Here is a 56,761-nt window from a genome sequence, read left to right as displayed (position 1 = left end):
TGCAACCGCGCTCTTCACCATCCTCACCGCGCGGGGGCATGCCGCGACAGGCGACAAGGCCCGTACGTCAGCGGCGATACGAGCAGCCGAAACGCACCTCGCGAAGGCGCTGCCCGACGACGAGCCAGCCTGGATCCGGACCAGCGGATTCACCGAAACATCCCTGGCGAGTCAAGCTGGCCAGGCCCTCCGCGACCTGGGTGACCTCCCGGCAGCCGAAACCCAACTCCGCCGGTCCATCGCCACCCGCAACCCGGAGGCGTACCGACGCATCCATACCCTGACGCTGGCCAACCTCGCCGACGTCCAATGCGGCCAGGGGCGACTTCGCGAGGCAACCGAGCACTGGAACCACGCCATGGACACCATGTCAGGCGTCACGTCCGGCCGAGCATCCTCGGCCGTGAAGAACATCAGAACCCGCCTCAGCAGCTTCGGCCCCCGCCTTCCGTCCTTCGCCAAGCAGCTCGACCAACGGGCGACGGCATTCCTACGCCACGATCATCCGCCCACCTACACGTGACCCTCCGCCGGGAGCCCGCTGTCCAGACCCTCACCGGGCAAGTCACCTCCGCCAGGTGCGTCGGCCATCCGGGCGGAACATCGGCGATCGGCCGGCGGCCCGTCCAGCGCGGACGCTGTTCCCAACGGATGAAATGCGGCTACGGGACTTGGACAGTTCCCGTTCCGAGGGCAAGGTCCCGTCGGATCACGCTCCCAAGATCCGCACAGTTTCAGGGATGTTGCTGCCTCAACTCCGACCGAGGCAGCAGTATCAGGGAAGTTGTGCGGATCATGAACATGGGCCGAGGTCTGGATCGGGTGTCGCCGCTGGACCCGGAGCACGGTCGCATGACGTGGCACTGGCTAGGGTGCTCCCATGCGACTGGGGGTCCTCGACGTCGGTTCCAACACGGTGCATCTGCTGGTGGTCGACGCTCACCGGGGGGCGCATCCGTGGCCGGCCCACTCGGAGAAGAGCGTGCTGCGGCTGGCCGAGCAGATCGGGCCGGACGGCGCGCTCCGCGAGGTCGGCGCGGACGCCCTGGTCACGGCGGTCGGCGCGGCCCGCACCTCGGCCACCGGCTTGGCGGTCGACGAGCTGATCGCCTTCGCCACCTCCGCGGTACGCGACGCCGCCAACGCCCCCGAGGTGCTGGCCCGGGTGCGGGACTCCACCGGCGTACGCCTGGAGGTGCTCTCCGGCGCCGACGAGGCGCGGATGACCTTCCTCGCGGTCCGGCGGTGGTTCGGTTGGTCCGCGGGGCGGCTGCTGGTGCTGGACATCGGTGGCGGCTCGCTGGAGATCGCGGCCGGCATCGACGAGGATCCGGACGCTGCGGTGTCGCTGCCCCTGGGTGCCGGTCGGCTGACCCGCGACCGGCTCGGCGTCGATCCGGAGAGTACGCTACCGCCCGCGCCGGAGACGGTGGAGGAGCTGCGGCAGTACGTCGAGTCCGTGCTCGACCCGGTGGTGGAGCTGATGACCGAGGTCGGCTGGGAGCGCCCGGTGGCCACCTCCAAGACGTTCCGTACGCTGGCCCGCCTCGCCGGTGCGGCGCCCAGCGGCGCCGGACTCTGGACGCGGCGCCGGCTCACCCGGTCCGGGCTGCGACAGGTGCTCGGTTTCATCCGGCACATCCCCCCGGCGCAGCTGGTCGAGCTGGAGGGGGTGAGCGCCGGCCGCGCCCACCAACTGCTGGCCGGTGCGGTGGTCGCCGAGGCGGTCATGCGCCGGCTCGGGGTGGACTCCCTGGACGTCTGCCCGTGGGCACTGCGGGAGGGCGTGATCCTCAACCGGATGGACCGACTGGCGCCGGTGTGATCCCGATCGTCCTCGTCGCCCGGTTTGCGGCTTCTCGTCGTGATGGCTCGATCGATGCCGGCTACCCTCGGTGGTGTGACTTCCCGCGTCCCGGTGCTCCTGTCCAGTTCCTCGGTCTTTCCTGAACGGACCGCGGCGGCGTTTCAGCTGGCCGCGGCGCACGGCTACGACGGGCTCGAGGTGATGGTGTGGACCGATGCCGTCAGCCAGGACGCCGGCGCGCTGCGCGGGCTGTCCGATCACTACGGCGTGCCGGTGCTCTCCGTGCACGCACCCTGCCTGCTCGTGACGCAGCGGGTGTGGAGCCCCGACCCGTGGGAGCGGCTGCGCCGGGCGGCGGCGCTGGCCGAGACGCTGGAGGCGCCGACCGTGGTGGTGCATCCGCCGTTCACCTGGCAGCGGGATTACGCCCGCAACTTCGCCGAAGGGCTCGACCGGGTGGCCGGTGAGTTCGGCGGGCTGCGGTTCGCGGTGGAGAACATGTACCCGGTGCGGATGGCCGGTCGCCAGTTCGTCCCGTATGTGCCCGGTTGGGATCCGACCGAGGCCGGCTACTCCTCCTACACGCTCGATCTGTCGCACTGCGCCGCGTCGCACACCGACGCCCTGGAGATGGCCGACCGGATGGGCGGCGGCCTGGCGCACGTGCACCTCGGCGACGGCACCGGGGAGGGGCGCGACGAGCATCTGGTGCCGGGGCGCGGCACCCAGCCCTGCGCCGAGCTGCTGCGCTCGCTGGCCGGCCGGGGGTTCACCGGTTCGGTGGCGGTGGAGGTGACCACCCGGGGCGCGAAGAGCCGGCAGGTCCGCGAGGCCGACCTGCGCGAGGCGTTGGCCTTCGCCCGCCAGCACCTCAACACCCCGTCCCCGGTCGACGCCTGACAGCACCCCCGGGCCGGTGGCGGCGGTCAGGAAACCGGCGTCAGCGGGTCGGTCTGCGCCGGCACGGCGGCCCGCTTGCGGGCCCGGTGGGCGGCCACATGTGAGCGGGTGGCGCAGCGCTCCGAGCAGAACCGCCGGCAGCAGTTGGACGAGGTGTCCAGGTAGACGTTGCCGCAGCGGTTGTCGGCACAGACACCGAACCGGGCGCTGCCGTACTCGCAGAGCCAGACCGACAGGCCCCAGACCGCACCGGCGAGGTACTCCGAGCTGACCGAGGCGCCTCGACTGGTGACGTGCATGTGCCAGTCACTGGAGTCGTGCCCCGAGATGCGTGGCTGCACCGGGAACGCCTCCAGCAGCGAGTTCAGCTCCGCCACCGCCTGGGCGTCCCGCCCGGAGGTGCCGTACTCGAAGACGTCACGCAGCCGCTTCTGTGCGCGCCGGAAGGTCGCCAGGTCCCGTTCCGCGACCTCGTCGCGCATCCACTCGTGGTCCTCGGAGAAGATGGCACGCAGGTCGTCGAGGTCGTCCAGGCGGGCGTTGACGAGGTCAACTCCGGTCCGGGCGTACGCGTCGAAGTTCACGCCTCCAAAGGTAGACGACTTATCCTGGACGCGGCGCGTCGATGTAGTGCGGGAGGAACCGCGCGTAGCCGTCGGTGATCAGCCCGGCGCTCTCCCGGAGCCCGGCGCCCGCCGACTCGCCGTCGACGATCCAGCTGCCCAGCACCATCCGGCTCCCGGCGAACTCGGGCAGCGCCCGGAACTCCTGGTAGCAGAAGCCCTCGTCGCCGTAGTCGCCCGGACTGGTGATCTCCTCACCGGCGGTGACGATCCGCACCGCGGCCCCCTCGCGGCCGAGCAGCGGCTTGGCGACGTACTCCGGCATGCCGCGAGGTGCGTCCAGGTATGCGGGCAGCAGCAGCTCATGCCCCGGATACAGTTCCCAGAGCACGGCCAGCAGCGCCTTGTTGGACAGCAGCAGCTTCCAGGCGGGCTCGATCCAGGTGGTCGGCGTGCCCGGCTCCAGCGCCAGCGGCCCGTACGGCTCGGTGAGCATCCACTCCCACGGGTAGAGCTTGAAGCAGGTGGTGACCGGCCGATCGGCGGTGTCGACGAAGCGCCGGCCGTCCCAGCCCAGCTCCTGGATCGGCAGCAGCTCGACGTCCAGCCCGGCCTGGCGGGCGGTCTCGGCCAGGTAGCCGGCGGTCATGTGGTCCTCGCCGGTCTCCTCCTCGCGGGACCAGACCACGTGCACCCGCCGGTCGTGCAGGCCGGCACCGATCTTCGCCCAGGTGGCGACCAGCCGCTCGTGCAGGCTGTTCCACTGGTCGAGTTCCCGTCGGGTGTGCTCCAGCCAGTACCACTGGATGACGCTCGCCTCGACCAACGCGGTCGGGGTGTCCGCGTTGTATTCCAGCAGCTTCGGCGGCCAGCTGCCGTCGTACCAGAGATCGAAGCGGCCGTAGAGGGTGGGCGGCGTCTCCCGCAGCGACCGGGCGACGGCCTCGGCGGCGAAGGCGGGGATGCCGAACTCGGCGTACCGGTTGCGCGCCACCACGTGCTCGGCGGCGGCCAGCGACATCCGGTGCAGCTCCTCGGTGGCCTCCTCCAGCCGCAGCACCTCGTCCAGCTCGAAGGCGTACGCCGCGGTCTCGTCCCAGTACGACATCACCCCGCCGTCGGGCAGCTCGGTGTCGACGTAGACCAGGCCCTGCTCGCGGACGGTGGCGTCCCAGTCGGGGCGCGGGTCGACCCGTTCGCGGCGCATGGTCAGCCGCCGCAGGCGGCGAGGTGGGTGCCGAAGCCGCCGCGCTCGGGCACGGCCGCGCCGACCGGCTGCGGGGCGCCCCGGCCGGCCGGTTCGGCGACCGACGCCGGGATCCGCATGGCCAGGGCCACCGTGTCGCCGCCGCCCGTCGGACCGAGGGCGCAGTCGTCATCGTCGTCGTCGGAGGTCATGTTGCAGCCGGAGAGGGCGAGTGCCAGCGCGGTGAGCGCGCCGAGCTGCACGGAGGCCGACCGCAGCCGGCGGCGGGGGCGATGGTTCACGCCCCCGTTGTAGTCGATCGTCGCCATCCGCGCCGCCCCGGGCTGGGCAGCACGTGGGGTCCGGACGGGCGTTACGCTCGGCTCATGCTCCGTACGGTCATTCTCGCCGCCTCCCGGTCATCCCGGGTCGAGCGGCTCGTCGCGACGGCCCCGTTCTCCCGGGACGTCGTGCGCCGGTTCGTCGCCGGCGCCAGGACCGCCGACGCGTTGCGCGCGACCCGCGAACTCGTCGACGACGGTCTCGCGGTCACCCTCGACAACCTCGGTGAGGACACCGTCACCGACGAGCAGGCCAGCGCCACCCGGGACGAGTATCTCGCGCTGCTGCGGATGCTCGCCGAGGCGGGGCTGACGCCCGCCGCCGAGGTGAGCGTGAAGCTCTCCGCGCTCGGCCAGGCATTCGACGAGCAGCTCGCGTACGACAACGCGCGGGCGATCTGTGCCGCCGCCGAGTCGGCCGGGACCACGGTCACGCTGGACATGGAGGACCACACCACCACCGACTCGACCCTGGACATCCTCGCCAAGCTCCGCAAGGATTTTCCGTCCACCGGCGCGGTGCTGCAGGCGTATCTGCGGCGTACCGAGTCGGACTGCCGCGAGCTGGCCCCGGCCGGGTCGCGGGTGCGGCTGTGTAAGGGTGCGTACCGGGAGCCGGAGTCGGTGGCCTACCAGTCGGCCCGCGAGGTGGACAAGGCCTACGTCCGCTGCCTCAATATCCTGATGTCCGGCGACGGCTATCCGATGCTGGCCACCCATGACCCGCGCCTGATCGCCATCGGCGAGGACCGGGCCCGCTGGTTCGACCGGAGCCCCGACGGCTTCGAGTTCCAGATGCTCTACGGCATCCGGCCGGAGGAGCAGGCCCGTCTGGTCGGGGAGGGCTACCGGGTGCGCACCTACGTCCCCTACGGCGACGACTGGTACGGCTATCTGATGCGCCGCCTCGCCGAGCGCCCCGCCAACCTGGCCTTCTTCGCCCGGGCGCTCACCTCCCGGAAGTAGCTTCCCCCGCGCGTATCCGGGCCGTCGACCTCTCGCGTCGACGGCCCGCGGCGTTCCCTTGACGAATCTGGCTAAGAGTATTAGCTTTATGGCTATGATGCTTAGCTTTGTGGAACGGGACGGCGGCCGGATCGCGTACGAGGTGCACGGGCGGGGGCCGCTGATCGTCCTCTCGCACGGCATGGGGGAGAACCGGCACTCCTACCGGCATCTGATTCCGCTACTGGTCGGGGCGGGCTACCGGGTGGCCTCGGTCGACGTGCGCGGGCACGGCGACTCCAGCGCCGGCTGGCCGTCGTACGCACCGGCGGAGGTGGGTGGCGACCTGCTCGCGGTGGTCCGCCACCTCGACGGCGGCCCGGCCGTCCTGGTCGGCAACTCCTCCAGTGGCGCGGCCGTGGTCTTCGCCGCCGCCGAGGCACCGGAACTGGTCGCCGGCATCGTGCTGGTCGGCGCGTTCGTCGGGCAGCCGAGGCTCAGCCTCTTCCTGCGCCTGGCCCAGCACGTGGTGCTGCGCAGCCCACGGCTGTTCGGGATGTTCCACCGCACGCTCTTCCCCGTGCACCGGCCGAGCGACGACGCGGCGTACCGCAAGGAGATGGTGGCCGCGCTGCGCCGCCCCGGCCGGATGGCGCCGGTGCGCGGCGTGATCCACCCGGTCGAGCCGCACTGGACCGCCCGCGCCCCGCAGGTGCGGCAACCGGTGCTGGTGCTGATGGGCACGAAGGATCCCGACTTCCCCGACCCGGGCGCTGAAGCCCGGGCCGCCCGGCGGCTCTTCGAGGTCGCCGAGGCGCGGATGATCACCGACGCCGGCCACTATCCGCACGCCGACCGCCCGGCGGCGATGTCGGCCGAACTGGTCGACTTCATGGCGGTGACCGGGCGTGCCTAGGGCCGGGCTCAACCCGGACGTCGTCGTGCGCGAGGCGGCCCGGCTCGCCGACGAGGTCGGGTACCACCGGCTCACCCTCGCCGCGCTGGCCAACCGGCTCGGCGTCGCGCTGCCCAGCCTCTACAAGCACGTCAAGGGCGCCGACGCGCTCGGGCAGAAGCTCGCCGCGCTGGCCACCGCCGAGATCGCCAACGAGATGACCACGGCCGCCGCCGGCCGGAGCGGCGACGAGGCACTGCGGGCCGTCGCCGCCGCCTACCGCGCGTACGCCCGGCGGCATCCCGGCCGCTATCCGGCCACCCAGCGGGTGCCGGACCCGGCCGACCCGGCGCACCTGGCCGCCGGGGAGCGTGCGGTCGGCGTCGTCTACGCCATCCTGCGGGGGTACGGCATCGGCGGCGACGCCGCGGTGGACGCGGTCCGGATGTTCCGCGCCGCCGTGCACGGGTTTGTCTCGCTGGAGGCGGCCGGTGACTTCGGCCTGCCCCGCGAGGTCGACCGCTCCTTCGACCGGATGATCTCCGCCCTGAGCGTCGCGTTCCGCTCGTGGCCCACGCCGGAGGAGGAGATCGGCCCGGACTGACTCCCGGACCGGGGCGTGCTCCGATGTGGACTTTCGCTGATGCCGGTACGGGCCGTACCCTTCGCCGGTGACCAACGGGGGCCCCGCAGCCGACGACCAGCCAGCACCGACCGAACCCGTAGCCGACGACCATCCGGCAGCGACCGAGCCCCTAGCCGACGACCAGCCGGCACCGATCGAGCCGGCACCGATCTGGCCCGCACTGGCCGGGGAAGCCGGGACGGCCGGGGAAGCCGGGACGGCCGGGGAAGCCGGGACGGCCGGGGAAGCCGGGACGGCCGGGGAAGCCGGGACGGCGGCGGTGACCACCGATCCGGTACCCGCCCGGCGCCGGCGCTGGCCGCTCTGGGCCGCGCTGGTCGCGGTCGTGCTGGTGCTGACCGCGGGCGTCCCCGCGGTGCTGCTGACCGGGGCGCTGCGGAACGCGGACGGGGGCAAGCCCGCCACGGCCGCCTCGCCGACGGAGAACCCGACCACCCTCGCCGCTCGGCAGGTGGCCGAACGGATCACCGCGCAGCTCGACAAACAGGCCACCGCGCTGCTCGACGGGGACCGGTCCGGATTCGTCGCGGTCGCGGCACCGGCCGTGCGCACCGAGCTGCGCCGCCGGTTCGACGCGCTCAGGGCGCTACGCGTGACCCACTGGCAGGGACGCCCGAGCGGCCTGCCCACCTCGGCCGGTCGGGCGGGGGAGTGGCGGTTGCCGGTCGAGTTCCAGTTCTGCTTCGTCGTACCGGACTGTCAACCCAGCCCGATGATCGTCGAGACCCGGTGGCGGGACGGTGCGGAGCCCCGGCTGCTCGCGTTGGCGAAGTCGAAGTCCTCGCCGTATGTGAACGGCCGCTTCAACGGGCAGCCCGGCGTCCTGCCCTGGGAGGTCAGCGACCTGGCCGTCAAGGTGGGCAAGCGCGTCGTCGTGGCCAGCACCCCGGCGCACCGCGACCGGCTGCCGGCCCTGTTGAAGCGGGCCGAGGCGGCGGCGAAGGTGGCCGATGCGTACGTCGTGGCCGGTGCGCCACCCGACCGGTACCGCATCTTCTACGCCGGGCCGAAGGAGTGGGCGCGCTGGTACGGCGGCGACCAACCGGAGTGGGGCGCCGGGTACGCGGTCAACGTCGGCGGCGGTCATCACGAGGTCGTGCTGGCGCCCGAGACGCTCGGCTACGGTCCCGCGCTGGACGAGTTGCTCCGGCACGAGCTGGCCCACGCCGCCTCGCTGCCCGACAACAGCTACTGGGACGACTCGGCCTGGTGGCTGATCGAGGGCTTGGCCGAGCACGCGGGCGCCGACGGCCAGTCGGTCACCCGGTACGAGGGGCTGGTGCCCACCCGTCGGCTGGTGAAGGGCGACTGGAACGGCAAGCTGGACAATCTCATGCCCGCCGATGACGCGTCGGACGACCAGGTGACGGCCAGATACGGGATCGCCTACCTCGCCTTCCGGCACCTGGTCGACCGCTTCGGCGAGGAACGGGCGTACGCCTTCTTCAAGGCGGTGGTGCACGACCTGCGGTTGCCGGCACAGACCTCCGAGGAGATCTTCGGCGAGAGCTGGGCCAAGCTGCGGAAGGAGTGCGTCGCGTCCATCCGCGCGGCAGTGCGCTGACCGGGCGGCGCGTCGCCGCCGGTCGACGCGGGCTCGTAGCATGTGTCGCGTGCGCCGCACCCACTCGCCGCGGCTGCCCGCAGTCACGCGGCCCCGCCTGCTCACCGCCCTGCTCGCCGTCGCCGTCCTGATCCTCACCAGTGCCGCCTCCTGTGGCGGCGACGAGCCGTCGATCGCACTCGCCTCGGCGGCGCGGGCACCGGTGGCCGAGGAGATCGATGCCCCGGCCACGGTGACCGCCCGAGCCGCGGCCACCCTCACCGCTCCCGCCGACGGCACGCTGGGTCGTCTCCGCGTCGAGCCGGGCCAGCGGGTCACGCGCGGCCAGGTGCTCGCCGTGATCAACTCGCCGTCGGCGCGGGAGCGGCTCCGCCAGGCGCGCGCCGCCCTGGCCGCCGCCAAGCGGGCCGGTGGCGGCGGGGGCGGCAATCTCGCCGGTTCCCTGCGGGGCACCGACCGGGCGGCCGGCGAGGCGCACGCCGCCGCCCGCGCCGCGGCGGCGAAGATCAGCGATCCGGAGCTGCGAAAGGCGCTGCTCACCCAGGTCGAGGCCGCGCAGCGGCAGTACGATGCCGCCGCGCGCACCGCCGACCGGGCGGTACGCGAGGTGCAGCGCGGCGTACGCAACCTGAACTCCGCCGTCGACGCGCTCGCCACCGCGCAACGGCTCCAGGCGCAGCAGGCGTACGACCTGGCCAAGGCGACGGTGGACGCGCTGACCCTGCGCGCCCCGATCGCCGGGGTCGTGCAGCCGGGCGGGGTCAGCGCCGGCGGCTCGACCGGCGCGCTCGGCGGGCTGCTGGAGTCGGGTGGACTGCCGGCCGGGATCGGCCCGGAGGCGCTCGGCGCGCCGGCGGGACCGCCGCCGGGCGTGGACACCGCCGTCCCGGTGGGCGGCCGGGTCACCGCCGGCACTCCCGTGCTGACCGTGGTGGACACCCGCGAGTTGGGCCTGCTGGCCGAGGTCGACGAGACCGACGTACTGCTCGTCCGGGCCGGGCTCACCGGCACGGTCGAGTTGGACGCGGTCACCGGCGCCACGTACGAGGCCACCGTCCGCTCGATCGACGTGCTGCCCAGCACCTCGGCCCGGGGCGGGGTGAGCTACCGGGTCCGGCTCACCCTCGGTGCCGGTCGGTTCGGCGAGGCCGAGCCCGCGCCGACGCCGCGCCCGGGGATGAACGCGGTGCTGCGGCTGCGGGTCCGGGAGGAGGCGGACGCGGTGACCGTGCCCGCGTCGGCGGTCTTCTCCGTAGACGGGCGGGACACGGTCTGGCTGGTCCGGGACGGCCGGGCCGACCGGGCGGCGGTCACCGTCGGCGTGCAGGGTCAGGATCTGGTGCAGATCGTCGACGGGGTGCAGGCCGGCGACCGGATCGTGGTGCGCGGCACCGATCAGGTCCGCGAGGGCCAGGAGGTCGGGTGAGCCGCGAGCCGGCCATCGAGGCGGTCGACGTGTCCCGGACGTACCAGCTCGACGGGGTGTCCGTGCCCGCCCTGCGGGGCGTGTCGCTGACCGTCGAGGCCGGCGATCACGTGGCGCTGATCGGTCCATCCGGCTCGGGCAAGTCCACGCTCATGCACCTGCTCGGCGGCCTGGACCGGCCGACCGGTGGCCGGCTGGTGATCGGCGGCCGGGACGTGGGCACGCTCTCCGCACCCGAGTTGGCCCGGCTGCGCAACGAGACCATCGGCTTCGTCTTCCAGGCGTTCCACCTGCTGGCGCGCACCACGGCCGTGGACAACGTGGCGTTGCCGCTGGTCTACCGGGGAGTGGGCGCCCGCCAGCGGCGCGAGCGCGCCGCCGCGATGCTCGGGCGGGTCGGTCTGGGGCACCGGCTGCACCACCGGCCCAACCAGCTCTCCGGTGGCGAGCAGCAGCGGGTGGCGATCGCCCGTGCCCTGGTCACCGACCCGACCGTGCTGCTGGCCGACGAGCCGACCGGCAACCTGGACAGCACCACCGGCGCGGCCGTGCTGGAACTGCTGGAACGGCTCAACGCCGAGTCCGGGGTGGCGCTGGTGATGGTCACCCACGACGCGGAGGTGGCGGCCCGGGCGCGGCGACGAATCGCGATGCGCGATGGCGTGGTCGTCGCCGACAGCGCGGTCACCCCGGCCGGCGGCTCGGCGGATCGGGCCGGCAACGGGGCGGACCTGGCCGCTGGCGGGGGCGGCTCGTGAGGTTGGCCGAGGCGTGGCGGGTGGCGTGGGACGCGCTGCGGGCCAACCGGTTGCGCAGCGCGCTGACCATGCTCGGGGTGGTCATCGGGGTGGCCTCCGTGGTGCTGCTGGTGGCCATCGGCACCGGCACCAAGCAGAAGGTCGAGCAGCAGGTGGAGGGCCTGGGCTCGAACCTGCTGCTGGTGGTGCCGGGGCGACTCGACGTGGGCTCCGCGCCGGCGGTCTCCCCGCTGACCCTGCAGGACGTCGACGCCGTCGGCCGGGTGGTCGGCGACCCGAACCGGGTGGCGGTGACGGTCGCCTCCGGCGCGACCGTACGGGCCGGCACCCGGGAGGACTTCACCACCGTCCAGGGGGTGCTGGAGAGCACCCCCACCGTCTTCGCCCGGGAACTGGCCCGGGGCCGGTACCTGACCCGCTCCGACGTGGACACCGGCCGCCGGGTCGCGGTGCTCGGCGACGCGGTCGCCCGCTCCCTCTTCCCCGACCGCGAGGCGGTCGGCCAGCAGATCAACGTGGCCGGGGTCCGCTTCCGGGTGATCGGCGTCTTCGTGCCGCTGGGGCAGAGCCTCGGCGTCGACCGGGACGACGAGGTGCACATCCCGGTGACGGCGGCCCAGCGGCTCTACGGCACCCAGCGGGTCGACGCGATCGCGGTGAAGGCGCCGGACCGGGAGCGGATCGACGAGCTGGGCGAGCGGATCGTGGCGGAGCTGAACGGCCGTCACCCGGGTACCGAGTTCAGTGCCGTCACCCAGGAACAGATCCTCGGCGTGCTGGGCGACATCCTCGGCATCCTGACCGGCGTACTGGCCGCGATCGCGGGCATCTCGCTGCTCGTCGGCGGCGTCGGCGTCTCCAACATCATGCTCGTCTCGGTACGCGAGCGGACCCGGGAGATCGGGCTGCGCAAGGCGGTCGGTGCCCGCCCCCGCGACATCGGGGTGCAGTTCCTGCTGGAGGCGGTGCTGCTGACCTCGGTCGGCGGGCTGACCGGGATGGCCCTCGGCGTGGGCGGCGCGCTGCTGGTGGCCGCCCTCTCGCCCATCCCGGCGGCGGTGACCTGGTGGTCGCTGGCACTGGCGTTCGGCGTGTCCGCGGCGGTCGGGATCGTCTTCGGGGTGGTGCCCGCCCAGCGGGCCGGCCGGCTCGACCCGGTGGTCGCCCTGCGCGCCGAGTGAACCCCGCGATACCGGCGGCCGAGGTTGATCGTCGCCAAAATTCCGCGTACGGCACCCGACCAGGGGTTTTTCCCCATCGGGCCCGAGTCGAACCATGATCAGTTGCAGGAAGGGATCGCGCCGGTCACAGCCGTCCCGCTACCGTACTGGTAACACGCGCGTCGCCGGCCGCGCGGGAGGACCCGTGTGGCGGCACGCGCCGGGCATGGGATGGGTCGGGTGAGCCATGGCCGGGTCGCAGTCCGACGGTCGGCTGTCGGAGGTCAAGTTCCTGACCGTCGCCGAGGTGGCGACGGTCATGCGGGTGTCGAAGATGACCGTCTACCGCCTGGTGCACAGCGGTGAGCTGACCGCCGTGCGGGTGGGCAGGTCGTTCCGGGTGCCCGAACACGCGGTGCACGAGTATCTCCGCGGCGCCTTCCAGGAGACCGCCTGACCCGCGTGCGGTCCGGGTCGCCACAGACCCGGTGAACGGGCATCGACCGGGGGCCCGTTGGTCCTGCTGACGCATCCCCGCTACGCTGGACTCCGATCGTGACCGCTGGTGCGCTCTGCCGCCCATCCCGCCGGTCCGGTCCCTGTCCGTAAGCGGTCGCCGACGCCACGGGTTCGTGGTGTCCTCCCGGTCGCGCCGCACGTTGCATCGAAAGGCTTTCGTATGGGCTCGGTGGTCAAGAAGCGCCGCAAGCGCATGGCTAAGAAGAAGCACCGCAAGCTGCTGCGCAAGACCCGCGTCCAGCGTCGCCGTCTCGGCAAGTGACGGATGCCGGGCCTCGGGTCCGGCGTCCGTCACTCGCCAACTGTCGACCCTCGGAGGCTCAGGTGATCAGGCCGTGGCTACCCGGGCTCGGTCCCACCTGCCGGGGCAGGTGCCAGACATGACCCCCGGTGGCTCGCCGAGCCCTCCGGGGGTCGTCGTCGTGACCGGGGTCAGTCGCTACCTCGGTGCGCATGTCGCCGCACGGCTCGCCGCCGACCCGCGGATCGACCGGGTCATCGGCATTGACCTGCCGGAGCCGGGAGCGGAGATCGGCGGCCTGCTCGACCAGGTCGAACGGATCCACGTCGATGCCGGGTCGGTCGGTGGTCTGCTCGCCGATCTCGACGTGGACACGGTGGTGCACCTGGCTCTCGTCAGCGCCCCCGATCCGCAGCACGGCGGTCGGGCGGCGATGAAGGAGCAGAACGTCATCGGCACCATGCAACTGCTCGCCGCCTGCCAGCGGGCGCCACGGCTCCGCAAGATCGTGGTCCGCTCCTCCACCGCGGCGTACGGTGCCTCGTTCCGCGATCCGGCGGTCTTCACCGAGGAGACCGAGCCGCGCGAGGTGCCGCGCGGCGGTTTCGGCCGCGACATCCTCGACATCGAGGGGTACGTCCGGGGCTTCCGTCGCCGGCGCAGCGACGTCACCGCCACCGTGCTGCGATTCGCGCCGTTCATCGGTTCGACGGCGGACACCACGCTGACCCGGTACTTCTCCCAGCCGGTGGTGCCCACCATCTTCGGCCGGGACGCCCGGTTGCAGTTCCTGCACTTCGACGACGCGTTGGAGGTGCTGCACCGGTCGGTCGTCGAGGATCATCCGGGCACCTTCAACGTCGCCGGGCCCGGGGTGCTCGCGCTGTCCCAGGCGATCCGCCGGGCGGGCCGGGTCGCCGTGCCCGTGCTGGAACCGGGCCTCTCCGGCGCCGTCGCGCTCGCCCGGACCATGGGCTTCGGCCGCTACGGCCTGGACCAGGTCGATCTCTTCGTGCACGGCCGGGTGGTGGACATCTCCCGGCTGGAGCGGGAGTACGCCTTCACCCCCCGGTCCACCGCGGCCGCCTTCGACGACTTCATCCGCGCCCACCAGGGTCGTGCCGTGGTCACCCGGGAACAGTTGGCCGCCGCCGAGCGGTTGGTGCTCGACCACATCCGGCAGGTCCGCACCGCCGTGCGGGAGCGGTCGTGACCGGGCCGGAGGAGCGGCATGACGAGGCCCGCCTCGACGACCGGTACGCCGTACCCCCGGCCGTCGCGCACGACGCGGACCCGGCGCGGCGCAACGGGCACCACCCGACCGGGCCGTCCGCGCCCGCCGTGGCGGAGCAGCCGGGCGACGTCTGGGACCGTCGGGTCGCCGGCGGCCTCGCCTTCCTGCGCCGGCGACTGGCCGGCGACTACGAGGTGGACGAGTTCGGCTTCGACCCGGAGCTGACCGAGGGGGTCTTCCACCCGCTGCTACGCCGGCTCTACCGGGACTGGTTCCGTACGGAGGTCACCGGCCTGGAGAACGTGTCGGCCGACGGGGCGGGGCTGATCGTCGGCAACCACTCGGGCACCGTGGCGCTGGACGCGCTGATCCTCTCCACCGCGCTGCATCACGAGCACCCGGCCCACCGCTACCTGCGGCTGCTCGGCGCCGACCTGGTCTTCCGGATGCCGGTGGTCTCCGAGATCGCCCGCAAGACCGGTGGCACGGTGGCCTGCAACCCGGACGCCGAGCGGCTGTTGCGCGGCGGCGAGCTGGTGGGCGTCTTCCCGGAGGGCTTCAAGGGCATCGGCAAGCTGTACGCCGACCGTTACAAGCTGCAACGCTTCGGCCGGGGCGGCTTCGTCTCGGCGGCCCTGCGCACGGGCACGCCGATCATTCCGGTCGCCATCGTCGGCGGCGAGGAGACCTACCCGATGCTCGCCGACATCAAGCCGCTGGCCCGGCTGCTCAAGCTTCCGTACTTCCCCGTGACGCCGACCTTTCCCTGGCTCGGGCCGCTGGGCATGGTGCCGCTGCCGAGCAAGTGGCTGATCGAGTTCTGCCCGCCGATCCCGACCGCGCACCTGACCGACTCCGCGGACGATCCACTGGTCGTATTCAACCTCGCGGACCAGGTCAGGGAGACCATCCAGCAGACCCTGCACCAGTTGCTGGAACGGCGCCCGGACCCGTTCGGCCCGTAGGCCGCGCGCGGGGCGCTGCCGCCTGGCCCGTTGGCGGGCCTCAGCCGCTGAGGCGGCGCCGCTGCAACGCCACGCCGGCGGTGACCGCGCCGGCCACCAGCCCGGCGGCGGCGGCCGACGGGACCGCGATCTTGACGGCCCGGCGGCCGGTACGGAAGTCGCGCACCTCCCAACCGTGCTGGCGGGCCTGGCGTAGCAGCGTGGTGTCCGGGTTGACCGCCACCGCGCGACCGACTATGGACAGCATTGGCAGGTCGTTGGCGGAGTCGCTGTAGGCGGTGCAGCGGTGCAGGTCCAGGCCCTCGACGGCGGCGAGTTGCGTGACCGCCTCGGCCTTGGCCGGCCCGTGCATCAGGTCGCCGACCAGCCGGCCCGTGTAGGCGCCGTCGACCACCTCGGCGACCGTGCCGATCGCGCCCGTCAAGCCGAGCCGGGCGGCGATCACCCGACCGATCTCCACCGGGGCCGCGCTCACCAGCCAGACCCGCTCGCCGTCGTCGAGGTGACCCTGCGCCAGCCGGCGGCTGCCGGCCCAGATCCGGGGCGCCATGAGCTCGTCGAAGATCTCCTCGGTGAGCCGTTCCACGTCCGCCACGCGCCAGCCCTCGACGAAGGCGAGGGCAGCCTCCTTGGCGTGCGACAAGTCTGCGGCGTGTTCCCGGGCGAGCAGCCGGAAACGCAGCTGCCGCCAGGCGAACCGGGCCAGGTCGGCGGTGGTGAAGTATCTTCGCGCGGCGAGTCCACGGGCGAACCAGTAGATCGAGGCGCCCTGCATCATCGTGTTGTCCACGTCGAAGAAGGCCGCTGCACGCGGATCCGGTGCGGCCGGGGGAGCCGGCTCGGCCTGCGCCCAACCGGCGGTGTGCCCGTGCACGTCGGTGCTGACGGTCACCTTGTGACTACGCGTCATCCGCCCCCCTCATGTCACCGACCACGGTAACCGGCCGCCGGATCACCACCGGTGGACCGTCAGGAACAGGCGGCGGGGATCGGGCCAAGCGCGTCGCTGGTGACGGTGAGGTGTTGGCCGCAGGCGATGGCGGCGCGCATCGCGTCGGCGCGCTTGGCGACGGACTCCAGCAGGGTCAGCGACTCGGTGGTGCGGACCCGATCGGTCCGGGAGCCGCTGTCCAGCAGCGCGTTCAGGGAACGTCGCTGTTCGGTGAGGAAGGCATCGACCGCGACCAGCGCCGCGGCATCCGAGCGCTGCGCGGCCGCACCGGTGAGCAGGCGTACGCCCTGCCGGGTGTCCGCGTCCATGTCGTCCAGCACGCCGCTGTATCCCGTCCGGCCGCCCCGCAACGAGGACGCCTCGGCCAGCCGGGTGCGGGCGAAGTCGAGGAAGAGCTGGCCCCGGCTGATGTCGGAGCCGGTGAGCGCGAGTTGGGCCCGTTCGGTGCCGCGCTTCATCCCGTACAGCGCGTCACCGGGTACCGCATTCTCGCTGGCCGCCGAGATGCCGGAGACGGCCACGGCGCCGGCCGCGATGCCGACCAGGATCGCGCCGCGGGCGCGGGCCCGGCGGGCAGTGACCGCGGGCAGCAGCGACCCGCGACCGGAACCCGCCTTCTCCGCCGGCCGACCGGCGGTGGCCGCGCCGACGCCCTCGCGAGCGGCGGTGGCGAGCAACATCGCCCGCAGACCCGTACGGAACTCCGGGTTCACCTCGGCGATGGGCGGGTTGGTGCCGAGGCGCCGGCCGAGCGTGACGAGCGGCGCGAGCTGGTCGTCGTCGCGGGATCGCACGTGATGACGTCGGCCGCCGTTGGCTTCGTCGAGAAGCTGCGCGAAGCGCTCGGCGCGCCGACGGGAGAAGAGGGCGTTGTCCACCGTGGCACCTCCTCTCGCTGGTCACGGCCGGTCGGCCGCGTTCACCACCAGCGACCGATGACCTCCTGACACCACGGCGGGTAACCGTCGTCGGCACCGTCGCAGGTCATCCGGAGGACCCCGGGGGTTTCCGGCCTGTCACCGGTCGCACCCGGAGAAACGCGCCGTGCCGGGGGCGGGTTACGGCCCGGCGGATGCCGAAATTACGCAAAGTGATCGCTTCCGGATCGAAGGGGCCCACGCGGTGGCCGTTGGGGCGGCCACCCGTGCCGGTGCCGGAGGACTACGGCTGGAAGCCGTCCGGGAGCAGCCGTGCCAGGGCCCGGACCGCCCGGTACTGCAGTGCCTTGATCGCACCCTCGTTCTTGCCCATCGCCCGGGCGGTCTCCGCCACCGAGAAGCCCTGGAGGAAGCGGAGCACGATGCACTCCTGCTGTTCGGGATTGAGGCGCTTCACGGCCGTCAACAGGGCGACGTTGGTGATGTGTTCCACCACGGCGGCCTCCGGGCTGCCCTCCGGGCCCCGGTCCTCGCGGTCGGCGTCGAGCACGTCGCCGGTGGTCACCTCCAGCCGGTACCGGCCGGACTTGAAGTGGTCGGCGACCAGGTTGCGCGCGATGGTCACCAGCCAGGCGCCGAGGTCGCGGCCCTGCCAGGTGAAGCTGCCGATCCGCTTGAGGGCGCGCAGGAAGGTGTCGGAGGTGAGGTCCTCGGCGAGTTGCCGGTTGCCGACCCGAAAGTAGACGAAGCGGAAAACGGTGTCGACGTAGCGGTCGTAGATCAGCCCGAATGCCTCGGCCTCACCGGCCTGGGCGCGTTCGACCAGCGCCCAGACCTCGGTCGCCGGATCGGACGGATCGGGGCGGCTCGGGAACCCGGTCGAGGTGTTGGCGGGGGTGGTCACCGCCGGAAGCACCGCGGTCTCCGTCGTCGACGCCTCGGCGATCGGTGCGTCCCCGCTGCGGCGGGCCTGGGCGGGCATCGTCGGCCGGCTCGGGGAGGCGACCCGACCGCCCGCGGGTTTCGCGTTGCCGCCCGGTACGGATGGTCGATGTGGTGGCTCGTTCTGGTGGGGCCGGCTGCCCACCCTCCGCGCGGCGCTCTCGCCCCGGACGGTGAGGTTGCCCGTCGCGTCCTGCGCGCCGTGGGCGCCGCCGCGTTCGTTGACCGGCGTGCGGGCGGCGGGACCGGTCATGCCGATCGGGCGTTCCACGAAACCGAAGGCGGTCATCGCGCCGCCCCCGTTCCGTTGGTCGCCGCCGGGCGGGCGGCAACCGGCTGACCGGTCGGGTCGCCGCCGGGCAGGGCGGATCCGGGGTGTGCCGGCGGGCGGCAGATCCCCTTGAGGTGCTGGTCCAATGCGCTCAACGGCACGGGGGCCTCCTCGGGCTGAGGGGTGTCGACTCACGGCAAATGGGGTGAGCCGACCCGAGTGATGATAGGGCCAACGTCACCCGCGCGTGGCAAGTCCGTTACACAGGGCCGAAGTATTTCCCGACGTGTCGCACACCTGCCGGACCGGTTGTCCGTCGGGCATGGTTGACAAGCGGCCGCCTGGTTGTTCCGCAGTGGAGCAGCTGTTCGGCCTGGTAGGAGGCCCGATGGGCGGGGTGCGGGCCGGGCCGGGGGCGGCTGGCGCGGCGGTCGGCTCCGACATCCGTGGTGACGTCTCGTCGCGTCCATTCGGTACCGTCGGTGACGCCGCCTGAGTGCCGTGCACGGGACTTGCGGATGCCCGACCGATGTGCGCCTGACCGACCAGCCGGCACCGGCCGGCACGACGGAGGAGACCGATGCGTGAGCCCCGCCTGACCCTGATCACCCGACCCGGTTGCCATCTGTGTGAGGACGCCAAGGCGGCGCTCGACCGGGTGGTCGCGGTCACCGGCGACCGGTGGACCGAGCGGGACGTCAGCGGCGACCTGGAACTGGAACGCGAGTACGGCGACCGGCTGCCGGTGGTGCTGCTGGACGGTAGGGAGCACGGCTACTGGCGGGTCGAGGAGGAGCGGCTGCTACGGGATCTGACCACCCCGCAGCTCTAGGCCGCCTAGCTCGCCAGCTCTGGGGTGCCACGCTCGCCGTGGTGCTGGATAGGGTGCGGTGATGACTCCTGCGCGCCCCCATCTGGTGTGGGACTGGAACGGCACCCTGCTCAATGACCTCCACCTCGTGGTGGCCTGCACCAATGCCGTGTTCGCCAGCGAGGGCGGCCCGACGGTGACCGCGGACGAGCACCGGGTCCGGTTCCGCCGGCCGATCGCCGACTACTACGCGGACGTCCTCGGCCGGGCGGTGGACGACGAGGCGTTCGGCCGGCTGGACAAGATCTTCCATGACGCGTACCGCGTGGGTCTGACCACCTGTGAGCTGGCGCACGACGCCGTCGAGGCGATGGCGGCCTGGACGGGCAGCCAGTCCCTGCTGTCGATGTGGTTCCACGACGAGCTGGTGCCGGCCGTCGGGACGTACGGCCTGGCCGGGCGGTTCGCCCGGGTGGACGGGCTGCGGGCGCAGGTCGGCGGCGACCGCAAGGCGGAATCGCTGGCCCGGCACATCGGCGAGTTGGGTGTCGACGGGCGCGACGTGGTGCTGATCGGCGACTCGCTCGACGACGCCGAGGCCGCGCTCTCGGTCGGCGGTCGCGCCGTCCTCTACTCCGGCGGCTTCACCGACCGGGCCCGCCTCGATGCCTCCGGCCACCCCGTCGCCGACACCCTCACCCACGCCATCCACCTGGCCCAAACCCCACCCCCACTTTCCGCTGATCATGAAGTTGTTGCGCTCCGGGTCGGCGTGTCGGGTCAATAACTTCATGATCAACCCTGCTGATCGGGCGCGTGTGATTGGTCGGAGAAGTCGGGGTTGGGGAATGATTGGGCGGGGGTGGCTGGGCGAGCCGGTCGATCTTGCGGGACGGAGGGGCTGGTGGGGGCGCGGGGGGTGTCGACAAGATCGCGATTTGTGCACGTCTTCACAAGCGCCTACTCTGTAATTCCGACGCGCCCCGCTAGCACAGCCAGCAATCTCGGTTGCCAGCGGGAGTCCCGAAACGGCCGACCGGTGGAGTCGGTCGAGGATCGCACTGCACGGAGTCTCATGAGTCAGCACCGTCACCCTGGCGCGCCCGGTCGCGCCGGTGCCGTACCGGCGCTCCCGGATCTGCCCGAGGCGACGGTGGCACGGCTCCCCGAGTACCTCCGTGCCCTGCACAATCTCGCCGAAACCGGTCACGAGACGGTTTCCAGTGAAGGGTTGGCCAACGCCGCCGGGGTGAACTCCGCCAAGCTCCGCAAGGATCTGTCCCACCTCGGTTCGTACGGCACTCGTGGCGTCGGCTACGACGTGGCGCTGTTGATCGACCAGATCGAGTACGTCCTCGGCCTCACCCACCGTCGGGCTGTCGCGCTGGTCGGCGTCGGTAATCTCGGTCACGCCCTGGCCGGCTACGACGGCTTCGCCACCCGCGGCTTCCGGATCGCCGCCCTGTTCGACGCCGACCAGGCCCGGGTCGGCGAGGAGATCAACGGCCTGGTCGTACGACACATCGACGAGTTGCCCCGGGTGGCGGCCGAGGAGTCCATCGCCATCGGCGTCATCGCCACCCCGGCAGCGGCCGCCCAGCGGGTGGCGGACCAACTGGTCGACGTTGGTGTGACGAGCATCCTGAACTTCGCGCCGTGCGTACTCTCGGTTCCCGAAGGGGTCGACGTACGCAAGGTCGATCTCGCCATCGAGCTGCAGATCCTGTCGTTCCACGAGCACCGCAAGGCATCCCTCACCGCGCTGCCCAGCGCCGGCGGATCCGCCCTCACCGCGTTGCCCGGCGGTCTCGCGGTCACCGAGAGTCAGGAGGCGATCGGCACGTGAAGCTCCTCGTCGTGGGCGCGTCCTACCGCACCGCACCGGTCGCCACCCTCGAACGCCTCGCGGTGTCGCCCAGCGGCCTCGACCGCACCCTGGACCGCCTGCTCGCACAGCCGTACGTGAGCGAGGCCGTGCTGGTCTCCACCTGCAACCGGGTGGAGGTCTACGCCGCGGTGTCCGGCTTCCACGGCGGACTCGGCGACATCTGCGCCGTCCTCGCCGAGCAGGCGGGCAGCCAGCCGGCCGCGTTGGCCAACCACCTCTACGTGCACTTCGACTCCGCGGCGGTGGATCACGTCTTCCGGGTGGCCGCCGGTCTGGACTCGATGGTGATCGGCGAGGCGCAGATCCTCGGTCAGCTCCGGGACGCCTATCACTGGGCCAGCGGAGCGGAGACCGCGGGGCGGCTGCTGCACGAGCTGATGCAGCAGGCACTGCGGGTGGGCAAGCGGGCCCATTCCGAGACCGGCATCGACCGGGCCGGCCAGAGTGTGGTCAGCGCCGCGCTGGGGCTGGCCGCCAACCACTTCGGGGAGGACCTCACGGGCCGTCCCGCACTGGTCGTCGGCGCCGGAGCGATGGGTTCGCTGGGGGTGGCGACGCTGTCCCGGCTCGGCGCCGGGCCGCTGTCGGTCACCAACCGGAGCACCGACCGGGCCGTGCGGTTGGCCGAGTCGTACGGCGCCGCTGCGCGACCGATGGCCGAGCTGACCGATGCGCTCTCCACGGTGGACATCGTAGTGGCCGCCACCGCGTCCACCGAGCCGGTCCTCACCCGTGACGTGGTCGCCGCCGCGGTGGCCGATCGCGGCGCCGAGCGTGGTCCCCTGGTCCTGCTCGACCTGGCCGTACCGCGCGATGTCGGCCCCGGCGTCGCCGGACTGCCCGGCGTCGAGGTGATCGACATCGACCGGATGGCGGCGCTGCTCGCCGACGGCCCGGTCGCCGCGGATGCGGCCGCCGTCGAGCGGATCGTGGCCGGCGAGGTCGAGTCCTTCCTCACCTGGCTGCGCGGCGCCGACGTGGCCCCGACCGTCGCCGCGCTGCGCGGCCGGGCCGACGACGTGGTCACCACCGAGCTGCGCCGGCTCGCCCAGCGCCGCCCGGACCTCACCGACGACCAGCGCGCCGAGGTGGCCCGCACCGTGCACCGGGTGGTCCAACGGCTGCTGCACCAGCCGACCGTCCGGGTCCGCCAGCTGGCCGCGGAACCCGGTGGCGACCAGTACGCTGCCCTGCTGCGCGAGCTGTTCGACCTCCAGGTCCCGCAGACCTCGCCGGTGGACACCGTGCCCGACATCACCCCACCCGCCGGAGGTGAGCGATGAGCAGTGCGCCGTTGCGCCTTGGTACCCGTGGCAGCACGCTGGCGATGGCCCAGTCCGGGCAGGTCGCCGAGGCCCTGACCGCGCGTACCGGCCGTCCGGTGGAGTTGGTCGAGGTGGTCACCGCCGGCGACCGGTCCAGCGCGCCGGTGCACCGGCTCGGTGTCGGCGTGTTCGTCTCCGCCCTGCGCGACGCGCTGGTCGCCGGGACGATCGACGTCGCGGTCCACTCGTACAAGGACCTGCCGACCGCCACCGCGGCGGGGCTGCACATCGCCGCGGTGCCGCCGCGGCAGGATCCGCGCGACGCGCTCGTCGCCCGGGACGGCAGGACGTTGGCCGAGCTCGCGCCCGGCGCGAAGATCGGCACCGGCGCGCTGCGCCGGATCGCCCAGCTGCACGCGCTGGGCCTGCAACTGTCGGTCACCCCGATCCGGGGCAACATCGACACCCGGCTGGGCCGGGTGCTCGGCCCGGAGGCCGACCTGGACGCCGTCGTCCTGGCCCGGGCGGGCCTGGCCCGCATCGGCCGGACCGACGCGATCACCGAGACGCTCGACCCGATGCTGATGCTGCCCGCTCCCGCCCAGGGCGCGCTGGCGGTGGAGTGCCGGATCGACGACCCGGATCTGATCGAACTGCTCACCACGCTCGACCACGCACCGTCGCGCGCCGCGGTCACCGCGGAGCGGGCGATGCTGGCCACCCTGGAGGCCGGATGCTCCGCACCGGTCGCCGCCTACGCCGTCGTCGCCGAAGGCGAGCCCACCGGCTCAGGCGCCGAGGGCGATGTTGTCCAGGAGATCTACCTGCGCGGGGCGGTGATCAGCCCGGACGGCACCCGCGATATCCGGCTGTCCCGCACCGGAACGCCCGCCGACGCGGCGGAGATCGGCAAGGCACTCGCCGCCGAGCTCCTCGAACTCGGCGCCGACTCGATCCTCGGCCCGCAAGGTCACGACGGCCCGGGGACCCAGCAATTTGGGAGCACAGAATGACCCGCACCCGTAAGCCCGTAGGCCGTATCGCGTTCGTCGGGGCTGGACCCGGCGACCCGGGCCTGCTGACCCGCCGGGCGCACGACGCTCTGGTCGACGCCGACCAGGTGGTGTACGACCGGGGGGTCCCGGAGTCGCTGCTCGACGTCGTGCGGGCCCAGTCCAGGTCCGACGCCCAGTTCACCCCGGCGGAGGGTGCGCCGGGCGACGTGGCGAAGGTGCTGATCTCGGCGGCCCGCTCCGGGCAGAACGCGGTGCACCTGGTGGCCGGCGATCCGTTCGGCCACGACTCGGTGGTCAAGGAGGTGCAGGCGGTCGCGCGTACCGCCGCGCACTTCGAGGTGGTGCCCGGCGTGGGGCAGGCGGAGGGGGTGGCCGCCTACGCGGGCGTGCCGCTGCCGGGTGTCCGGACCGCTGCCGACGTCGAGGATGTCAGCACCCTGGACTTCGACGCGCTGGCCGCGGCCGTGCAGCGCGGCTCGCTGGCGCTGGCGGTCGACGCCGGTGACCTCGCCGCGATCCGCGACGGGCTGCTCTCCGCCGGGGTGGACGGCACCACCGACGTCGGGGTGACCGGGGACGGCACCGGGGAGACGCAGTACACGACCACGTCGACCGTGGACTCCTTCGTCGCGGCGGCACTCGGCTTCACCGGCCGGGTCGTGCTGACCGTCGGCGACGGCGTGGGTCAGCGGGACAAGCTCAGCTGGTGGGAGAACCGCCCGCTGTACGGCTGGAAGGTGCTCGTGCCCCGCACCAAGGAGCAGGCCGGCGCGATGAGCGCCCGGCTGCGCGCGTACGGCGCGATCCCGTGCGAGGTGCCGACCATCGCGGTGGAGCCGCCGCGCACCCCGGCCCAGATGGAGCGGGCGGTCAAGGGTCTGGTCGACGGCCGGTACGCCTGGGTGATCTTCACCTCGGTCAACGCGGTGCGGGCGGTCTGGGAGAAGTTCGCCGAGCACGGGCTGGACGCCCGGCACTTCGGCGGCGTGAAGATCGCCTGTATCGGCGACGCCACCGCCGACGCGGTCCGCGCCTTCGGCATCCAGCCGGAACTGATCCCCACCGGGGAGCAGACCTCCGAGGGCCTGCTGGCCGAGTTCTCGCCGCACGACGAGGTGCTCGACCCGGTCGGCCGGGTGCTGCTGCCGCGCGCCGACATCGCCACCGAGACGCTCGCCGCCGGCCTCACCGAGCGCGGCTGGGAGGTCGACGACGTGACCGCGTACCGGACGGTCCGGGCCGCCCCGCCGCCCGCCGAGATCCGGGACGCGATCAAGTCGGGCGGGTTCGACGCGGTGCTCTTCACGTCCAGCTCGACGGTGCGCAATCTCGTCGGTATCGCGGGCAAGCCGCACCCGCGTACCGTTGTCGCTGTCATCGGGCCCAAGACGGCGGAGACCGCGACGGAGTTCGGCCTGCGGGTCGACGTGCAGCCGCCGCACGCCTCGGTGCCCGATCTGGTGGAGGCGCTCGCCGGCTACGCCGTCGAGCTGCGGGAGAAGCTCGCCGCGATGCCGGCGAAGCAGCGCCGCGGTTCGAAGGTGCAGGGGCCGACCGCGCTGAGGTTCCGGTAGTCGCTGAGATCGTTCCGGTAGTCGTCCAGGGAGGGCCCGATGCCGTACCCCGAGATCCGGCCCCGCCGGCTGCGCCGCACCGCGGCACTGCGGCGGCTGGTATCCGAGACCCGCGTCGACCCGGCCGAGCTGGTCGTGCCGATGTTCGTCAAGGAGGGGCTGACCGAGCCGCGAGCGATCGCCTCGATGCCCGGCGTACTGCAGCACTCGCGCGACTCGCTGCGCAAGGCGGCGGTGGAGGCGGTGCAGGCCGGCGTGGGCGGGATCATGCTGTTCGGGGTGCCGGCGGCGCGCGACGAGCGCGGCTCCGGCGGGATCGACCCGAACGGCATCCTCAACGTCGCGATCCGCGACGTGGTCTCCGAGGTGGGCGACGCCACCGTCGTGATGAGCGACCTCTGCCTGGACGAGTTCACCTCGCACGGGCACTGCGGGCTGCTCACCGCGGCCGGTGAGGTCGACAACGACGCCACCCTCGCCGCGTACGCCGAGATGGCGGTCGCCCAGGCCGCCGCCGGGGTCGCGGTGGTCGGTCCGTCCGGGATGATGGACGGCCAGGTGGGGGTGGTACGCCGGGCGCTCGACGCGGCCGGTCACACCGACGTGGCCGTGCTGGCGTACGCCGTCAAGTACGCTTCGGCGTTCTTCGGCCCCTTCCGCGACGCGGTGGAGTCGGCGCTGGAGGGGGACCGGCGCACCTACCAGCAGGACCCGGCGAACCTGCGCGAGTCGCTGCGCGAGGTCGAGTTGGACGTCGCCGAGGGCGCCGACATGGTGATGGTCAAGCCCGGCCTGCCGTACCTCGACGTGGTCGCGGCGGTCCGCGCCGCGGTGGACGTCCCGGTCGCCGCCTACCAGGTCTCCGGCGAGTACGCGATGGTCGAGGCGGCCGCCGCGAACGGCTGGATCGACCGGGAGCGGGTGATCCTGGAGACGCTCACCGCGATCCGCCGCGCCGGCGCGCAGATCATCCTCACCTACTGGGCCGTCGAGGCGGCCCAGCTGCTCCGCCAGCGCTACTGACGCTGCTCGGCGCTCGGCGCTCGGCGCTCGGCGCTGGCGCTGGGCGCGCCGCCGTGCTGGCGCTGCTGGCGCGAGGTGGTGTCCCCGGCGGACACCCCGCCGATGATGGCCCGGCAACAACCTGACCACGGCTGTCACCCTAAGTACTTACCGGCCCCACCCACCCACGTCCCCCGCGCATCCTTTGCTCTGCTTCAACCCACGCACAGGTGACCGATAGTGTTCGCGCCGCTGGGATGCGCCGAAACGTCGCCGTTGCTCCGTCGCTGGTCATGGCCGGTTGCGTGGATTGAAGCAGAGCAAAGGGCGTGCGAGGTGTTGGCGGGGGCGGGGGCGGAAGTGCGGCTGGCGTCACGCAGGGTGATCGTCGCTCGCTGTGGCGGGCGAGTCGGGTGAGTTGGCCGGCGGGCGGGATATCCACAGGGTTGTCCACAGGGGTTGCCGTGCGGGTTCTGCCAGCGGCAAGGTCGGTGCATGTATCCCGTCTTCGAGCCGCCCGGCTTCGGCCCCACGGTCGGTCCCTTTCCCATCGCCGGTCTGGTGCGGCGTGCCCGGCGGATCATCGGGCTCAGCCAGAAGCGGATGGCCCGGTTCGCGAGAGTGGCCCCGTCGACGGTCGCGCGGGTCGAGGCGGGCAGCCTGACGCCGAGCCTTGCGGTGCTGGAGCGCCTGCTCGGCGCCGCCGGGCTCTACCTCGTGGTCGTCGACCAGGACGGGCGTGTCGTCCTGCCGATGGAGGTCTGGGACGACACCCGGGATGGCGCGAACCGTCGCTACCCGGCACACCTGAACACCATCCTCGACCCGGAGCCGGGCGAGTGGTGGGCGGACATCTACGGTCTGGCCCGGCCGCCGGAGACGTACCATCGCTGCCGCGTCGACCGGGAGGCGCGGCGGCGTCGTAGCCAGTGGGAGGTGCGGGTCGCCAAGTACCGCAACGTCCCGCCACCTCCGGATCCCCGGGCCTGGGAGCCGTATTGACGCTCGCGCACCAGCGGAACAGCGCGGCGGGTCAGCGCGGCGCGTCGAGGCGGTGAACCAGGTCGGCGACGTCGACGCTGTATTCGCACCAGTCCCGGTCGGTGCGGTAGCCCAGCTCGGCGTTGACCTTGAGCATGGCCTCGTTGGCCTGGGCGTTCCAGGTCTGCACCTCGGTCAGCTGCGGCTCGGCCGAGCGCAGCTCCAGCAGCATCCGGGCCTTGATCGCCCGGTCGATCCCGTAGCCGCGGTGGTCCTGGACGACGATGGTGTCGTACTGGTCGGCCCGGGTCGGGTGCTGGGCCGGCACGACCACCTCGGTGAGGCCGGCCACCTCGCCGGTCTGCTCGTGCAGGGCGAGCACGATGTACGGCTTCATGCCCCGCCGGTGCAGGCAGTCGAGGCTGTCGCGCAGGCGCTGCGGATCGTAGGAGCTGGGCCGTAGCTCGCCGTCCTCGACGTCCCGGATCTCGGCCTTGGCCCGCGCGTACGCCTCGATCAAGTCGTCCGGGGGACCGCCCGGGTGGAACTGGACGCCGTAGCCCGCGCCCACCCCGGTGGACATCTGCGCCAACTCGGCCCAGTCGACGCCGGAGAGGTCGAGCACGCTACGGGTCTCGACGTACTCGCGGCTGAAGCCGAGCGACTCGTAGAAGGCGACGGCGGGCGTGTCGCCCACCACCTCGACCCCGATCGACTCGAAGCCCTCCTGGTAGACGCGGCGGGCGGCGCGCAGGACGAGATCGCGGCCGAGCCCGCTGCGCCGGACGGCCGGGTGGACCAGCACCTCCAGCACCCCGATGTTGCCCAGCAGCAGCACGTGCACCTGGCCGAGGATCGCACCGGGAGTGCCGTCGGCGGCCGGCTCCTCCTGGGCGATCCAGGAGATCCGTCGTTCGCCCGGCATCACCTCGGCGAGGTATTCCCGCAGGGAACTCTCCCGCCATGGCGGATCCTGCGGAAGATCGGCCGCCAGGACCGCGTTCAGCGTGTCCAGCATCGACGCGATCTCGGCGGACGACGCGGTCCTGGGGTCCCACTCGCGCACCATCACCCGTCTAGCTTGCCGTCAACCGCAGCCGGGGGGAAGTGTCCAGTTCTCCAATGTATGCGGGCGATCACATCACGTACGACTGGCCTGTCCGTACCGGTTGGCGGCGTCGAAGACCTCCTGGGCGTACCTGCGGACGTCGTTGTACGACAGGATCGCGTTCCACCAGTCGCCCGGAATGGTGAGATTACGGCCACCCTTGCAGAGGTACATGCCCGCGGCCAGCGCCGCGTCGTGGATGTTGTGCGGGTCCTTGCGGCCGTCGTTGTCCGCGTCGGCGCCGATCTCCTGCCAGGTGGTCGGGATGAACTGCATGGGCCCGATCGCGCGATCGTAGGTGGTGTCGCCGTCCAGCTCGCCCCGGTCGGTGTCGGCGATCCGCATCCGGCCGCCCTGACCGTCCAGCGGCAGGCCGATGATCTCCGGGATCGCCCGGCCGTCCGCGCCGAGCTGGGCGTTGTTGGCCTGGCCGTGGCGGGACTCGACCAGGCCGATCGCGGCCAGCGTGGTCCAGCTCAGGCTGCAGCTGCGGTTGGTTTCGGCGAGCACCAACTCGGCGTAGCCGTACGCCTGCATGGCGATCGGATCGATGCCGACCTTGGCGCCGACCTCGCTCGCCCAGCCGGCCAGGGCATCGGACGGACGGCCGCCGACCGGCGGCGCATTGCCCGGCAGGCCCGGCGGCGTCGCACCCGGCGGAAGCGTCGCGGTGGGCGGCGGCACCTCGCCGGAGGGCTGCGGGTCGACCGGCCCGGTGGGCGTCTCGGCGGTGGCGTCCGTCGCCACCGGGCGCGATGCCCCGAGGGTCGCCGGCACCAGCAGCGCACCGGCCGTGGCGGTCGCCGCGACCAGGACGAGCAGGAACACCCCGGGCAGGGTCAGCCGTCCGCTGGGCCGCCGGGACCAGTCGCGGGTCGCCCGGGCCGCGGCGCGTGGCCCCGGCAGGCGTACGGCGTGCGCGAAGCGCACCCGGCGACGCCGGGCTGCCGGTGCGTCGGTGTCCGCTGTGGACCCGACGGGCCCGGTCTCTGCTGCCGGCTTGCCTGACCCCGACAGGGGCCGGCGGGGCCGGGGCAGCCCGATAGCCGGCCCATCCGGGTCGACGCCGGAGCCGGCGCGCGGCGTGGCCGGTCGGAGGGGTCGAAGGGTCGTACGCTCTTCGCCGTCTGCCACCCGTCGAGTATCACCCATGTCCGTGCGGACGTCAGGTCCGGTCGTACCCTGGTGCGATGCTGCCGGGTGCGGTGGTTCCGGTGCTGCACCGGCCTTGCCCGTAAGCACGGTCCGATGGCACCTTGGGGTCGGAGTCCCGGCCGGCCGTTCTCACGATGCGTGATGATCTGGTTTCGGGAAGCATGGAGCCGAGGCCAGGGGGGAGGTTCCACGCATGCCGTCACGGATCCACCTCCCGACCGGCTGGGTCACGTTCGTCTTCACCGACATCGAGGGCTCCACCCGGCTCGCGCAACTGCTCGGTCCCGGCTACCGGCCGGTGCTGGCCGAGCACCGCCGCCTGCTGCGCCGGACGATCGCGGCGACCGAGGGAGCGGAGCTGCTGACCGAGGGCGACTCGTTCTTCCTCGCCTTCGGCGACGCCAGCGCGGCACTGACCGCCTGCCTGACCGCGCAGCGTGCCCTCGGCGAGCACGACTGGCCGGCCCCGGAGGCCGCGCCCCGGGTGCGGATGGGCCTGCACACCGGCTGGGCGGAGCCGCGCGACGGCGAGTACGCCAGCCCCGAGGTGCACCGGGCGGCCCGGGTGGCCGCCGCCGCACACGGCGGGCAGGTGCTCTGTTCCGCCGCCACGGCCCGGCACGCCGATCCGCTGCCGGCCGGAGCCGCCCTGCTCGACCTCGGGCTGCACCGGTTGCGCGGCTTCGACGACCGGGAACGGCTCTTCCAGCTCGTCGCCCCGGGGCTGGAGCGGCAGTTCCCGCGACCGCGTACCGCCGACGCGGTGGCGCACAACCTGCCGACCCAGGTCACCTCGTTCGTCGGCCGGCAGACCGAGCGCGCCGAGCTGAGACAGCTCGTGGCCCGGCATCGGCTGGTCACGGTGCTCGGCGCCGGGGGCGGTGGCAAGACGCGGCTGGCCGTGGAACTCGCCACCGATCTGGTCGAGGAGCATCCGGACGGCGTCTGGTTCGTCGACATTGCCGCGGTCACCGACCCCGGCCTGGTGGCCTTCGCGATCGCCGCGGTGCTCGGGCTGCGGCCGGAGCCGGGCCGACCGATGGTGGACACGCTGGTGGAGTACGCTGCCGCCCGCCGGATGCTGATCGTGCTCGACACCTGCGACGCCCAGCCGGCGTCCTGCGCCGAGGCGGTCTCCCGGCTGCTCGCCGGTGGCGGTGGGGTCCGCGTGCTGGCGACCACCCGGGAACCGCTGGGCCTGCCCGGCGAGGTGGTGTGGCGGATCCCGCCGTTGTCGGTCGACCCGCCACCCGACGGCACCGAGAGTGACGCGGTGGCCCTGCTGCTGGACCGCACGACGGCGGCCCGGGGCGGGCGGCAGCCCGACCCCGCCGAGTCGGCCGACCTGCGGCGGGTGGTGCGGCGGCTGGACGGCCTGCCGCTCGCCATCGAGCTGGCCGCGGCCCGGCTGCGGGTGCTCTCGGTCGGGCAGCTCGCCGAGCGTCTCGACGACATGCTCGGCACGCTCGACGCCGGCCGGGACGACCCGCAGCCGCCACCGGCCGACCGGGCACACACCGGCCACCAGCGTGACACCGGCAACGAGCAAGGCGACGCAGACCTGGCGGCGGCCGCCGGTGCCGACCCGCCGATCCCCTCGGCGCGGGCGGTGGTGCGCTCGGCGACCGCGCGGCACCTGACCATGCAGGCGACGGTGACCTGGTCGTACCGGACGCTCGGCCCGCGCGCCGCGCGGTTGCTGCGCTGGCTGGCGGTCTTCGCCGGCCCGGTGGACCTACCGACGGTGGAGTGGCTGCTCGACGACGATCCGCTCGACCCGCTGTCGGTGCTGGTGGACAAGTCCATGGTGCTGGCGGAGCCGCACGCCACCGGCTGCACGTACCGGATGCTCGACCCGATCCGGGCGTACGCAGCCCGCCGGCTCGTGGAGGCCGGCGAGGAGCAGGTCGCCCGCAACCGGCACGTGGCCTGGTCGGCGCATGCCCTCCAGCGGGCACACCTCGGCCCGGACGGGCAGCCGGTGACCCTCTCGCTGTACGCGCTGGATCCGCTCGCCGGGGAGCTGCGTGCCGCCCTGCGGTGGTGCGCCACGGGTGGCAGTGCCCGCGCCGGCCTGCAGCTGGCCGCCGGCCTGGACCAGTGGTGGCGGGAGCGTGGGCTGGCGCGGGAGGGGCGGCTCTGGCTGTTCCGGTTGTACGGCCGGCTCGCCGAGACCGGTGAGTCCGTTCCGGAGGGCGAGTTGGCGGCGGCGTACCACATGCACTCGCTGCACGCCGGGGGCGACGGCGAGTTCGCCGAGGAGCTGCGCTACTCGCAGCGGGCCGAGGCGGCGGCGCGCCAGGCCGGAGACGCCGGCCTGCTGGCCCGGGTGCTCGCCGGCCGCGCCGCGCCGCTGGTCGACATGGGACAGTTCGCCGAGGCGGAGCGGGTCTGCCAGGAGGTCATCGACTGGGCACACGAGCAGGGGGTCGACGCCGAGGCGCTGTTCGCCGTGTTCCGTCTGGCCGAGCTGCTGTGGCGGCGGGGCGCGCTGGACGAGGCGGCGGAGTTGCTCGGCGCGGCCCGGCCGGTGGAGGCGTCCCGCCCGGCCGATCGTGGGCGGCGCTCGGTGGACATGCTGCTCGGCATGGTCGCGCTGGCCCGGGGTGATCTGGTGGCGGCACACGAGCACCTGCTGGTGGCGTTGCGGTCGCGGATGAACCATGGCTTCCACGGGCGGGCCTGCGACACGCTGAACGCGATCGCGGTGCGCTGTGCCGCCGGGGAGCAGCCGCTGACCGCGGCCCGGCTCTTCGGAGCGGCGCAGGCGACCAGGGCGGGCCTGCGATCGACCCCCGGGATCTACGACGGGTACTGGACGCAGCGGCAGGCGGAGCTGCGGCTGATGCTGGGCGACGCCACCTTCGACGAGGCGTACGGCGAGGGTGCCGAGCTGGGCCTGGACGAGGCCGTCGCGCTGGCGCTCGGCGTCGAGCATCCCGATCTGGCCGGCGACTCCGCGCGGTTCGCGGCGCGGGCGGGCCGCTCGGCACCTCGCCAGCCCACCACCGTCGACCGCCACACCGAACACGCCTGACAGCACCGAACGCCCGGCCGGTGGTGCCGGCCGGGCGTCCGTGGGGAGTGGTGGTCAGGCGCGGGCGCGGTTCTCGGCGTCGACCTTCATCTTGGCGGCACGGTCGATGTCGGACTGCTGGACGGCGGCGACCGATCCGAAGATGGAGACCGCCTGGTAGTAGGTCCAGGCCAGGCTGAGGCAGGCCGGCCGGACGACGGAGTTGTACGTGGCGCAGACGCGCTTCAGGTCCTCGTAGAAGGCGCTGTCCAGGCGGGACTTGTTGGCGCTGAACTGGCCGACCGCCTTGTAGTTGCGGTAGCCGAAGTCGTGCCGGGCACAGGAGAGGGAGAAGGTGAACCCGAGTGGGTTGTCCGGGCTGGACGAGCAGAAGTCGGTGGACCAGTCGAAGTTGTATTCGGCCCAGGGGCCCCGGTTCTGCCGGGCCGAGTTCCAGGAGTTGTAGCTGCTGGCGCTGGTCTGGGTCCAGCTGGACAGCACGGACAGCTTCTGTGCGGGGGTTACCGCGGCCGCGGCGGGGGAGGCCACGGCAAGGGCGGTGAACAGCGCGAGTACGGTCGAGATGAGGGTGGTGGCGAGACGTCTGGGCACGGGTCATACCTCCGCAGGGGTGGGCGGTGGGGCCAATAGTTACCGGCGAGTCACCGGAGTTCGATCAGTCTCGATCAAGGGCACGGCCGGTGGGTGTTACCCGCGAGAAATATTGGTGACCTGTGCCGAAACAGACGAATGCCCTGGACACCGGGGTGTCCAGGGCATTCGCTGACGGCCGGACGATGATCGTCAGTGGACGAATCGTGGCGGGCCGGCCACGCTTTCGTTCCCGAGGCGGTCGAGCGCGGTCACGAAGTAGGTGTACCGACTACCCGCCGTCGCCGTCGTGTCCACCCACGACTGGTTGGCCCCCGAGGTCGCCCGCACCGTGCCGACCAGGTGGGCGGCGTCGGCGAGGGCGCAGCCGGGGAGCACCCGGATGCCGTCGACCCGGTGGATCGCGTACGACGTCGCGGTGCCCAGTGGCCCGACGCCGTCGGCCAGCTGTCGCCAGCGCAGCCGTACCCCCTCGGCGTGCCGCTCGGCGGCGGTGACCACCGGCGGCAGCAGCCACTTCGCGGGCAGGTGTGGCATGGTCGGCACCAGGGCCGGCCGCGAGTAGTGCTCGGCGGCGTAGATGTCGGTCGCACCGAGCCGGTTCGCCCGGACCTGCACCGCGGAGAAGTGGACGTTGCCCAGCACCTCCGGGTGCGACCGGTGCAGCGTCAGGTGGTCGGAGAGTTCGCGCGGGTTCATCCAGTACGACCCGTACGCCGGGTCACCGCTCTTGTAGTCGGCCTGGCCGATGTAGAGCTGCACCCGGGTGTCCCGCACCTGTTCGGCCCACCACGGCACCAGCCGGGCGTAGTCGGCGGCCGGGTACTGGCCGATGTACCAGTAGAGCTGCGGCACCACGTAGTCGATCCACTCTTCCTTGATCCACTTCCGGGTGTCGGCAAAGATGATGTCGTACGACTGGCTGCCCGTGGTGTCGGAGCCGAGCGGGTCGACGGAGGCGTTGCGCCAGATGCCGAACGGGCTCACGCCGAACTTCACCCACGGCTTGACCGCCTTGATCCGCACGCCCATCTCCTGGACCAGCAGGTTGATGTTGTCCCGCCGCCAGTCGTCCCGATCGGTGAAGCCACGGTGGTACGCGGCGAAGGTGGCGTCGTCGGGCACCTGGTGGGTGCCGCTGGGGTACGGGTAGAAGTAGTCGTCGAAGTGGACCGCGTCGATGTCGTACCGCCGCACGGCGTCGAGCATCGCGGTCTGGACGAACTCGCGCACCTCGGGGACGCCGGGGTCGTAGTAGAGCCGACTGCCGGCGACGTCGGCCGGCGGGTAGGCGAAGGTCCAGTCCGGGTTCTCCCGCGCCGGGTGACCGGGGGCCAGCTGATCGAGGTCGGCGCCGGCGCCGCCCGGAGCCGGCATCGAGACACGGTACGGGTTGAACCAGGCGTGGAACTCCAGGTTGCGCCGGTGCGCCTCGTCGACGAGGAAGGCGAGCGGATCCCAGCCCGGATCCGCGCCCCGGACCCCGGTCAGGTATTCCGACCAGGGCTCGTGGGGCGACGGCCAGAACGCGTCGGCGGTCGGGCGGACCTGCACGACCACCGCGTTGTGGTGCAGCCGCTCGGCGAGGTCGAGCAACTCGCGATACTCGGCCTGCTGGGCGGCGATCCGGTCCGGCGCGGTCTGCGAGCCCTTGCTGGGCCAGTCGATGTTGGTGACGGAGGCGATCCACATCGCCCGGAACTGCCGCTTCGGGGTGGCCGGGTCGGTGACGCAGGCGCCAGCGGCGCCCGCCGCGCCGGGGATGGCGCTGACGGATGTGGCGCTGGCAGGGGTGGCGTTGGCGTTGGCGGGGATGGCGGCGACGAGCGCGCCGAGCAGCGCGGCGGTGAGTCCGGCGGCGCTGAGTCGAGATGCCTTCATGCGGTGTGTCCCTTCGTCGGGGCTACCGGGGGCAGGGAGGGTCACGACAGAAAGTTGACGGCAAGATTCGCCGTCGACCATCTATCGCTGGTAGGAAATTTTCACACCGGCCGGCGGAACGCAAGACCTCCGCCCGCCGCGAACTCGGCCGGCGGGCCCGGCGACGGTCGGTGGCGCCGGCCTAGTCGAAGAAGCGGGCCAGGTGGGAGGCGGAGGGGCCGTCGTCGTCCGGTCCCAACGGGGTGAGGTCGGCGAAGATCGAGGCGCCGTCGGAGCCGGCGTGCAGGGGGTACCAGCGCGGCGTGCCCGGCGGTCGCATCACGCAGACGCCCTTGACGGTCTGCACGTCCAGCAGCCGGACGTGGGTCGGGTCGGCCACCGCGTTCACGTGCCCCCACCAGGGGCTCATCACGTGCAGGACGCCACCCGGGCGGAGCACCCGGTGGCACTCGTCGAGCAGCGGCAGGAAGTCGATCAGATGCTCCAGGATGTGCACCGCGAACAGCACGTCGACCGAGTCGTCGGCCAGCGGGAGGGAGCCGGAGAGATCGGCGACCGCATCCACGCCCGGCGCCGGGAAGATGTCGAGCCCGAGGTTGCCCGGCCACTGCTTGGTGCCGCCGCAGCCGAGATCCACGACCACCGGGTCGCGTCCACCGACCCGCACCCGGCACCAGACGCCGAAGACCCCGGCCAGCCGGCCCACCCGCTCGCGTACCAGCCGCAGCTGCGCCGGCTCGTCGACCTCGCCGGTCAGGTGCGCGACGCCCCGGTCGAAGCGGACCTTGACTCCCAGCCCCCGCAGTCGCTCGTCGTGGGCGGCCTGGTCCGCCCACGCCTCGGCGAGGAACCCGTCAACCGCCCGCAGCCGCTCGGCGGAGGGCGGAGTGTGTGCCAACGCGACCATGCCGGTCACCTCCGGCCGGCCCGTTACCCGGAACGTTGCCCGTTATGCGTCGCTTGTCCCTGAAATCCGTGCCGGCGATCCCGAGGGTCAGCGCGGGATCGGCCGCCGGGGGCGCACGGCGCGCATCCGCTGCCGGGGCGGGGCGGTCGTCCTGAGCCGTTTCAGGTGATAGCGATGCAGCTCGTTGTTCCCCGGCAGGGACGGGTCCTCGCTCATCGCGACCAGTTCCCAGCCCTGGTCGCCGGCCCGGTTGAGATGGGCCAGCGCGGTGTCGCCGTACGGCGTGAGGTCGATCATGGAACCATCGGGGCCGTACCAGGAGAAGACCACCTCGTAGCCGAGGTCGTTGGTGGCCGGCTGACGGCGCCGCACCAACAGTGCGTACTCCCACCTGAGCATGGAGTCATTCTCGCCCCACCGGCCGGATTCCGCCGGATTCAGGATTCGGCGATCCGCCCCGCCGCCACCCGCAGCCGGCGATCGAGGCGTACCGAGTCCAGCATCCGCCGGTCGTGGGTGACCAGCAGCAGCGTGCCGGAATAGCTCGCCAGCGCGGACTCCAGCTGCTCGATGGCCGGCAGGTCGAGGTGGTTGGTCGGCTCGTCCAGCACCAGCAGGTTGACCCCGCGCGCCTGCAACAGCGCCAGCGCGGCCCGGGTCCGCTCGCCGGGCGAGAGCGTCGCCGCCGGGCGCAGCACGTGCTGCGCGCGCAGGCCGAACTTGGCCAGCAGCGTGCGGGCGTCCGCCGGGGACAGGTCCGGCACGGCAGCCCTGAAGGCGTCCAGCAGGGGCGCCTCGCCGAGGAAGAGCCCTCGGGCCTGGTCCACCTCGCCGACCACCACGCCGGGACCGAGCGTGGCCTGGCCGGCGTCCAGCGGCAGCCGGCCGAGCAGAGCGGCCAGCAGGGTCGACTTGCCGGAGCCGTTCGCCCCGGTCACCGCCACCCGGTCGGCCCAGTCGATCTGCAGGTTCACCGGGCCGAGGGTGAAGTCGCCACGGCGTACCACGGCATCGCGGAGGGTGGCCACGACGGCGCCGGCGCGGGGCGCGGCGGCGATCTCCATCCGCAGCTCCCACTCCTTGCGCGGCTCCTCCACCACCTCCAACCGCTCGATCAGCCGCTCGGTCTGCCGCGCCTTCGCCGCCTGCTTCTCGGTCGCCTCCGACCGGAACTTCCGGCCGATCTTGTCGCTGTCGGTGGCTTTGCGCCGGGCGTTGCGGACACCCTTCTCCATCCACGCCCGCTGGGTGCGTGCCCGCGCCTGCAGCGAGGCCCTGGTGTCGGCGTACTCCTCGTAGTCGGCGCGCGCCTGGCGGCGGGCCACCTCCCGCTCCTCCAGGTACGCGGCGTAGCCGCCACCGAAGTGGTTGACCTGCTGCTGATGCAGGTCGAGTTCCAGCACCCGGGTCACCGTCCGGGCCAGGAACTCCCGATCGTGGCTGACCAGCACCGTGCCGGCCCGCAACCCGGTGACGAAACGTTCCAGCCGGTCCAGCCCGGCGAGATCCAGGTCGTTGGTCGGCTCGTCGAGCAGGAAGACGTCGTACCGGCTGAGCAGCAGCGACGCCAGTCCGGCGCGGGCCGCCTGGCCCCCGGAGAGGCTGCTCATCTCCTGGTCGAGGTCGACGGCGAGCCCCAGTTCGGCGGCCACCTCCTCGGCCCGCTCGTCCAGGTCGGCCCCGCCCAGGCCGAGCCAGCTCTCCAGCGCGGCGGCGTAGGCGTCGTCCGCCCCGGGCCGGCCGGCGGTCAGGGCTCCGGTCGCCGCGTCGAGGGTGGCCTGCGCGCCGGCCACGCCGGTGCGCCGGGCCAGGAAGGCCCGGACCGTCTCGCCAAGGCGCCGCTCCGGCTCCTGCGGCAGGTGCCCGACGCTCGCGCCGGGCGGGCTCACCGCGACGCTGCCGGCCTCGACCGGGAGAAACCCGGCGAGGGTACGCAGCAGCGTCGACTTGCCCGCCCCGTTGGCACCGACCAGGCCGACCACGTCGCCGGGGGCGACCACCAGCTCCAGGCCGGTGAACAGGGTCCGGTCCCCGTGACCTGCGGCGAGGTCCTTGGCGATCAGCGTGGCGCTCACAAGCAGGCGAGCCTACCCGTCGTCGCGCGGCCGGGCCGCCGGACGAGGCAGACTCACGTGCGTGTTGACCACTCTGGCGATCGACTGCGGGGGCGGCGGGATCAAGGCCTCCGTCCTCGACGGCGCGGGCACGATGCGGGCCCAACCGCTGCGGGTGCCCACGCCGTACCCCCTTCCGCCGGATCTGTTCGTCCAGACCCTGGTGGATCTCGGCGCCCGGCTGCCCACGGCCGACCGGGTGACGGTGGGAATGCCGGGCATGATCCGGCACGGCGTGGTGGTGGCCACCCCGCACTACGTGACCCGCACCGGGCCGCGCAGCCGGGTCGACCCGGCGCTGCTCGCCCGCTGGTCGGGCTACGACGCGCGCAGCGCCCTCTCCGTCGCGTTCGGCCTGCCGGCGCTGGTGCTCAACGACGCCGAGGTGCACGGTGCCGGGGTGGTCGCCGGCACCGGCTGCGAACTGGTGCTGACCCTCGGCACCGGGCTGGGCAGCGCGCTCTTCGACGGTGGCACGCTCGCCCCGCACCTGGAGCTGTCGCACGCCCCGGTGCGCTGGGGCACCACCTACGACACGTACGTCGGCGAGCCGGAGCGCCGCCGGCTGGGCGACGCGTTCTGGTCCCGAAGGATCCGACAGGTGGTGGACGGGCTGCGCCCGGTGTTCCGCTGGGACCGCCTCTACCTCGGCGGCGGCAACTCCCGCCGGATCCGCCCCGAGCAACTCACCCGGATGGGCGACGATGTCGTGGTGGTGCCCAACAGCGCCGGCATAGTAGGCGGCGTCCGCGCCTGGGACCTCACCCCCGTGTAAGGAGGGGCCCCTGTTAACCGACGGGTCAGCCTCGGGAACAGTCGCGGTGCGGCCGATGTTGTGCCAGCGTCAGGGCAGTGGTGCGACACGGAGGGGGTGGCGGCATGGATCTGCTGGCCGAGTACCGGCGGGCGACCCTGTTCTTCGAGGCGGGCGACCCGAGCGGCGCGGCCCGGCTGCTCGAACCGATCGTCGAGGCCGAGCCGGACAACGCCGCGGTACGGCAGCTGCTGGCCCGGGCCTACTTCCAGTCGGCCCAGCTCGGTCGGGCCGAGGAGCAACTGCGGGAGCTGGTCGACCGCAACCCCAGCGACCACTACGCCCACCACGTGCTGGGCCGGACGCTGGAGCGGCTGAACCGGTACCCCGACGCCCTGCGTCACCTGCGCATCGCGGCGGCCATGCACTCGTCCAACGACGACTACACGGCCGCCCTGAAGCGGGTCGAGACCAGGGCCGGCAGCAGCCGCTGAGACGGCGGGTCGAGAGGGCAGCCCGGAAGGGCTGCCCTCTCGACGTCTGGCTGCCCTCTCGACGTCTGGCTGCCCTCTCGACGTCTGGCTGCCCTCTCGACGTCTGGCTGCCCTCTCGACGTCTGCGAGGGCTGGCGGCCGGCGCGCCCACGATGGCCTGGCCGGCGGCCGGCGTGCCTACGATGGCTCGCATGGGAGCCGACCGGACGGTGGACGCGGCATGAAGCTGAAGCTGGACCTGCACGACATCTTCAACAAGGGCCACGACATCGACCGGGCACTGCGGGGAATCATGGACGAGGCGGTGGCCAAGAAGGCCACCCTCGTCGAGATCATCCCGGGTAAGGGCTCCGGCCAGCTCAAGAAGCGGGTGCTGCGCTTCCTCGACCAGAAGGACGTCAAGCAGCTCTACCACCGCGTCGAGAAGGACTCCAAGAACTTCGGCCGCCTCTTCGTCCACTTCCGCTGGAAGTAGCGAGGAGAGCGGGGCGTTGACGTGCTGCGGATCTTGCTAGGAGCGCACCAGTGAGGCGAGCAGCGCTGCGGTCTCGCCAGGGCGGACGAGCACGCTGGCGTGGCTGACATCGAGCGACCGAATGTCGAAGCGGTTGTCGGGGGTCAGCGCGTCGGCGTCGGCGATGAACCGGTCCTGGAGCGCGATCGGGAGCGACCGGTCGGCGGTGAGGCGGATGTAGGTGCGCGGAATCCGGCCCCAGGTCTCGGCGTTGGCTCGCTCCTCGCCGCCGTCCAGGCTCTCGTCCGGTTCCAGGGTGTTGAGGTAGCCGTAGAACTCGTCGTCGGTGCCGTCGGCCAGGACAGCTTCCCGGAGCGTGGCGAGCAGCTCGGGGTCGGCGGTACGCCAGTTGAAGCGCAGCGCGCCGAGTTCCATCGGGTTCGCGGCGAGCAGCCCGGCAAGGCGGTGCAGTGCGCTCGATGCGTTCTCCGCCGAGGCGTGGTATCCCGCCGGGGTGTCGGCGGTGCAGCACCACGCGGTGATGTAGACCAGCCGGTCCACCAGGTCCGGAGCGGCGTTGCCGACTCCGGTCAGGGTGGCCCCGCCCCGGCTGTGCCCGACCAGGATCACCGGCCCGTGCTCGCGTACCCGTTTCACCACGTCCAGGACGTGCGCCACGTTGTCGGCGTGCCCGATGCCCGCTATCGCACTCGGCGCGGTTGCCAGGGCGGCGAGATCCTGGGGCGCCTGGTACGCAGCCGGAAAGGTCGCGCCGAACCCGTGCCCAGGCAGGTCGACGGCGAGCGAACGATGCCCGCGCAGGGCCAACTCCCGCTGCATGGGCGCCCAGGTGAACGAGTTGCTGCCGGCACCATGAACGAAGACGAAAGTCGGATCAGTCATCGAGTCATGATCGCATTGCCTCTTCCGTCATCCGAGGCCGGGGAGTGGTCAAGCTCCTCGACCGGCAACCGCAGGCCGAACGGATCTTGGTACGTCGTTGCCCCTCCAGGGGCCGTTTCGTACCAAGATCTCGGCGAGAGGGATGGCGGGGTTATAGGGGGTAGGTGTGGGCTACGGCGAGTAGCTCGGAGGTATGGGAGCCGGCGATGCCGACGTTCGGGGGGCGGGGGCGGAAGCCGGGGAGGGCGTCGAGGCCGTCGCTGGCATCCATGGCGCGGAGCACGAGCTGGCCGGCCGTCGGCTCGACGGTCAGGGTGATCTCGATGCCTTCGGGCGGTGGGGCGTGGAAGACGATGCCGAAGCCCCATCGGCCGTCGCGTTGCTCGACCGGCACCGGGCGGCCGGCCACCTGGGCGCTGCGTACCGTCGCGGTGTTCGTGTCGACGTGCAGGGTGACCAGGCGTACGGGGCGTTGCGGGGTGAGCCGCAGTGTCACGGTGCGCGAACCGGCGGTGGTGGTGTCGGACAGCACGTCGAGCCGGGGCGCGGGCAGGCCGGCGGCCTCCGCCGGGCCGCCGAGCAGGTCGCGCGCACCGATGCCGGGGAACTCGTCGGCGAGCTGGACCGGGCCGTCGACATACTCGTCGGTCCAGGGCTGTGGTGCGGATTCGTGACTGAGCCAGCGGGCCTGACCGGTACCGGTGTCCAGGGCGTACATAAGGTGGGTGGGTGCGGGGTGCGCGGCGTCGAACCGGTCGACGGCGATGCCGGTCACGGCGAGGGTCACCGCGGCGAGTGCGGCGGCGCCGGCGGGCAGGGCGCCGAGCCGGCGGGCCCGCAGCGCGACCATGCCGCGCTGGCCGCCGGCCTCCGGGTGCAGCAGGTCGACCACGGGCAGCGCGGCCAGGCCGAGCAGCACCGCGAAGAGCGCCGCGACGCCGCCCATCGCCATGCCCAGCGCCGGGAACAGCAGGACCACGGTCGGCAGCAGCACGATCACCGCCACCGCGCCGGCGACGGTCACCGCGATCACGGGTAGCGGGCCGCGCAGTCGGGTGGCCAGCGACACCAGCCCGGCGAGCGCGCCGGCCAGGGCGGGCAGGGTCGCCAGGTACGCCCCGCCGGGCACCAGCACCGCGAGCAGCACGCCGAGCAGCGCCAGCCAACCGAGCCCGCCGATGGCCAGCGCGGCCGGGCCGATCCGGCGGCGGGTCAGCGCGTACCAGGCGAACACGACGGCGGCGGCGAGGGACAGCACCGCCAGCCGGTACCAGGTCGGCCGGTACGGGTCGAGCAGCTCGGCGTTGCCCGGCCGGAGAGCGACGATCGCCGCCCAGAGGAGTTGGGCGCCCACCGGCGCGACCACGATCGGCACCAGAGCCAGCCCGAATCCGGCGGCCAGCCGACCACCGGTGACCCGACCCCGGCGTCGGGCCAGCCAGCCCAGCACGATCACGCCGGCCAGCGCCAGCAGTGCCAGCGGCAGCGCCAGCGGGCCCGGGTAGCGGGCGAGGCCGCCGGGGACGGGGAAGTAGGTGGCGTCGTGGCCGGCGCTCAGGTCGCCGAGGTCGATCCGGCCGAACTCGCGGGCGAGGCCGAGCGTGTTGTCCCCGTGATGCTGGAGGCTGGCCCGGTCCATGGCGGCCGGGGTATCCAGCGGGGTGTGGTAGATCGCGCCGCCGTCGAGGTACGCCGAGTTCAGTCCGAGGAAACCCTCGTCGAGGAAGGCGGTGAAGTCGGTGTCGTTGGGCAGGGCGCGGTACACCTCCACCGCGAACGAGGTGCCCACCGGATGCGGTGCGGCCCGGCCGAAGACCTCCACCAGCGCCGCGTTCTCCGGCGACGTCTCGAACATGATCACCGGTCCGGTGCGACCCCGCGCCTCCAGGTTGAGCACCACTCCCTTGTCGGCGGCGAGCGGGTGTTCGGAGGCGAACGCCGACGCCCCGCACAGGCACGCCTCCTCGGCGTCGGTGAGGACGAAGACGATGTCGTTGCGGGGCGCCGGGCCGTCGGTCAGCGCGCGGGCCACCTCCAGGATGGCCGCCACCCCCGCGGCGTCGTCGTTGCCGCCCGGCCCGGTCTGCACCGCGTCGTAGTGGGCGACCAGGAACACCGTGCCAGTGGGGTCGGTGCCGGCCAGCCGGGCCACCACGTTGCGGACCCGGGCCAGGGTGGCGCCGCCCGCCGCGCCGCTGAGCTGACCGGCCTCCTCGGCGACGGTGTCCTGCACCTGGGGTTCGAGCCCGAGCTCGCGCAGCGCGGCTTCGAGGTGGGCGCGGACCTCGTCGTTGGCCGGGCTGCCCGCGACGTGGGGCCGCCCGGCGATCCGCGGGACATGTGCGTACGCGCGAGTGGCGCTGAACTCCGCGGCCGGCGCGTCGGCCGGACGCGGCGCCGGCGGTCGCAGGTCGAGCAGCGCGCCCGCGCCGACGGCGACGAGCGCGACGAGTGCCGCCAGGGCGGCGAGGTGACGCCGGTGCGGCCGGGTGAGGGCGCGCTCGGCGGCGGGGCTGGGGGGTGCGCCCACGGGGGTGGCTCCTCGCAAGGGGTGGGACCTGGGGTGCACATCATCCTCCATGCCGCCTGAGGGCGCCCCGTCATGTTGTGTGCGAACGTTGTCTAATACAGGATCAGCAGGGCACTCGGAAGGAGCCGACATCACCAGCGATCTCCCGCCCGTCGCGGCGGTGACCCGGCCGCACCGGGGGACCGGGATGCCCGGTCCCTCCGTCGTGTCGTGGCCGTACCCGCAGGGAGGGCTGGGCAGCAACCCCAACCTGCCCCCCGGAGAGCGGCTGCGGGTGCTGCTGGTCGAGGACGATGAGGGTGACGCCTTTCTCGTCGGCGAGCTGTTGGCCGAGACGAACTCGGGAATCGACCTGCTGGTGGCGACCAGCCTGAGCGAGGCCCGCCGGCGGGTCGCGGGTGTCGACTGCGTCCTGCTCGACCTGGGCCTGCCCGACGCCCAGGGGCTGGACGGGCTGCGGCAGGTGCTGGAGATGTCCGGCAGCGCGGCGGTCTGCGTGCTGACCGGCCGCTCCGACGAGCACCTGGGCATCGTCGCGGTCGCCGAGGGAGCACAGGATTACCTGGTCAAGGGCCAGGTGGACGGGGTGCTGCTGACGCGGGCGCTGCGCTACGCGGTCGAGCGCAAGCGGGCCGACGAGAACGCCCGCCGGCTGCGCGAGGTCGAGCTGCGGCAGGCCGAGTCGGCCCGGTTGGAGCGCGGTCTGCTGCCCCAGCCGCTGATGTCGACCGACCAGATCGCGGTGCACACCTTCTACCGGCCGGGCCGGCACGCCGCCCTGATCGGTGGGGACTTCTACGACGTGGTGCAGACCCATCCCGACCGGGTCGATCTGATCATCGGCGACGTCTGCGGGCACGGGGTGGACGAGGCGGCGCTCGGCGTCGAACTGCGGGTGGCCTGGCGGGCGCTGATTCTCGCCGGGGTGCCGGACGACGAGGTGCTGCCCGCGCTGGAGCAGGTGCTGATGAGTGAGCGCCGACTCCAGGAGATCTTCGCGACCGTCGCGGCGGTCCGGCTGGACCTCAGCGCCAACCGGGCGACGGTGCGGTTGGCCGGCCACCCGCCACCGGTGCTGCTCGCCGGGGGACGGGTGACGCCGGTGCCGGCACCGGGCGGCCTGTTGCTGGGCGTACGGCCCCGCCGGCCCGTCGCTTTCGACCTGGAGTTCGACACCGATGACTGGTCTCTGCTGATGTACACCGACGGTCTGATCGAGGGCCGGATAGGCGAGGGCGACGAACGCCTCGACGTACCGGGCCTGACCCGCCTGCTCGACGAGCCGGCCAGCCGGACGGTCCCGCTGCCCGAGCTGCCGGCCTGGCTGGTCGGCCGGGCCGAGCAGCTCAACGACGGCCCGTTCGCCGACGACGTGGCGATGCTGCTGGTCACCCGGGGTGGTGGCCGGTGACGACCACGGGCGCCGGGTGGAGCCTGCGGAGCCGACTGGCGATGCTGATCGCCGTCGTCGGGCTGCTGCTGATCGGGGTCGCCATCGCGGAGGCGGTGGTTGCCACCCGTAACCGGGCGCAGATCGACGCGGTGCTCAACAAGACCGGTCCGCTGCGCGCCCAGTCCCAGGAACTGCTCGCGGTGCTGGTCGACCAGGAGACCGCGATCCGGGGGTACGCGCTGACCGGCGAGCGGGCGGATCTCGGCCCGTTCGACGCCGGCCGGCAACGGGAACAGGAGCTGACCAGCTCGATGGATCGGCTGCTGGTCAGCTATCCGGAGCTGCGTGACGAGTTCGAGCTGGTGGGGCAACGGGCCGACGAGTGGCGGCAGGTCGTCGCGCTGCCGGTCATCCAGGCGATCGAGGCGGGCGGAACGGACGCCGGCCAGGAACTGCTCACCGACCGGTCGCGGCAGGAGTTCGACGAGATCCGGGCCGCCGTCAACGTGTTGCAGGACGGCATCCTCGAGGTCCGCGACGAGGCCGCCACCGACGTACGCGAGACCAGCAACCTGCTCGTGCTGCTGCTGGTCATCGCGGCGCTCGTGGTGGTGGTCGCCGGGGTGACGCTGCTGGTCTCGCTGGAGCGGATGGTGATCCGCCCGCTGACCGGCCTGGCCGGGCAGGTCCGCGAGGTCGCGACCGGCGACTACGGCCACGGGATCGCCGGTACCGGGCCGCCGGAGTTCCGGCGCCTCGGCGAGGACGTGGACCGCATGCGCCAGAAGATCGCGGCGGATCTGGCCGAGGTGCGCCAGGCGCGGGAGCGGATCGAGTGGGTCAACGCCCAGTTGCAGAAGCAGGCCGAGGAGCTGACCCGGTCCAACCGTGACCTGGAGCAGTTCGCCTACGTCGCCTCGCACGACCTGCAGGAGCCGCTGCGCAAGGTGGCCAGCTTCTGCCAGCTGCTCCAGCGGCGGTACGCCGGCCGGCTCGACGAGCGCGCCGACCAGTACATCGCGTTCGCGGTGGACGGCGCGCAGCGGATGCAGCGGCTGATCAACGACCTGCTGGCGTTCTCCCGGATCGGCCGGCTCACCGTCGGGTTCGCCGACGTGGATCTCAACGAGTTGATGGCGGAGGTCGCGGCGCAGACCGAGCCGGCCCGTCAGTACGCCGACGCCGAGCTGACCTGGGGTGAGCTGCCGGTGATCCGTGGCGAGGAGCCACTGCTGACGAACCTGCTGGTCAACCTGGTCAGCAACTCGGTCAAGTTCCGCCGCCCCGACGTCGCGCCGAAGGTGCATGTCTCGGCCCGGCTGGTCGGCGAGGACTGGGAGATCACGTGTCAGGACAACGGCATCGGGATCGAGCCGGAGTTCGCCGACAAGATTTTTGTGATCTTCCAGCGGTTGCACGCCAAGGACGCGTACCCGGGGACCGGGATCGGGCTGGCGATCGTCAAGAAGATCGTGGAATACCACGGCGGTCGGGTCTGGGTGGACACGGATGTGCCCGAGGGGACGGCGATCCGGTTCACGCTGCCCGCGCTGCCCGCCGACGTCGAGGCCGCGAGGAGTGGCACCGGAGCGGACGGGCCGCCCGCCGACGCCGACGGGCCGGCCGGGTCCGACCCAGAGGCGGGGACGGACGTGGCGTCGGGCCGGGCCGGTCACGAGGGCCGGGCCGCTGACGAGGCCCAGGTCGGTGGCGGTACGGTCGGCGCGGGGGTCGACGGCGAATCGGAGCGCTCCTCGGCCGTCGCTGATCCGGCACGGGGCAGCGGTGGAACAGGCGGCATGAAGGAGGCGGTGGGATGACCGCGCCGGCGGACGGCAACAGCCCGATCGAGGTGCTCCTGATCGAGGACGACCCGGGTGACGTCCTGATGACCCAGGAGGCGTTCGACGAGCACAAGGTGCGCAACCGCCTCAACGTCGTCTCCGACGGCACCGAGGCGTTGGCGTACCTGCGGGGCGAGGGCCAGTACGCGGACGCGGTGCTGCCGGATCTGATCCTGCTCGACCTGAACCTGCCCCGGCGGGACGGCCGGGAGGTGCTGGCGGAGATCAAGAAGGACGAGCAGCTCTGCCGGATCCCGGTGGTGGTGCTGACCACGTCCCAGGCCGACGAGGACATCCTGCGCAGCTACCAGCTGCACGCCAACGCGTACGTGACCAAGCCGGTCGACTTCGAGCAGTTCATCGCGGTGGTCCGGCAGATCGACGAGTTCTTCGTCAGCGTGGTGAAGCTGCCGCCACGTGGCTGACACCATGCTGGACGACGTCGCCGGGCTGTTGCGGGAGACCGCCGAGCGCGTCGTACTGCCATTGTTCCGGCACCTCGGCGACGCCGACGTGACCGAGAAGGCTCCCGGTGAGGTGGTCACCATCGCCGACCGCCGGGCCGAGGAGATGATCACCGCCGGCCTGCTCCGGCTGCGGCCCGGTTCGGTCGTGGTCGGCGAGGAGGCGGTGGCGGACGATCCCGACCTGCTGGACCAGCTGCGCTCCTCCGGTGACGTGTGGCTGGTCGATCCGGTCGACGGCACCGCCAACTTCGCGGCGGGCCGCCGCCCGTTCGCGTTGATGGTCTCCCTGCTCACCGACGGTGAGCCGGTGGCCGCCTGGGTGTTCGACCCGCTGGCCGACGTGCTGGCCACCGCCCGCAGTGGCGAGGGCGCGTATCTCGACGGGCATCCGTTGCGCCTGCCCGGCGTGGTGCCGCCGGTGGGCGAGCTGCGGGGGACGGCGATGACCAGGTTCCTGCCGGGGCCCTCGCGGCGCGCGGTGGAGGCGGGCGGCGCGCGGATCGGCGAGCTGCTGCCGGGCCAGCACTGCGCCGGGCGCGAGTATCTCGACGTGCTCACCGGTCGGCAGCAGTTCGTGCTCTTCTGGCGCACCCTGCCGTGGGACCACGGCCCGGGCACCCTGCTGGTGCGGGCCGCGGGCGGGGTGGCCCGCCGGCTCGACGGCACGGACTACCACCCGGCCGGCACCGAGGACGGTCTGCTGGTCGCCGTCAACGACGAGGTCTGGACCGAGGTGCACACCGCCCTCCTCCCGGGCTGACATGGCGGCTGCCCGCGCCCGCGATGCGGAGGGTGAGAGGGGGGTGGCGGTGTGTCGACAATCGATGGGGTGCGGAGGTCGGGGGCCTGGTGCTGGGTGCCGGTTCCGGTACGCTGACCGGCGGCCTTCCGCCAGCAGGCCGCCGACCGGCGCCGGCGGAGGTCGCCGCCGCGCAGTGACTCACCGGGGGGTCGGCGGCCGACGAAAGGATGCTTTCGTGCGCAGGTCCATGTCCATCGGGCGGCGGGCTCACCGGCCGCTGATCGTCCTGCTCGCCGCCGTGGCGCTGCTGCTCGGTGTCGGTGCCGTGCCGGCGTACGCCGAGCCCAACGAGGGCGGCAGCAAGAAGCTACGGGACGCCCTGGAGGCCACCGCCAAGGCGCACATCGAGGCCAAGCGCGAGCTCGATGGTTCCAAGAAGCGGCAGAAGCGGATGGCCACCGAGCTGGCCGAGCTGGAGAGCCGGCTGGGCGAGCTGACCGCGCTGGTCGGCGAGGTGGCCGCGCAGTCGTACCGGGTCGGCCGGCTCACCCCGGCGGCGGCGCTGCTGGACAGCGGGACCCCGGAGGCGTTCGTGCAGCGGGCCGCCAACCTCGACATGATGGCCCAGCGGGACGGTCGCCGGGTGCGCGAGCTGGCCGATGCCCGCGAGGAGGCCCGGGCGGCCAAGCTCGCGATCAACGCCGAGGTGCGCGAGCAGACCAAGCAGCTCGCCGTGATGGCGAAGAAGAAGAAGGAGGCCGAGGCGGCCCTGGCGGCGGTCAGCTCGGGCAGCAGCGGCGGCTTCAGCGGCGGCAACTCCGCGACGGCGAGGCCGGCACCGCGCAACTCCGACGGTTCGTTGCCGAGCGAGTCCTGCTCGGTGAACGACCCGACCACCTCGGGCTGCATCACGCCGCGCACCCTGCACGCGCTCCAGCAGACCCAGGCCGCCGGGTACAAGCGGCACGTCTCCTGCTTCCGCAGCGGCGGCTCGGGCGAGCACCCGAAGGGCCGCGCCTGCGACTTCTCCGCCGCCACGAACGGGTTCGAGGACCGCACGGCGACCGGTGGCGACAAGGCGTACGGGGACAGCCTGGCCGCCTGGCACGTCCGCAACGCCGACCGGCTCGGCGTGCTCTACGTGATCTGGTTCCGGCAGATCTGGCACCCGGGCGTCGGATGGCGGGCGTACAGCGGCAGCGGCAGCCCGGCCGCCGACCACACGAACCACGTTCATCTCTCGATGTTGTGACCCGTGGCGCGGGGACCGCTGCGTACCATCGCCACGATGAACTCTCCATCGCCTGACGTGGCGGTCCCACCCGTACCATCCCGGCCGGAGGTGGCCCGGGCCCTGCCCAACGGGCTCGCCGCCTTCCTGGTCTTCTACTCCAGCGGTGCCGTCCTGGTCCTGGAGACCGCGGCGCTGCGCCTCGTCGGGCCGTACGTGGGGGTCACCCTCCAGGTGACCAGCTCGGTCATCGGCATCGCGCTGGCGGCCATCGCCTACGGCGCGTGGGCGGGCGGCTGGCTGGCCGACCGGCGCAACCCGCGTACGCTGCTCGCGCCGGCCCTGGTGCTCGCCGGCATCGCCACCGCGATCACCCTGCCGGCCGTGCGCTACGCCGGTGAGGTGCTGCGCGGCGGCGCGGCCAGCGCCATCCTGCTGCTGGTCGCGGTCGCCGTGTTCGCCCCCGCCATGCTGCTCTCCGCGGTCACTCCGCTGGTGGTCAAGCTCCAGCTCGCCGATCTGCGCCGCACCGGCCAGGTCGTCGGCCGGCTCTCCGGCATCGGCACGCTGGGCGCCGTGACGGCCACCCTGGTCACCGGCTTCGTGCTGGTCGCCGCCCTGCCCAGCACCGTCATCCTGTTCGGGCTGGCCGCCTCGCTCGGCATCGTCGGCATCGGCCTGGGGGTGTACCTGCACCGGCAGGACCGGGCCACGCTGCCCGGCCCGGGGCGGGTCAAGGCCGCCCTGGCGGTGCTCGGCCTGGCCGGTGCCGGGCTGACCATGGTCGCGCCGAACCCCTGCGACGTCGAGACGGCGTACCACTGTGCCCGGGTCCAGGCCGACCCCGGCCGGGCCAGCGGGCGGACGCTGTTGCTCAACTCGGCCCAGCACTCGTACGTGGACCTGGCCGACCCGACCCACCTGGAGTACGCGTACACCCGGTGGATCGGTGCGGTGGCCGACGTGATCGCCGCGCCGGGCCAGCGGCTCGACGCGCTGCACCTGGGCGGCGGCGGCTTCACCGTGCCGCGCTACCTGACCGCCACCCGGCCCGGCACCGACAACCTGGTCTTCGAGATCGATGGTGGGCTGGTCGAGCTGGGGGAGCGGCGACTCGGCGTACGGCAGGGGCCGGACCTGCGGGCGGTGGTGGGCGACGCCCGGCTGCTGGTGGCCGCCGAGCCGACCGCCAGCCGGGACTACGTGGTGGGTGACGCCTTCGGGCACCTGGTGGTGCCCTGGCACCTGGCCACCCGGGAGATGGCCGCCGAGATCCGCCGGGTCATCCGGCCGGGTGGGGTGTACGTGCAGAACGTCATCGACTATCCCCCGCTGCGCTTCATCCGCAGCGAGGTCGCCACCGTCGCCGCCGAGTTCGGGCACGTCGCGTTGATCGCTCCGCCCGAGGCGCTGGCCGGTGAGCGGGGCGCCAACTTCCTCATCGTGGCCTCCGACGCGCCGCTGCCGCTGGCCGCGGTGCGGGCCCGGCTGGACGACGGCAACGAGCCGGCCAGCCTGCTCAGCGGCGGTGACCTGACGGACTTCGTCGGCGATGCGATGGTGCTGACCGACGATTACGCCCCGGTGGACCAACTGCTCGCCACCGCCTGATCGGGTGACATCGTCGACCGAATCCGACCAGAAAGGTGTAGGGAGCCTCGCGTCGGGCAACAACGCCGACCATGGGTGGTCGGGTACGCAGGGGAGCACAGCTGCTCGGTGAGCGGTACCGGCTGATCGAACAGGTCGGCGCGGGCGGCATGTCGGTGGTCTGGCGCGGCTACGACGAGGTGCTCGGCCGGCAGGTCGCGGTCAAGGTCCTCGCCTCCCGGCTCGCCAGCGACCGGGCGTTCCGGCACCGGATCCGGATCGAGGCCCAGGCCGCCGCCCGGCTCTGCCACCCCAACATCACCAACGTGTACGACTACGGGGAGTCGGTACAGGTCGGGCTGACCCTGCCGTACGTGGTGATGGAGCTGATCGACGGCGGCCCGCTCACCGCGCGCCTGGCCCGCGACGGCCAGCTGCCGTGGCGGGAGGCGGTGACGGTGGCCGCCGACGTCGCCTCCGCGTTGGCCACCGCGCACGCCCGGGGGGTGGTGCACCGCGACGTCACCCCCGGCAACGTGATGCTCACCGCGACCGGGGTGAAGGTGGTCGACTTCGGCATCTCGGCGCTGGTCGGGGAGAGCGAGAAGGGGCCGGACGGCACCCTGCTCGGCACACCCGCGTATCTTGCCCCGGAACGGCTCGACAACGGCCAGGTCAGCCCGGCCACCGACGTGTACGCGATGGGGCTGCTGCTGTACCGGATGCTCACCGGGCGGCTGCCCTGGCAGGCCGACACCACCACGCAGATGCTGCGGGCGCACATGTACCGCGAGCCGGAGCCGATGCCCGGCGTGCCGGGGTTGCCCGGCGGCGTCGCCGACCTGGTGCATCGCTGCCTGGCGAAGCGGCCGGCGGACCGGCCGGTCACCGCCGAGCTGGCCCGGATCCTCGCCGAGGCGGCCGGGAAGGTGCCGGCGGTGCCGGTGGCGGTTGGCGCCGGCACCGCCGGCCCGGTGTCGTCGGCCGGCGCCGGCACCACGATCCTGCCCTGGTCCGCGGCGACCGACGCGCTGCCCCTGGTCGGGCTGCGGCCCCTGATCGGCCCGCGGCGCGGTCGGGCGCCGGACCGCCGGCGTCGGGCCGAGGCGATGGTGGCCGCCGCGGCGCTGATGGTCGTCACGGCCACGGTCTGGGGCGTCACGTCGCGGAGCCCGGCCAGTGGGGGCATCGACCAGCCGGCCCAGGCCCGGATGGGCAGCGAGCAGCGCACCCCCTGCCAGGTCACGTACGCGCTGCGCAAGGACTCCGGCAAGGACTTCACCGCCCAGCTGAGCCTGACCAACACCGGCGACCGTGAGTTGCGCGACTGGACGATGAGCTTCGCGTTCCCCGGTGAGCAGCAGGTGACCGGCGCGACGCCGGCACCGGTACGCCAGCAGGGCCGGGCCGTGGCCGTGCAGCCGGATCCGAAGCGGCCCGCCCTGGCGCCGGGCGCCACCGAGAAGCTGAACCTGACCGGGCGGTACACCGGGGCGAACCCGCTCCCGGTGGAGTTCCGGGTCGGCGAGGCGGTGTGTGGGGTGCAGGTCTCCGGCGTGGCCGGCAGCGCGCCGACCACCAAGCCGAAGCCGAAGGCGAAGGCAACGCCGACCAAGCCGACGCCGACCAAGACGGTGAAGGCCACGGCGGGGAAGGCCGGCTCCGGGGGTTCCGGTGGCGTCAAGCCCACGCCGCAGCAGGCCAAGCCGGGCCAGGCCAAGTCGGACAAGGCCAAGCCGGAGAAGGGCAAGCCGGGCAAGGCCAAGTCGGACAAGGGCGAACCGGGCAGGGGCAAGGGCAAGCCGGGTGGGGCAGAGCCGCAGCCGGGCAGGCCCGGCAGGGCACCCGCTGCCGGGTAGCCTGCCCGGCGCTGCCCGGTCAGGAGAGCGCGGAGAAGCGCTGGACCTGATCGATGGTTCCCTCGACGATGAGCGTGCTGTCCCGGGTGAGTTCCAGACCGTCGGAGACGTAGCGGTAGCGGTTCTCGCCGGGCTGCCGGACCCCGATCACCCGCACGCCGTAGCGCTTCAGTCGCACCTCGCTCGTGGGACGACCGACCAGCGTCTCCGGCACGCGGATCCGCGCGATGGCGAAGGCGTCACCGAACTCCACGAAGTCGAGCATCCGGCTGGCGATCAGATGCGCCAGCCGTTCGCCCGTCTCCGCCTCCGGGAAGATCACGTGGTGCGCGCCGACCGAGGAGAGGATCTTCGCGTGCTGGCCCGACGTGGCTCGTGCCCAGATCTGGGGTATACCGAGTTCCACCAGCGCGAGCACGGTCAGCACGCTGGCCTCCACGGAGGCGCCGATGGCCACCACCACGCGTTGCACCTCCGACAGGCCGAGCTGGCGCAGCGCCGCCCCGTCCGTGGCGTCGGCCTGCGCCACCTGGTCGAGCACCGGCGACCACTTCTGCACCTGCTGGGCGTTGTGGTCGACGGCAAGCACCTCGTGGCCGAGCGCGTTGAGTGATTCGGCCAGGTGACACCCGAATCGGCCGAGGCCGATCACGGCGATGCCGCCGGACGGATTCCTATCCGACAATGGGTTGCTCCTCTGGGTAGCGGTAGAGCCGGCGCCGGGTGTTCAGGGCGAGCGCCGAGCCGAAGGTGAGCGGGCCGACCCGGCCGACGTACATCAGGATGGTCAGCAGGAACTGGCCCCCGTCGGACAGCGACGACAGGACGCCGACCGAGAGTCCGGCGGTGCTGAACGCCGAGGTGACCTCGAAGAGCGCCGCGTGGAACGGGAGCTTGTCGGTCATCGCGATCAGCGCGGTGGTGCCCACGGCCACGATCGCGACGCTGAGCAGCGCGACGGTGAGCGCCTGCCGCTGGCTGGACGTGGCGACCCGGCGCCGCCCGACCGTGACGTCCGGCTCGCCGCGGATCTCCGCCCAGATGACGAAGGCGAGCAGGAAGAAGGTGGAGACCTTGATCCCGCCGGCCGTACTCGTGCTGCCGCCGCCGATGAACATCAGCCCGATCAGCAGCGGGTAGCTCTCCTCCCGGAGCGCGTCGGTCGGCATCACCTGGAAGCCGCCGGTGCGGGCCAGCGCGATCTGGGTGAACGCGGCGAGCACCTTGCCCGGGACGTCGTACTGGCCGACGGTCCACGGGTTGGCCCACTCGGTGGCCAGCAGCACGACGGCGCCGCCGCCGATCAGGGCGGCGCTGCCCCAGATGGTCAACTTGGTGGCGACCGCCCAGCGCGCCGGCCGCCGCCACTCCCGGACCGCCTCGAACAGGGCCGGAAAGCCCAGCCCACCCACGATGGCGCCGAGGGCCAGCGGCAGGCTGACCCAGGGGTCGCGGGAGAAGGCCAGCAGGCCGTCGGCGTAGAGGGAGAATCCGGAGGTGTTGAACGCCTGCACGGCGTGGAAGGCCCCGGTCCACAACGCCCGCCAGAACGGATAGTCGTAGGTCAGCCAGAGCCGGGCGGCGACGAGGACCGTCATCGCCAGTTCGCAGGCGAACATCGTCGTGGCGATGTGCAGCAGCAGCCGGCGCAGGTCGCCGAGCCCGTACTCCGCTGTCTCGGCCTGCACCAGCATCCGATTGTGCAGGCCGAGCCGCCGGGACACGGTAAGGATCACCAGCGCGGCACCGGTCAGGATGCCGAGCCCGCCGAGCTGGGTGAGAACGGTGATCAGCACCAGGCCGGAGCCGGACCAGTAGTTCGGGGTGTCGGTGACGGCCAGGCCGGTGACCGAGATCGCCGAGGTGGCGGTGAAGAGCGCGGTCAGGAACGGGGTGTGCTGGTACTCGATGGTCATCGGGCGCAGCATCAGCAGGCCGGTGCCGATCAGGATCGCCACCAGGAAGGCCAGCGGCACCAGCCGCACCGGGTGACGAAGTAGCCGACGCACCAGACAATCTTCCGATTCCGCACGTTTCCCGGGTGCTGAAATCGGAATCCCGAGGATTCACCGGGTGGTCAGGTGCGGACCAACTGGCGGTCAGGAGGACAGGGTCTGCTGGGCCGGTTCCCCACGAGAAGGAGACCGCGTTGCGACGTACCCTTTCCGTCCTCGGCGTGTCGGTGGCCCTGCTCGCCGCCGCCGTGGCAACGCCCACGATGGTCGCCTCGGCAAAGCCGGCGGGCGACGCGGACCCGGCCCGGGTGGGCGACCAACCCATCGTGATCGGCCACCGGGGCGCCAGCGGCTACCGGCCGGAGCACACCCTGGAAGCCTACCGGCTGGCCATCCGGATGGGCGCCGACTACATCGAGCCGGACCTGGTCGCCACCGCCGACGGCGTGCTGGTCGCCCGGCACGAGAACGAGATCAGCGGTACGACCGATGTGGCGGCCCGGCCCGAGTTCGCCGACCGCCGCACCACCAGGACCATCGACGGCGTGTCGGTGACCGGCTGGTTCACCGAGGACTTCACCCTCGCCGAGCTGCGGACGCTGCGCGCCAAGGAGCGGCTGCCGCAGGTGCGGGTGACCAACACCGCCTTCGACGGGCAGTTCCTGGTGCCCACCTTCCAGGAGGTGATCGACCTGGCCCGGGTCGAGGGGAAGGCACGTGGCCGGGTCATCGGCGTGTACCCGGAGACCAAGCACCCGACGTACTTCGCCTCGATCGGGCTGCCGCTGGAGGAGCCGCTGGTCCAGGTGCTGCGCCGCAACGGGTGGACGAAGCGGAACTCACCGGTCATCGTCCAGTCCTTCGAGACCGCCAACCTGCGGCGGCTGGATCGCATGATCGACGTACGGCTGGCCCAACTGCTCGACGCCTCCGGCCGCCCGTACGACTTCACCGTCTCCGGCGACGCCCGCACCTACGCCGACCTGGCCACTCCCGCCGGCCTGAAGTGGATCGCCCGCTACGCCGACGGGATCGGCGCCAACAAGAACCTGATCGTGCCGCGCGACGCGACCGGCAAGCTGCTCGCCCCGACGACCCTGGTCCGGGACGCGCACCGGGAGAAGCTGATCGTGCACGCCTGGACCTTCCGGGCGGAGAACCAGTTCCTGCCGGTGGACTTCCGCATCGGCACCGACCCGAACGCCCGCGGTGACATCCAGGCCGAGTACGAGCTGTTCTACCGCCTCGGCCTCGACGGCGTCTTCACCGACCACCCCGACACCGCCGTCGCCGCCCGCTCCGCCCTCCCCCGCCGCTAACGCCCGCCCGCTACGCGATCTTGGATGGTTGCCGTTCCGCGAGTTCCGCGCTAACGGCAACTGTCCAAGTCACCCGGTCTCTTCGGGACGCTGCGCAGGCGCGAAGAGGGCGCAAGATCCGCGCAGTTTCAGGGATACTGCTGCCTCAACTCCGGCTGAGGCAGCAGTATCAGGGAAGTTGCGCGGATCATGAACCCGGCCGGGACGTTTTGTCACCGGTGCGCTGTGGTGGGGCTCCATCTACCGGTCAGATCGCGCCTTTGCATGGCGCGAACGGGTGTAGCGAGCCCAGGAAAGTTGGCTGGCTTATCGGCCGGGCTGGTCGGCGACGAAGGTGCCGCGGCCGGGTTGGCCGGTGATCAGCTCGCGGTCGTGCAGGAGCGACATTGCCCGGTAGGCGGTGTTCACGCTGACGTTGTACATATCGGCGATCTGGCTGGTGGACGGCAGCTTGTCGCCGGGCTTCAACTCGCCGCTCTTGATCTTTGCGGCGAAGTCGTTGGCGATGACTTTGTAGGGCGCTGGCGCTGTGGGCATGGCGAAGACTCCGGTTGGTTCGGCGACTCCGATCCTGCCCTACCTACACAAGTAACTGCAACAAGTTGGAATGCCGCGCAACTCAGGGTCGACCATAGCTAGATACTGGTGTAGGTTGACGCTTGTCCGGCTCCGGTTGGTTCGGCAAGCCTCGGGGGTCGGGCTCGAAAGAGGGCTCTGGGGTCGTACCGCCAAAGGAAGGCTGCGGTCCTGGAGTCGGCGGCCCGGTCGGCGCTCCCCCTTCCGTCGACCGGGCCGTCTCCAGGTGACATGGCGACGAGGAGGACTCGTGCGTAACCTGCTCAACCTGTTCCGGCCGAGTGCGTGTCGACGGGCCCGGTTCGCACCGGGGGCGCGGCGGTGAGCGCCGGTCGTTTCGTGGTGCACCTGCCGGTGCGGGTCAGGGATGTGGCCGCCGCACAGCGGTTCGCCCGGACGATCACCCGTGCGTTGAGCTTCTTCCGCAACATCGAGGCGGCCGGAACGACCGTCTCGACCGAGGACATGCAGTGCGTACGCCACTGGGTGTTCTGCGACCAGCCCCTCGACGGCGGCGGTCGCTGCGTCCGGCCGCACGACCACGACGAACCCTGCCAGCGAACGGATCGAGCGTGATCATGCGATCATCTCTCCATCTGGCGCGGGCCTCGTGGCGGGGCGGACCGTGAGGGCGGACCGTGGGGGTGGGCGACACATGATGGCGGGGCGTCGTGGGAGTGCTGCCTATCGCCCGGCCGGGCCGTCACTGCCGGGTCGTCGAGGCTGTAACGGTGGGCCACCCCGACCCTGTTACTTGTGTGTTTCCGCCACATAGCCCGTGGGTGACGTCACTTCTAGCGTGAGCCGACACATAAGGTTTCCTTCCTCTGAGTCCTCACGTGGAGTCGCAATGACGGTCCGGACGACACGGCGGGTGTTCCTGTCCGCCGCCACGATGATGGCCGCGGCGATCGCCGCCACGGCCTGTGGCAGCCCCCAGGACACCGCCAACGGCAGCGGCGACAGCGCCGCACCGGTGAAGGTTGGTCTGGTCTACTCCCAGTCGGGAGCGCTGGCCAGTTACGGAAAGCAGTACATCGAAGGGTTCAGGGCCGGCCTGGACTTCGCCACCGACGGCACCAACAAGGTGGGCGACCGGGCCATCGAGATCACCGAGGTCGACGACG

The 56,761-nt window shown here is 72.5% G+C and carries 53 protein-coding genes and 1 pseudogene (2 of these 54 cut by a window edge); 36 read left to right on the top strand and 18 right to left on the bottom strand.

Translation table 11 applies throughout. The annotated features are described in order from the left end of the window. The 3 genes from O7615_RS09730 to O7615_RS09720 all read left to right on the top strand — a co-directional run. On the top strand, positions 1–523 hold the end of the coding sequence (locus O7615_RS09730) for a Tat pathway signal protein (protein ID WP_278177061.1). It extends 929 nt beyond the left edge of the window; 523 of the gene's 1,452 nt are visible here — the last part of the coding sequence; its start codon lies beyond the left edge, outside the window; it ends in the stop codon at positions 521–523. Positions 524–880: 357 nt separating this feature from the next. Beyond that, positions 881–1,825, top strand: a complete 945-nt coding sequence (locus tag O7615_RS09725) for a Ppx/GppA phosphatase family protein (protein ID WP_278177059.1) — start codon at positions 881–883, stop codon at positions 1,823–1,825. A gap of 75 nt (positions 1,826–1,900) precedes the next feature. Continuing rightward, a complete protein-coding gene (locus O7615_RS09720) occupies positions 1,901–2,707 on the top strand; it encodes a sugar phosphate isomerase/epimerase (RefSeq protein WP_278177058.1) in 807 nt (268 codons plus the stop codon). A gap of 26 nt (positions 2,708–2,733) precedes the next feature. Here the strand turns inward: O7615_RS09720 and O7615_RS09715 are convergent, their stop codons facing one another. Genes O7615_RS09715 through O7615_RS09705 form a run of 3 tightly spaced genes read right to left on the bottom strand, consistent with a single transcriptional unit; the run spans position 2,734 to position 4,758 of the window. Beyond that, a complete protein-coding gene (locus O7615_RS09715) occupies positions 2,734–3,291 on the bottom strand; it encodes a CGNR zinc finger domain-containing protein (protein WP_278177056.1) in 558 nt (185 codons plus the stop codon). 19 nt (positions 3,292–3,310) lie between these two features. Beyond that, positions 3,311–4,477: a glutathionylspermidine synthase family protein gene (locus O7615_RS09710; RefSeq protein WP_278177054.1), complete on the bottom strand. Its 1,167-nt coding sequence runs from the start codon at positions 4,475–4,477 to the stop codon at positions 3,311–3,313. Positions 4,478–4,479: 2 nt separating this feature from the next. Continuing rightward, positions 4,480–4,758: a hypothetical protein gene (locus tag O7615_RS09705; RefSeq protein WP_278177053.1), complete on the bottom strand. Its 279-nt coding sequence runs from the start codon at positions 4,756–4,758 to the stop codon at positions 4,480–4,482. 84 nt (positions 4,759–4,842) lie between these two features. Here O7615_RS09705 and O7615_RS09700 point away from each other — a divergent pair, with 84 nt between their 5' ends. From O7615_RS09700 to O7615_RS09650, 11 genes are all read left to right on the top strand, one after another. After that, positions 4,843–5,763, top strand: coding sequence for a proline dehydrogenase family protein (locus O7615_RS09700; protein WP_278177052.1), 921 nt, complete (start codon positions 4,843–4,845; stop codon positions 5,761–5,763). 94 nt (positions 5,764–5,857) lie between these two features. After that, a complete protein-coding gene (locus O7615_RS09695; protein WP_278177051.1) occupies positions 5,858–6,658 on the top strand; it encodes an alpha/beta hydrolase in 801 nt (266 codons plus the stop codon). Next, positions 6,651–7,241, top strand: a complete 591-nt coding sequence (locus O7615_RS09690) for a TetR/AcrR family transcriptional regulator (RefSeq protein WP_278177050.1) — start codon at positions 6,651–6,653, stop codon at positions 7,239–7,241. Before O7615_RS09695 ends, O7615_RS09690 begins: the two co-directional genes overlap by 8 nt. Before the next feature lie 67 nt (positions 7,242–7,308). Continuing rightward, the gene (locus O7615_RS09685) at positions 7,309–8,847 is read left to right on the top strand and encodes a hypothetical protein (RefSeq protein WP_278177049.1); all 1,539 of its coding nucleotides are present in this window, start codon (positions 7,309–7,311) and stop codon (positions 8,845–8,847) included. Positions 8,848–8,887: 40 nt separating this feature from the next. Then, positions 8,888–10,273: an efflux RND transporter periplasmic adaptor subunit gene (locus O7615_RS09680; RefSeq protein ID WP_278177048.1), complete on the top strand. Its 1,386-nt coding sequence runs from the start codon at positions 8,888–8,890 to the stop codon at positions 10,271–10,273. Then, a complete protein-coding gene (locus tag O7615_RS09675) occupies positions 10,270–11,031 on the top strand; it encodes an ABC transporter ATP-binding protein (protein ID WP_347405081.1) in 762 nt (253 codons plus the stop codon). Before O7615_RS09680 ends, O7615_RS09675 begins: the two co-directional genes overlap by 4 nt. Then, positions 11,028–12,212 carry an ABC transporter permease gene (locus O7615_RS09670; protein ID WP_278177047.1) on the top strand — a complete coding sequence of 395 codons (1,185 nt, stop codon included), beginning with the start codon at positions 11,028–11,030 and terminating at the stop codon, positions 12,210–12,212. The genes O7615_RS09675 and O7615_RS09670 overlap by 4 nt, the downstream gene beginning before the upstream one ends. A gap of 226 nt (positions 12,213–12,438) precedes the next feature. Next, entirely contained in the window at positions 12,439–12,648 is a 210-nt protein-coding gene (locus tag O7615_RS09665) for a helix-turn-helix domain-containing protein (protein WP_007465625.1), read from the top strand. A 222-nt stretch (positions 12,649–12,870) separates the two neighbouring features. Continuing rightward, positions 12,871–12,972, top strand: a complete 102-nt coding sequence (locus O7615_RS09660; RefSeq protein WP_007465623.1) for an AURKAIP1/COX24 domain-containing protein — start codon at positions 12,871–12,873, stop codon at positions 12,970–12,972. 118 nt (positions 12,973–13,090) lie between these two features. Continuing rightward, positions 13,091–14,164 (top strand): NAD-dependent epimerase/dehydratase family protein, encoded by a 1,074-nt coding sequence (locus tag O7615_RS09655; RefSeq protein WP_278177045.1) that lies wholly within the window; start codon positions 13,091–13,093, stop codon positions 14,162–14,164. A gap of 128 nt (positions 14,165–14,292) precedes the next feature. Next, positions 14,293–15,150, top strand: a complete 858-nt coding sequence (locus O7615_RS09650; RefSeq protein WP_278182034.1) for a lysophospholipid acyltransferase family protein — start codon at positions 14,293–14,295, stop codon at positions 15,148–15,150. Between the two features lie 40 nt (positions 15,151–15,190). Here O7615_RS09650 and O7615_RS09645 read toward each other — a convergent pair whose 3' ends face one another. From O7615_RS09645 to O7615_RS09635, 3 genes are all read right to left on the bottom strand, one after another. Further along, positions 15,191–16,060, bottom strand: a complete 870-nt coding sequence (locus O7615_RS09645; RefSeq protein WP_278177044.1) for an HAD-IB family hydrolase — start codon at positions 16,058–16,060, stop codon at positions 15,191–15,193. A 59-nt stretch (positions 16,061–16,119) separates the two neighbouring features. After that, on the bottom strand, positions 16,120–16,980 hold the full coding sequence (locus O7615_RS09640; RefSeq protein ID WP_278177042.1) for a DUF5667 domain-containing protein: 861 nt from the start codon (positions 16,978–16,980) through the stop codon (positions 16,120–16,122). 283 nt (positions 16,981–17,263) lie between these two features. Beyond that, on the bottom strand, positions 17,264–18,211 hold the full coding sequence (locus tag O7615_RS09635) for an ECF subfamily RNA polymerase sigma factor, BldN family (RefSeq protein WP_278177041.1): 948 nt from the start codon (positions 18,209–18,211) through the stop codon (positions 17,264–17,266). Between the two features lie 562 nt (positions 18,212–18,773). Here O7615_RS09635 and O7615_RS09630 point away from each other — a divergent pair. The 8 genes from O7615_RS09630 to O7615_RS09595 all read left to right on the top strand — a co-directional run bounded on the left by O7615_RS09630 (position 18,774) and on the right by O7615_RS09595 (position 26,751). Further along, on the top strand, positions 18,774–19,025 hold the full coding sequence (locus tag O7615_RS09630; RefSeq protein ID WP_278177040.1) for a glutaredoxin family protein: 252 nt from the start codon (positions 18,774–18,776) through the stop codon (positions 19,023–19,025). Between the two features lie 61 nt (positions 19,026–19,086). Then, positions 19,087–19,791, top strand: a complete 705-nt coding sequence (locus tag O7615_RS09625) for an HAD hydrolase-like protein (protein ID WP_278177039.1) — start codon at positions 19,087–19,089, stop codon at positions 19,789–19,791. A 288-nt stretch (positions 19,792–20,079) separates the two neighbouring features. Then, positions 20,080–20,850, top strand: a complete 771-nt coding sequence (locus O7615_RS09620) for a redox-sensing transcriptional repressor Rex (RefSeq protein ID WP_278177038.1) — start codon at positions 20,080–20,082, stop codon at positions 20,848–20,850. Next, complete coding sequence (locus tag O7615_RS09615) at positions 20,847–22,175, top strand: glutamyl-tRNA reductase (RefSeq protein ID WP_278177037.1); 1,329 nt, start codon at positions 20,847–20,849, stop codon at positions 22,173–22,175. Before O7615_RS09620 ends, O7615_RS09615 begins: the two co-directional genes overlap by 4 nt. Continuing rightward, positions 22,172–23,170, top strand: a complete 999-nt coding sequence (gene hemC, locus O7615_RS09610; RefSeq protein WP_278177036.1) for a hydroxymethylbilane synthase — start codon at positions 22,172–22,174, stop codon at positions 23,168–23,170. The genes O7615_RS09615 and hemC overlap by 4 nt, the downstream gene beginning before the upstream one ends. Further along, positions 23,167–24,747: a uroporphyrinogen-III synthase gene (locus O7615_RS09605; protein WP_278177035.1), complete on the top strand. Its 1,581-nt coding sequence runs from the start codon at positions 23,167–23,169 to the stop codon at positions 24,745–24,747. Before hemC ends, O7615_RS09605 begins: the two co-directional genes overlap by 4 nt. Before the next feature lie 39 nt (positions 24,748–24,786). Further along, entirely contained in the window at positions 24,787–25,770 is a 984-nt protein-coding gene (gene hemB, locus O7615_RS09600; protein ID WP_278177033.1) for a porphobilinogen synthase, read from the top strand. A 474-nt stretch (positions 25,771–26,244) separates the two neighbouring features. Then, complete coding sequence (locus O7615_RS09595; protein ID WP_278177031.1) at positions 26,245–26,751, top strand: helix-turn-helix transcriptional regulator; 507 nt, start codon at positions 26,245–26,247, stop codon at positions 26,749–26,751. A 31-nt stretch (positions 26,752–26,782) separates the two neighbouring features. Here the strand turns inward: O7615_RS09595 and O7615_RS09590 are convergent, their stop codons facing one another. Together O7615_RS09590 and O7615_RS09585 are read right to left on the bottom strand one after the other, a co-directional pair. Further along, positions 26,783–27,799: a GNAT family N-acetyltransferase gene (locus O7615_RS09590; protein ID WP_278182033.1), complete on the bottom strand. Its 1,017-nt coding sequence runs from the start codon at positions 27,797–27,799 to the stop codon at positions 26,783–26,785. Between the two features lie 72 nt (positions 27,800–27,871). Beyond that, a complete protein-coding gene (locus O7615_RS09585; RefSeq protein ID WP_278177029.1) occupies positions 27,872–28,972 on the bottom strand; it encodes a lytic murein transglycosylase in 1,101 nt (366 codons plus the stop codon). A gap of 182 nt (positions 28,973–29,154) precedes the next feature. Here O7615_RS09585 and O7615_RS09580 point away from each other — a divergent pair. After that, positions 29,155–32,030: pseudogene (locus tag O7615_RS09580) on the top strand (adenylate/guanylate cyclase domain-containing protein). Positions 32,031–32,084: 54 nt separating this feature from the next. On the opposite strand, the gene O7615_RS09575 reads toward O7615_RS09580, so the two are convergent. From O7615_RS09575 to O7615_RS09555, 5 genes are all read right to left on the bottom strand, one after another. Next, entirely contained in the window at positions 32,085–32,621 is a 537-nt protein-coding gene (locus tag O7615_RS09575) for a phospholipase (protein ID WP_278177026.1), read from the bottom strand. Positions 32,622–32,813: 192 nt separating this feature from the next. Further along, a complete protein-coding gene (locus tag O7615_RS09570; RefSeq protein ID WP_278177025.1) occupies positions 32,814–34,502 on the bottom strand; it encodes a family 10 glycosylhydrolase in 1,689 nt (562 codons plus the stop codon). Between the two features lie 181 nt (positions 34,503–34,683). Beyond that, the gene (locus O7615_RS09565; RefSeq protein ID WP_278177023.1) at positions 34,684–35,409 is read right to left on the bottom strand and encodes a methyltransferase domain-containing protein; all 726 of its coding nucleotides are present in this window, start codon (positions 35,407–35,409) and stop codon (positions 34,684–34,686) included. A gap of 87 nt (positions 35,410–35,496) precedes the next feature. Beyond that, on the bottom strand, positions 35,497–35,808 hold the full coding sequence (locus O7615_RS09560; RefSeq protein ID WP_278177022.1) for a hypothetical protein: 312 nt from the start codon (positions 35,806–35,808) through the stop codon (positions 35,497–35,499). Between the two features lie 38 nt (positions 35,809–35,846). Then, on the bottom strand, positions 35,847–37,484 hold the full coding sequence (locus tag O7615_RS09555; RefSeq protein WP_278177021.1) for an ABC-F family ATP-binding cassette domain-containing protein: 1,638 nt from the start codon (positions 37,482–37,484) through the stop codon (positions 35,847–35,849). Between the two features lie 61 nt (positions 37,485–37,545). Here O7615_RS09555 and O7615_RS09550 point away from each other — a divergent pair, with 61 nt between their 5' ends. From O7615_RS09550 to O7615_RS09540, 3 genes are all read left to right on the top strand, one after another. Next, the gene (locus tag O7615_RS09550; RefSeq protein ID WP_278177020.1) at positions 37,546–38,298 is read left to right on the top strand and encodes an ROK family protein; all 753 of its coding nucleotides are present in this window, start codon (positions 37,546–37,548) and stop codon (positions 38,296–38,298) included. Positions 38,299–38,402: 104 nt separating this feature from the next. Further along, positions 38,403–38,771 carry a tetratricopeptide repeat protein gene (locus O7615_RS09545; protein WP_278177019.1) on the top strand — a complete coding sequence of 123 codons (369 nt, stop codon included), beginning with the start codon at positions 38,403–38,405 and terminating at the stop codon, positions 38,769–38,771. A 220-nt stretch (positions 38,772–38,991) separates the two neighbouring features. Continuing rightward, on the top strand, positions 38,992–39,246 hold the full coding sequence (locus tag O7615_RS09540) for a Smr/MutS family protein (RefSeq protein WP_013736060.1): 255 nt from the start codon (positions 38,992–38,994) through the stop codon (positions 39,244–39,246). A 36-nt stretch (positions 39,247–39,282) separates the two neighbouring features. Here O7615_RS09540 and O7615_RS09535 read toward each other — a convergent pair whose 3' ends face one another. Together O7615_RS09535 and O7615_RS09530 are read right to left on the bottom strand one after the other, a co-directional pair. Further along, positions 39,283–40,128 (bottom strand): alpha/beta hydrolase, encoded by an 846-nt coding sequence (locus O7615_RS09535; protein ID WP_278177018.1) that lies wholly within the window; start codon positions 40,126–40,128, stop codon positions 39,283–39,285. A 151-nt stretch (positions 40,129–40,279) separates the two neighbouring features. Further along, entirely contained in the window at positions 40,280–42,658 is a 2,379-nt protein-coding gene (locus O7615_RS09530; protein WP_278177017.1) for a M28 family peptidase, read from the bottom strand. 160 nt (positions 42,659–42,818) lie between these two features. Between O7615_RS09530 and O7615_RS09525 the strand changes: the two genes are divergently transcribed. The 7 genes from O7615_RS09525 (at position 42,819) to O7615_RS09495 (ending at position 51,784) form a co-directional block, all read left to right on the top strand. After that, the gene (locus tag O7615_RS09525; RefSeq protein WP_278177016.1) at positions 42,819–44,069 is read left to right on the top strand and encodes a fused response regulator/phosphatase; all 1,251 of its coding nucleotides are present in this window, start codon (positions 42,819–42,821) and stop codon (positions 44,067–44,069) included. 41 nt (positions 44,070–44,110) lie between these two features. After that, complete coding sequence (locus O7615_RS09520; RefSeq protein ID WP_278182032.1) at positions 44,111–45,871, top strand: sensor histidine kinase; 1,761 nt, start codon at positions 44,111–44,113, stop codon at positions 45,869–45,871. After that, the gene (locus O7615_RS09515) at positions 45,868–46,320 is read left to right on the top strand and encodes a response regulator (RefSeq protein ID WP_278177015.1); all 453 of its coding nucleotides are present in this window, start codon (positions 45,868–45,870) and stop codon (positions 46,318–46,320) included. The genes O7615_RS09520 and O7615_RS09515 overlap by 4 nt, the downstream gene beginning before the upstream one ends. Next, on the top strand, positions 46,313–47,122 hold the full coding sequence (locus tag O7615_RS09510; protein ID WP_278177014.1) for an inositol monophosphatase family protein: 810 nt from the start codon (positions 46,313–46,315) through the stop codon (positions 47,120–47,122). Before O7615_RS09515 ends, O7615_RS09510 begins: the two co-directional genes overlap by 8 nt. A 229-nt stretch (positions 47,123–47,351) precedes the next feature. Then, positions 47,352–48,356, top strand: coding sequence for a hypothetical protein (locus O7615_RS09505; protein WP_278182031.1), 1,005 nt, complete (start codon positions 47,352–47,354; stop codon positions 48,354–48,356). Positions 48,357–48,392: 36 nt separating this feature from the next. Next, positions 48,393–49,946, top strand: coding sequence for a fused MFS/spermidine synthase (locus O7615_RS09500; protein ID WP_278177013.1), 1,554 nt, complete (start codon positions 48,393–48,395; stop codon positions 49,944–49,946). 71 nt (positions 49,947–50,017) lie between these two features. Then, entirely contained in the window at positions 50,018–51,784 is a 1,767-nt protein-coding gene (locus O7615_RS09495) for a serine/threonine-protein kinase (RefSeq protein WP_278177011.1), read from the top strand. A gap of 19 nt (positions 51,785–51,803) precedes the next feature. Here O7615_RS09495 and O7615_RS09490 read toward each other — a convergent pair whose 3' ends face one another. Next, the gene (locus O7615_RS09490; protein WP_278177010.1) at positions 51,804–52,469 is read right to left on the bottom strand and encodes a TrkA family potassium uptake protein; all 666 of its coding nucleotides are present in this window, start codon (positions 52,467–52,469) and stop codon (positions 51,804–51,806) included. Beyond that, on the bottom strand, positions 52,459–53,793 hold the full coding sequence (locus O7615_RS09485) for a potassium transporter TrkG (RefSeq protein ID WP_278177009.1): 1,335 nt from the start codon (positions 53,791–53,793) through the stop codon (positions 52,459–52,461). The genes O7615_RS09490 and O7615_RS09485 overlap by 11 nt, the downstream gene beginning before the upstream one ends. 140 nt (positions 53,794–53,933) lie before the next feature. On the opposite strand from O7615_RS09485, the gene O7615_RS09480 reads away from it, so the two are divergent. Beyond that, entirely contained in the window at positions 53,934–55,058 is a 1,125-nt protein-coding gene (locus tag O7615_RS09480; protein WP_278177007.1) for a glycerophosphodiester phosphodiesterase, read from the top strand. Positions 55,059–55,364: 306 nt separating this feature from the next. Here the strand turns inward: O7615_RS09480 and O7615_RS09475 are convergent, their stop codons facing one another. Next, the gene (locus O7615_RS09475) at positions 55,365–55,595 is read right to left on the bottom strand and encodes a winged helix-turn-helix domain-containing protein (RefSeq protein ID WP_278177005.1); all 231 of its coding nucleotides are present in this window, start codon (positions 55,593–55,595) and stop codon (positions 55,365–55,367) included. A gap of 360 nt (positions 55,596–55,955) precedes the next feature. Between O7615_RS09475 and O7615_RS09470 the strand changes: the two genes are divergently transcribed. Then, positions 55,956–56,210, top strand: a complete 255-nt coding sequence (locus O7615_RS09470; RefSeq protein ID WP_278177003.1) for a hypothetical protein — start codon at positions 55,956–55,958, stop codon at positions 56,208–56,210. A 274-nt stretch (positions 56,211–56,484) separates the two neighbouring features. Beyond that, positions 56,485–56,761 carry the 5' portion of a substrate-binding domain-containing protein gene (locus O7615_RS09465; protein ID WP_278177001.1) on the top strand. The gene runs 929 nt beyond the window's last position, so only the first 277 of its 1,206 coding nucleotides appear in the window; the start codon lies at positions 56,485–56,487; the stop codon falls past the right edge of the window.

The sequence above is a fragment of the Micromonospora sp. WMMD1082 genome (assembly GCF_029626175.1).
Classification (GTDB): Bacteria; Actinomycetota; Actinomycetes; order Mycobacteriales; family Micromonosporaceae; genus Micromonospora.
This window is presented reverse-complemented; position numbering and strand designations above follow the sequence as displayed.

Bases quoted from the DNA above. Each gene is read 5' to 3' on its own strand.
- O7615_RS09725 (WP_278177059.1), top strand. From the start codon at position 881: ATGCGACTGGGGGTCCTCGACGTCGGTTCCAACACGGTGCATCTGCTG.
- O7615_RS09710 (WP_278177054.1), bottom strand. From the start codon at position 4,477: ATGCGCCGCGAACGGGTCGACCCGCGCCCCGACTGGGACGCCACCGTC.
- O7615_RS09700 (WP_278177052.1), top strand. From the start codon at position 4,843: ATGCTCCGTACGGTCATTCTCGCCGCCTCCCGGTCATCCCGGGTCGAG.
- O7615_RS09695 (WP_278177051.1), top strand. From the start codon at position 5,858: ATGATGCTTAGCTTTGTGGAACGGGACGGCGGCCGGATCGCGTACGAG.
- O7615_RS09680 (WP_278177048.1), top strand. From the start codon at position 8,888: ATGTGTCGCGTGCGCCGCACCCACTCGCCGCGGCTGCCCGCAGTCACG.
- O7615_RS09665 (WP_007465625.1), top strand. From the start codon at position 12,439: ATGGCCGGGTCGCAGTCCGACGGTCGGCTGTCGGAGGTCAAGTTCCTG.
- O7615_RS09660 (WP_007465623.1), top strand. From the start codon at position 12,871: ATGGGCTCGGTGGTCAAGAAGCGCCGCAAGCGCATGGCTAAGAAGAAG.
- O7615_RS09655 (WP_278177045.1), top strand. From the start codon at position 13,091: ATGACCCCCGGTGGCTCGCCGAGCCCTCCGGGGGTCGTCGTCGTGACC.
- O7615_RS09645 (WP_278177044.1), bottom strand. From the start codon at position 16,060: ATGACGCGTAGTCACAAGGTGACCGTCAGCACCGACGTGCACGGGCAC.
- O7615_RS09635 (WP_278177041.1), bottom strand. From the start codon at position 18,211: ATGACCGCCTTCGGTTTCGTGGAACGCCCGATCGGCATGACCGGTCCC.
- O7615_RS09630 (WP_278177040.1), top strand. From the start codon at position 18,774: ATGCGTGAGCCCCGCCTGACCCTGATCACCCGACCCGGTTGCCATCTG.
- O7615_RS09625 (WP_278177039.1), top strand. From the start codon at position 19,087: ATGACTCCTGCGCGCCCCCATCTGGTGTGGGACTGGAACGGCACCCTG.
- O7615_RS09620 (WP_278177038.1), top strand. From the start codon at position 20,080: ATGAGTCAGCACCGTCACCCTGGCGCGCCCGGTCGCGCCGGTGCCGTA.
- hemC (WP_278177036.1), top strand. From the start codon at position 22,172: ATGAGCAGTGCGCCGTTGCGCCTTGGTACCCGTGGCAGCACGCTGGCG.
- O7615_RS09605 (WP_278177035.1), top strand. From the start codon at position 23,167: ATGACCCGCACCCGTAAGCCCGTAGGCCGTATCGCGTTCGTCGGGGCT.
- hemB (WP_278177033.1), top strand. From the start codon at position 24,787: ATGCCGTACCCCGAGATCCGGCCCCGCCGGCTGCGCCGCACCGCGGCA.
- O7615_RS09595 (WP_278177031.1), top strand. From the start codon at position 26,245: ATGTATCCCGTCTTCGAGCCGCCCGGCTTCGGCCCCACGGTCGGTCCC.
- O7615_RS09590 (WP_278182033.1), bottom strand. From the start codon at position 27,799: ATGGTGCGCGAGTGGGACCCCAGGACCGCGTCGTCCGCCGAGATCGCG.
- O7615_RS09570 (WP_278177025.1), bottom strand. From the start codon at position 34,502: ATGAAGGCATCTCGACTCAGCGCCGCCGGACTCACCGCCGCGCTGCTC.
- O7615_RS09565 (WP_278177023.1), bottom strand. From the start codon at position 35,409: ATGGTCGCGTTGGCACACACTCCGCCCTCCGCCGAGCGGCTGCGGGCG.
- O7615_RS09560 (WP_278177022.1), bottom strand. From the start codon at position 35,808: ATGCTCAGGTGGGAGTACGCACTGTTGGTGCGGCGCCGTCAGCCGGCC.
- O7615_RS09545 (WP_278177019.1), top strand. From the start codon at position 38,403: ATGGATCTGCTGGCCGAGTACCGGCGGGCGACCCTGTTCTTCGAGGCG.
- O7615_RS09540 (WP_013736060.1), top strand. From the start codon at position 38,992: ATGAAGCTGAAGCTGGACCTGCACGACATCTTCAACAAGGGCCACGAC.
- O7615_RS09535 (WP_278177018.1), bottom strand. From the start codon at position 40,128: ATGACTGATCCGACTTTCGTCTTCGTTCATGGTGCCGGCAGCAACTCG.
- O7615_RS09520 (WP_278182032.1), top strand. From the start codon at position 44,111: ATGCTGATCGCCGTCGTCGGGCTGCTGCTGATCGGGGTCGCCATCGCG.
- O7615_RS09515 (WP_278177015.1), top strand. From the start codon at position 45,868: ATGACCGCGCCGGCGGACGGCAACAGCCCGATCGAGGTGCTCCTGATC.
- O7615_RS09505 (WP_278182031.1), top strand. From the start codon at position 47,352: ATGTCCATCGGGCGGCGGGCTCACCGGCCGCTGATCGTCCTGCTCGCC.
- O7615_RS09500 (WP_278177013.1), top strand. From the start codon at position 48,393: ATGAACTCTCCATCGCCTGACGTGGCGGTCCCACCCGTACCATCCCGG.
- O7615_RS09495 (WP_278177011.1), top strand. From the start codon at position 50,018: ATGGGTGGTCGGGTACGCAGGGGAGCACAGCTGCTCGGTGAGCGGTAC.
- O7615_RS09475 (WP_278177005.1), bottom strand. From the start codon at position 55,595: ATGCCCACAGCGCCAGCGCCCTACAAAGTCATCGCCAACGACTTCGCC.